This window comes from Psychrobacter sp. JB193 (assembly GCF_002285555.1).
Taxonomy (GTDB): Bacteria; Pseudomonadota; Gammaproteobacteria; order Pseudomonadales; family Moraxellaceae; genus Psychrobacter; species Psychrobacter alimentarius.
In genome coordinates this window covers 1,268,774-1,326,444 of record NZ_NRGY01000001.1, presented here as the reverse complement: position 1 = coordinate 1,326,444, position 57,671 = coordinate 1,268,774, and the positions used below count along the sequence as shown (strand labels likewise).

Annotated in this window: 43 protein-coding genes (2 of these 43 running past the window's edge); 20 read left to right on the top strand and 23 right to left on the bottom strand. The window is 43.0% G+C overall.

Annotated elements, in window-relative coordinates; translation table 11 throughout:
- On the top strand, nucleotides 1-30 hold the end of the coding sequence (locus CIK80_RS05730; RefSeq protein ID WP_095569184.1) for a type IV pilin protein. It extends 477 nt beyond the left edge of the window; only the last 30 of its 507 coding nucleotides appear in the window; its start codon lies beyond the left edge, outside the window; it ends in the stop codon at nucleotides 28-30.
- Between the two features lie 307 nt (nucleotides 31-337).
- Nucleotides 338-778 carry a pilin gene (locus CIK80_RS05725; protein WP_095569183.1) on the top strand — a complete coding sequence of 147 codons (441 nt, stop codon included), beginning with the start codon at nucleotides 338-340 and terminating at the stop codon, nucleotides 776-778.
- Between the two features lie 226 nt (nucleotides 779-1,004).
- Here the strand turns inward: CIK80_RS05725 and fdxA are convergent, their stop codons facing one another.
- Together fdxA and mutS are read right to left on the bottom strand one after the other, a co-directional pair.
- Entirely contained in the window at nucleotides 1,005-1,328 is a 324-nt protein-coding gene (fdxA, locus tag CIK80_RS05720) for a ferredoxin FdxA (RefSeq protein ID WP_011279554.1), read from the bottom strand.
- A 97-nt stretch (nucleotides 1,329-1,425) separates the two neighbouring features.
- Nucleotides 1,426-4,560 carry a DNA mismatch repair protein MutS gene (gene mutS / locus CIK80_RS05715; RefSeq protein WP_095569182.1) on the bottom strand — a complete coding sequence of 1,045 codons (3,135 nt, stop codon included), beginning with the start codon at nucleotides 4,558-4,560 and terminating at the stop codon, nucleotides 1,426-1,428.
- Between the two features lie 568 nt (nucleotides 4,561-5,128).
- Here mutS and secA point away from each other — a divergent pair.
- Complete coding sequence (secA, locus tag CIK80_RS05710; protein ID WP_095569181.1) at nucleotides 5,129-7,909, top strand: preprotein translocase subunit SecA; 2,781 nt, start codon at nucleotides 5,129-5,131, stop codon at nucleotides 7,907-7,909.
- Between the two features lie 273 nt (nucleotides 7,910-8,182).
- Entirely contained in the window at nucleotides 8,183-8,728 is a 546-nt protein-coding gene (locus CIK80_RS05705) for a hypothetical protein (protein ID WP_095569180.1), read from the top strand.
- 85 nt (nucleotides 8,729-8,813) lie between these two features.
- Here the strand turns inward: CIK80_RS05705 and CIK80_RS05700 are convergent, their stop codons facing one another.
- From CIK80_RS05700 to CIK80_RS05680, 5 genes are all read right to left on the bottom strand, one after another.
- A complete protein-coding gene (locus tag CIK80_RS05700; protein WP_095569179.1) occupies nucleotides 8,814-9,422 on the bottom strand; it encodes a YsnF/AvaK domain-containing protein in 609 nt (202 codons plus the stop codon).
- 245 nt (nucleotides 9,423-9,667) lie between these two features.
- Nucleotides 9,668-10,516, bottom strand: coding sequence for a DUF2382 domain-containing protein (locus tag CIK80_RS05695; RefSeq protein WP_095569178.1), 849 nt, complete (start codon nucleotides 10,514-10,516; stop codon nucleotides 9,668-9,670).
- A gap of 438 nt (nucleotides 10,517-10,954) precedes the next feature.
- Nucleotides 10,955-12,136, bottom strand: coding sequence for an acetyl-CoA C-acyltransferase (locus CIK80_RS05690; RefSeq protein WP_095569177.1), 1,182 nt, complete (start codon nucleotides 12,134-12,136; stop codon nucleotides 10,955-10,957).
- Between the two features lie 130 nt (nucleotides 12,137-12,266).
- On the bottom strand, nucleotides 12,267-13,625 hold the full coding sequence (locus CIK80_RS05685; protein WP_095569176.1) for a homoserine dehydrogenase: 1,359 nt from the start codon (nucleotides 13,623-13,625) through the stop codon (nucleotides 12,267-12,269).
- A gap of 274 nt (nucleotides 13,626-13,899) precedes the next feature.
- On the bottom strand, nucleotides 13,900-14,754 hold the full coding sequence (locus CIK80_RS05680) for a DsbC family protein (RefSeq protein WP_095569175.1): 855 nt from the start codon (nucleotides 14,752-14,754) through the stop codon (nucleotides 13,900-13,902).
- Between the two features lie 422 nt (nucleotides 14,755-15,176).
- Here CIK80_RS05680 and CIK80_RS05675 point away from each other — a divergent pair, with 422 nt between their 5' ends.
- Nucleotides 15,177-16,106 (top strand): DUF808 domain-containing protein, encoded by a 930-nt coding sequence (locus tag CIK80_RS05675; protein WP_095569174.1) that lies wholly within the window; start codon nucleotides 15,177-15,179, stop codon nucleotides 16,104-16,106.
- A gap of 84 nt (nucleotides 16,107-16,190) precedes the next feature.
- On the opposite strand, the gene CIK80_RS05670 is transcribed toward CIK80_RS05675, so the two are convergent.
- Complete coding sequence (locus CIK80_RS05670; protein ID WP_095569173.1) at nucleotides 16,191-20,417, bottom strand: Rne/Rng family ribonuclease; 4,227 nt, start codon at nucleotides 20,415-20,417, stop codon at nucleotides 16,191-16,193.
- A 1,248-nt stretch (nucleotides 20,418-21,665) separates the two neighbouring features.
- Between CIK80_RS05670 and CIK80_RS05665 the strand changes: the two genes are divergently transcribed.
- On the top strand, nucleotides 21,666-22,676 hold the full coding sequence (locus tag CIK80_RS05665) for an RluA family pseudouridine synthase (protein ID WP_095569172.1): 1,011 nt from the start codon (nucleotides 21,666-21,668) through the stop codon (nucleotides 22,674-22,676).
- Between the two features lie 148 nt (nucleotides 22,677-22,824).
- Nucleotides 22,825-23,538, top strand: coding sequence for an HAD-IA family hydrolase (locus CIK80_RS05660; RefSeq protein ID WP_095569171.1), 714 nt, complete (start codon nucleotides 22,825-22,827; stop codon nucleotides 23,536-23,538).
- A gap of 103 nt (nucleotides 23,539-23,641) precedes the next feature.
- Here the strand turns inward: CIK80_RS05660 and yihA are convergent, their stop codons facing one another.
- A complete protein-coding gene (gene yihA, locus CIK80_RS05655) occupies nucleotides 23,642-24,397 on the bottom strand; it encodes a ribosome biogenesis GTP-binding protein YihA/YsxC (protein ID WP_084387219.1) in 756 nt (251 codons plus the stop codon).
- Between the two features lie 427 nt (nucleotides 24,398-24,824).
- Here yihA and CIK80_RS05650 point away from each other — a divergent pair, with 427 nt between their 5' ends.
- The 4 genes from CIK80_RS05650 (at nucleotide 24,825) to CIK80_RS05635 (ending at nucleotide 27,887) form a co-directional block, all read left to right on the top strand.
- Nucleotides 24,825-25,160, top strand: a complete 336-nt coding sequence (locus tag CIK80_RS05650) for a c-type cytochrome (RefSeq protein ID WP_095569170.1) — start codon at nucleotides 24,825-24,827, stop codon at nucleotides 25,158-25,160.
- A 316-nt stretch (nucleotides 25,161-25,476) separates the two neighbouring features.
- Nucleotides 25,477-26,145, top strand: coding sequence for a c-type cytochrome (locus CIK80_RS05645; RefSeq protein ID WP_062843730.1), 669 nt, complete (start codon nucleotides 25,477-25,479; stop codon nucleotides 26,143-26,145).
- A gap of 234 nt (nucleotides 26,146-26,379) precedes the next feature.
- Entirely contained in the window at nucleotides 26,380-27,501 is a 1,122-nt protein-coding gene (locus tag CIK80_RS05640) for a hypothetical protein (protein WP_095569169.1), read from the top strand.
- On the top strand, nucleotides 27,489-27,887 hold the full coding sequence (locus CIK80_RS05635; protein ID WP_257011690.1) for an RnfH family protein: 399 nt from the start codon (nucleotides 27,489-27,491) through the stop codon (nucleotides 27,885-27,887). Before CIK80_RS05640 ends, CIK80_RS05635 begins: the two co-directional genes overlap by 13 nt.
- A gap of 33 nt (nucleotides 27,888-27,920) precedes the next feature.
- Here CIK80_RS05635 and bamE read toward each other — a convergent pair whose 3' ends face one another.
- Complete coding sequence (gene bamE, locus CIK80_RS05630) at nucleotides 27,921-28,340, bottom strand: outer membrane protein assembly factor BamE (RefSeq protein WP_062845808.1); 420 nt, start codon at nucleotides 28,338-28,340, stop codon at nucleotides 27,921-27,923.
- 324 nt (nucleotides 28,341-28,664) lie between these two features.
- On the opposite strand from bamE, the gene fur reads away from it, so the two are divergent.
- A complete protein-coding gene (fur, locus tag CIK80_RS05625; protein ID WP_062843732.1) occupies nucleotides 28,665-29,099 on the top strand; it encodes a ferric iron uptake transcriptional regulator in 435 nt (144 codons plus the stop codon).
- Between the two features lie 136 nt (nucleotides 29,100-29,235).
- Here the strand turns inward: fur and CIK80_RS05620 are convergent, their stop codons facing one another.
- Nucleotides 29,236-30,357, bottom strand: a complete 1,122-nt coding sequence (locus CIK80_RS05620) for a PilT/PilU family type 4a pilus ATPase (protein ID WP_095569168.1) — start codon at nucleotides 30,355-30,357, stop codon at nucleotides 29,236-29,238.
- A 147-nt stretch (nucleotides 30,358-30,504) separates the two neighbouring features.
- The gene (locus CIK80_RS05615) at nucleotides 30,505-31,560 is read right to left on the bottom strand and encodes a type IV pilus twitching motility protein PilT (RefSeq protein WP_062843734.1); all 1,056 of its coding nucleotides are present in this window, start codon (nucleotides 31,558-31,560) and stop codon (nucleotides 30,505-30,507) included.
- Nucleotides 31,561-31,835: 275 nt separating this feature from the next.
- Between CIK80_RS05615 and CIK80_RS05610 the strand changes: the two genes are divergently transcribed.
- The gene (locus CIK80_RS05610) at nucleotides 31,836-32,558 is read left to right on the top strand and encodes a YggS family pyridoxal phosphate-dependent enzyme (protein ID WP_095569167.1); all 723 of its coding nucleotides are present in this window, start codon (nucleotides 31,836-31,838) and stop codon (nucleotides 32,556-32,558) included.
- 77 nt (nucleotides 32,559-32,635) lie between these two features.
- Here the strand turns inward: CIK80_RS05610 and CIK80_RS05605 are convergent, their stop codons facing one another.
- The 3 genes from CIK80_RS05605 to CIK80_RS05595 form a co-directional block, all read right to left on the bottom strand.
- Nucleotides 32,636-33,391: a phosphatase PAP2 family protein gene (locus CIK80_RS05605; RefSeq protein ID WP_095569166.1), complete on the bottom strand. Its 756-nt coding sequence runs from the start codon at nucleotides 33,389-33,391 to the stop codon at nucleotides 32,636-32,638.
- 175 nt (nucleotides 33,392-33,566) lie between these two features.
- Nucleotides 33,567-34,841: a hemolysin family protein gene (locus tag CIK80_RS05600; protein WP_095569165.1), complete on the bottom strand. Its 1,275-nt coding sequence runs from the start codon at nucleotides 34,839-34,841 to the stop codon at nucleotides 33,567-33,569.
- 240 nt (nucleotides 34,842-35,081) lie between these two features.
- Nucleotides 35,082-36,764 carry an NAD+ synthase gene (locus CIK80_RS05595; RefSeq protein ID WP_179288328.1) on the bottom strand — a complete coding sequence of 561 codons (1,683 nt, stop codon included), beginning with the start codon at nucleotides 36,762-36,764 and terminating at the stop codon, nucleotides 35,082-35,084.
- A gap of 819 nt (nucleotides 36,765-37,583) precedes the next feature.
- Between CIK80_RS05595 and CIK80_RS05590 the strand changes: the two genes are divergently transcribed.
- The 3 genes from CIK80_RS05590 (at nucleotide 37,584) to epmA (ending at nucleotide 41,065) form a co-directional block, all read left to right on the top strand.
- Nucleotides 37,584-38,711: an AI-2E family transporter gene (locus tag CIK80_RS05590; RefSeq protein ID WP_062843738.1), complete on the top strand. Its 1,128-nt coding sequence runs from the start codon at nucleotides 37,584-37,586 to the stop codon at nucleotides 38,709-38,711.
- 134 nt (nucleotides 38,712-38,845) lie between these two features.
- The gene (locus CIK80_RS05585) at nucleotides 38,846-39,967 is read left to right on the top strand and encodes a 4-phosphoerythronate dehydrogenase (protein ID WP_257011689.1); all 1,122 of its coding nucleotides are present in this window, start codon (nucleotides 38,846-38,848) and stop codon (nucleotides 39,965-39,967) included.
- Between the two features lie 78 nt (nucleotides 39,968-40,045).
- Nucleotides 40,046-41,065 carry an EF-P lysine aminoacylase EpmA gene (epmA, locus tag CIK80_RS05580; protein ID WP_095569163.1) on the top strand — a complete coding sequence of 340 codons (1,020 nt, stop codon included), beginning with the start codon at nucleotides 40,046-40,048 and terminating at the stop codon, nucleotides 41,063-41,065.
- Between the two features lie 128 nt (nucleotides 41,066-41,193).
- On the opposite strand, the gene CIK80_RS05575 is transcribed toward epmA, so the two are convergent.
- From CIK80_RS05575 to CIK80_RS05550, 6 genes are all read right to left on the bottom strand, one after another.
- Nucleotides 41,194-41,829 carry an NAD(P)H-binding protein gene (locus tag CIK80_RS05575; protein ID WP_095569162.1) on the bottom strand — a complete coding sequence of 212 codons (636 nt, stop codon included), beginning with the start codon at nucleotides 41,827-41,829 and terminating at the stop codon, nucleotides 41,194-41,196.
- Between the two features lie 179 nt (nucleotides 41,830-42,008).
- Nucleotides 42,009-42,458 (bottom strand): DUF188 domain-containing protein, encoded by a 450-nt coding sequence (locus tag CIK80_RS05570; RefSeq protein WP_095569161.1) that lies wholly within the window; start codon nucleotides 42,456-42,458, stop codon nucleotides 42,009-42,011.
- Nucleotides 42,458-43,780: a 5-(carboxyamino)imidazole ribonucleotide synthase gene (locus tag CIK80_RS05565; RefSeq protein ID WP_095569160.1), complete on the bottom strand. Its 1,323-nt coding sequence runs from the start codon at nucleotides 43,778-43,780 to the stop codon at nucleotides 42,458-42,460. The genes CIK80_RS05570 and CIK80_RS05565 overlap by 1 nt, the downstream gene beginning before the upstream one ends.
- Nucleotides 43,781-44,011: 231 nt before the next feature.
- A complete protein-coding gene (gene purE, locus CIK80_RS05560; RefSeq protein ID WP_095569159.1) occupies nucleotides 44,012-44,572 on the bottom strand; it encodes a 5-(carboxyamino)imidazole ribonucleotide mutase in 561 nt (186 codons plus the stop codon).
- Nucleotides 44,573-44,670: 98 nt separating this feature from the next.
- A complete protein-coding gene (locus CIK80_RS05555; protein WP_095569158.1) occupies nucleotides 44,671-45,636 on the bottom strand; it encodes a metallophosphoesterase in 966 nt (321 codons plus the stop codon).
- A gap of 160 nt (nucleotides 45,637-45,796) precedes the next feature.
- On the bottom strand, nucleotides 45,797-46,405 hold the full coding sequence (locus tag CIK80_RS05550) for a rhomboid family intramembrane serine protease (RefSeq protein ID WP_095569157.1): 609 nt from the start codon (nucleotides 46,403-46,405) through the stop codon (nucleotides 45,797-45,799).
- A gap of 377 nt (nucleotides 46,406-46,782) precedes the next feature.
- Here CIK80_RS05550 and CIK80_RS05545 point away from each other — a divergent pair, with 377 nt between their 5' ends.
- Nucleotides 46,783-48,414: a hypothetical protein gene (locus CIK80_RS05545; protein ID WP_095569156.1), complete on the top strand. Its 1,632-nt coding sequence runs from the start codon at nucleotides 46,783-46,785 to the stop codon at nucleotides 48,412-48,414.
- A 491-nt stretch (nucleotides 48,415-48,905) separates the two neighbouring features.
- A complete protein-coding gene (locus tag CIK80_RS05540) occupies nucleotides 48,906-50,522 on the top strand; it encodes an OmpA family protein (RefSeq protein ID WP_095569155.1) in 1,617 nt (538 codons plus the stop codon).
- A 154-nt stretch (nucleotides 50,523-50,676) separates the two neighbouring features.
- On the opposite strand, the gene nagZ is transcribed toward CIK80_RS05540, so the two are convergent.
- Nucleotides 50,677-51,765, bottom strand: a complete 1,089-nt coding sequence (nagZ, locus tag CIK80_RS05535; RefSeq protein WP_095569154.1) for a beta-N-acetylhexosaminidase — start codon at nucleotides 51,763-51,765, stop codon at nucleotides 50,677-50,679.
- A 512-nt stretch (nucleotides 51,766-52,277) separates the two neighbouring features.
- Between nagZ and CIK80_RS05530 the strand changes: the two genes are divergently transcribed.
- Nucleotides 52,278-54,488, top strand: coding sequence for a carboxy terminal-processing peptidase (locus tag CIK80_RS05530; RefSeq protein ID WP_062843749.1), 2,211 nt, complete (start codon nucleotides 52,278-52,280; stop codon nucleotides 54,486-54,488).
- 533 nt (nucleotides 54,489-55,021) lie between these two features.
- On the opposite strand, the gene CIK80_RS05520 is transcribed toward CIK80_RS05530, so the two are convergent.
- A complete protein-coding gene (locus tag CIK80_RS05520) occupies nucleotides 55,022-55,507 on the bottom strand; it encodes a peptidylprolyl isomerase (RefSeq protein ID WP_062843751.1) in 486 nt (161 codons plus the stop codon).
- 331 nt (nucleotides 55,508-55,838) lie between these two features.
- Here CIK80_RS05520 and CIK80_RS05515 point away from each other — a divergent pair, with 331 nt between their 5' ends.
- A protein-coding gene (locus tag CIK80_RS05515; RefSeq protein ID WP_095569152.1) for a PDZ domain-containing protein crosses the window boundary here: on the top strand, nucleotides 55,839-57,671 show its 5' portion. The gene runs 132 nt beyond the window's last position; 1,833 of the gene's 1,965 nt are visible here — the first part of the coding sequence; it begins with the start codon at nucleotides 55,839-55,841; the stop codon falls past the right edge of the window.

Sequence of the window (57,671 nt, the reverse complement as noted above, 5' to 3'; positions counted from 1 at the left end):
AATTGCGGTATGGCTGATGAGTGGAAGTAGACTATGTTTAATTGGAGATTAATGATTGACAAAAATTGTCATAATTAATTATCTGATGACGTATAAAAAACCAAACTGACAATTTTTAGTAGGTTAAGTGTAACATTGACTGCTTTCAATAACAAAGAATGGTGCGAATAGATTTTCAATGACAGATTTTAGCATTTATTGAGTGGTTTTTGAGTCAAATGACATTGTTTTTGATGTTGGCATAGTAACTGCAATATTTATGATAAGAGAAACATTATATTTATAGCTGGCAGCTAGACAATGATGCTACTGCCATATTATCCAAAAGGACATGTCTATGAACGCTCAAAAAGGTTTTACCTTAATCGAACTAATGATTGTTGTTGCTATTATCGGTATCCTAGCTGCGATTGCTATTCCTGCTTATCAAGATTATATTGCACGTGCAAAGGTTGCTGAAATTGCTGCTCTTGCTGCAGGAGATAAAACTCGTCTTGTAGAACACTTTAACTTAGAAGGAGCTTGGCCAGCAGCAGCAGCATCGGATCCTGCAACTCCAGAAGGTTTAACAGCCGCTGCTGACAGTGCTTATATAAGCAAGGTTGAGCTAAAGGCGAATGGAGTAATTGAATATACAGTGGCTGGAATTAAAGCCACTGATCCAGATGGTAAACTTGTGACTTATACTCCAACAGATAATGGTGGTAATGTTAGTTGGGCTTGCACTTCAACTGCAGCCGTTAAGTTTTTACCGAAAGGTTGTGTAGCTGCTAGTTAGTTTTGTTACTGATCAACTGATTGTAATCTAACTTTTTTGATTCTATTATTAGAAATAAGTTAGATTATACTTTTAAAAAGCTAAGCATTATGCTTGGCTTTTTTGTGGTTTACCATTTACATTGCTAACCTGCCCCGTCAATACTAAAAACCACCGAACAGCAGTTGCCGCTCGGTGGTTTTTTATTGACGGGGTTTATCCACGCGTCAAAGTGCGATCAGGCTGCCTACTTCTCTAAATACTGAATCTTACCCTCGACGCCGTCCCATTTGGCGGCTTCTGGCATCTGCTCTTTCATCTCTGTGATGTTTGGCCATTTTTGCGCCAACTCTTCATTGAGCTGAGTGAACATCTCTTGTCCTTTTGGTACTTCATCTTCTGAGAAGATGGCATTGGCCGGACATTCAGGCTCGCATAACGCGCAGTCGATGCACTCATCAGGATCGATGACGAGGAAGTTTGGACCTTCATAAAAGCAGTCCACAGGACAGACTTCTACACAGTCGGTGTATTTGCAAAGAATGCAGTTATCTGTAACGACAAAGGTCATAGTGATGTCTACCTGTTATTGATTTGGCTTTTGGCTAAATAGAATAGTCGAAAATAAGGCGTATTTTAGCGCCTTTACCACTATTTGACAATTCCCTTTAATGACTAATGATTTTTTTAAGATGATAGAGAAAATCATGCGCTTGTTTGGGCGTTAAACTATCAGGATCAATAGCACTAAGCTCATCTTGTAAGCTAAATAACTGATTTTGTTGTAGAATATCAATCATCGCCTGATTTTGCTCAATAGACTTTAGATTTAATTTATCTGCTTCATCATGATGTGCCTGTCCGCTTTTATCCGTTACTGACTTAACTAAGTCATTTTCGTCATCAAGCGGTTTTGTGCTATCTGCTTTTGATGCATGATGATGCACGTGATCGATACTTAAATTGTCGGCCAAATAGCGTTTGGCATCCTCTAATACCCGAGCTGGAATACCCGCCATTTTGGCGACGTGCAATCCAAAGCTAGAGCTGGCAGCGCCCTCTTTGATTTGATGAAGCAGTAGCAACTGACCATCAATCTCACTGGCAGCGACATGCACATTGCGAATATTGGCATGTTTATTTTCAGTGGTATTTACCAATTGTGTCAGCTCAAAATAATGGGTGGCAAATAATGTCAGGCAACCAATCTCTACCAATCGATTGACACATGCATGAGCGATAGCCAGACCGTCAGTGGTGGCAGTACCGCGTCCGACTTCATCCATTAATACCAGTGATTTACTCGTTGCTTGATTGAGGATATTGGCAGTCTCTATCATCTCAACCATAAAGGTAGATTTACCACCAGCCAGATCATCTGCTGAGCCAATACGCGTAAAGATACGATCAATATCACCGATATGAGCTTGAGCAGCTGGGACAAAGCTACCGCAATGCGCAAGTAGGACAATCAATGCCGTTTGGCGCATATAAGTAGATTTACCGCCCATATTGGGGCCTGTAATCATCAGCAGTCGTTCAGGATGTCTGTCATCAGCATTGGTGCCACCCAGCACACAGTCATTGGCAACGAACTGACTGGTAGATTGAGCAGGAGCATGCTTATTATTTGCATTTGCAGGATTTAAGGCAGCTTCGACGACGACATGACGACCTTGGCGGATATCGATATGGGTTTGATTTTTGTTTATAGATTTGCTTTGGTTTCCTGAATCTCCTCCCATGATTGGACGCTGCCAACGATAAGTTGTCGCAAGCTGCGCCCAATTGCTTAGCACATCGATTTGGGCAATAGCAGCACTCAGTTGTTGTAGCTCAGCCAAGTTCTCGTTTAGTTGGTTGAGCAGCGCTTGGTACAGCGCTTTCTCACGAGCCAATGCCAGAGACTGGGCGCTTAAATACTCCGTCTCGACTTCTTTTAATTCATCAGTAATAAAACGCTCACTACTCTTGAGTGTTTGCCGACGAATAAAATGAGCAGGTGCGTTCTTCGCTTGCATTTTTGGCAATTCGAAATAAAAGCCACTGACTTTATTAAAGCCGACTTTTAGACTAGGGAGTTGGTTGTCCTGACGGGCTCGCTCTACCATTTCGTCCAATGTTACTTGAATATTGTCATGGAGATGGGTAAGACGATCAAACTCTGCATCATAACCCGCTGCCAACATACCACCATCGCGAATATGTGCAGGTGGTTCAATGACAATAGCGCGCTCGATTAACTCGGCGGCAGACTGTACCGCTGGCAGCTTGGCAGGCAGTTGCTGCATGAGCATCGGCAATAGACCAGCGTCTTCATGGTCGATACCTGAGGCTGTCAGCAGCGTGGTAAGCTGGGCGCTACTAGCGATACCATCGGCAAGCTTGCGTAAATCACGAGGTTTGGCACTCATCAGCCCGATGCGACTGCTGATTCGCTCAATATCGCCAATGGTATTTAGTGTTTCGCGTAAACTGGTCACCAATGAACTATTTTCTGAATCTTGATTTGAATTACCATCCGCATTTAATAGAGACGCTATCGCATCTAGACGCATATTGATGCGCGAATGCTGACGCAGTGGACGTTTCATTTGCTGTACGAGTAGACGTCGTCCCATTGGGGTTTGACAATGATTGAGTACAGATATCAATGAGGTGCCATTACTACTGACAGGGGTAAATAGCTCAAGGTTTTGTTGGCTATTGGCATCGATAATCAAGTAATCATCGCTGTGCTCGACTATCAGCTGATTGACTTGTGGTACATGACGCTGCTGAGTTTGCCGTGCATAATGAATAAGCGCCGCGCAGCTAGATTGAGCAAGTGGGTTATCCGCAATACCTAGACCATCGAGACGTTGCACCTCAAACTGCTGGCACAGGGTGTCGCTTGCATGCTCATGATGAAAGTCATTGGCGGCCACTTCTATAATAGGGCAATCAAGATTTTGACGTAACCACAGCATCCAGTGGTCACCGATAGTCTCATTGAGGCTTTCACTGATGATACATTCACTGGGCGCAAAGCGTGCCAACACCGTCAGCATCTGGGTTTGCAGACCGTCAATGTCGTCAATAGCAGCATGCAGTGTCTGCGTGGTCAGCGTGCCAGCCGCCAAATCCATCTGACTGATGGCCGCTTGCAACGGCTGTTTGCTATTGGCTCTTGCAGGTGGGATGAGGATATCAATGGCGATCACAGTTGGGGTATGATTGGGTGCAATCAACGCATCATCAGTAATCGTCCCTGCGGTTAGCGTTTTGACCACCTCACGGCGCATGATACTGCCTGCTGTCGATTTGCTTTTGTCTTTTTTCTGCTTATTGCCTATATTAGGAAGGGAAGAATCAGTATCATCGGCGCTATTACTCGCCGATTCATCGATTTGCTCACAAACCACAACGGTCTGCCCAGCGGCAATCAAGCGTGCCATATAACTGTCAGCCGCATGAAAAGGTACACCTGCCATCGCAATGGTATCGCCAGCTTTATCCGTACCACGGCGGGTCAAAGTAATGTCTAGTATCTGGGCAGCACGTTTGGCATCATCAAAAAACAACTCATAAAAATCACCCATCCGGTACAGCAGTAGCGCTTGGGGATAATTGGCTTTCATGGTCAAGTATTGCACCATCATGGGTGTGTGATCGGCTAAATTATAAGTAGCATCACCGATGACCAATCGCTCAGAAAGTGATGGGTCAACAATAGGTTGCTTAGATAACGCATATTCGGATGGTGCAGGTTTTGAGACTTTTTTTGAGGAAGCAGGGTTTTGAGTCAATGGCTTAACGGTCATGCAAAATCTCTTTTAGTATTAAATGGTTTTTAAATGAATTTTTATAAATACAGTCATTGTGTTCTACTGAAATACATTTTTCTCACTGGCGGTTCGCGTGCCTGACAAATATTTCACAAAGTTTATATCAGTAGAATTGTACTTTTTTAAAGCAGATCGACTATATAGTTGAGGTGTTTTAAGTTGAATAGATAATGGTCAATCTAACCAGGTAATAAAAATAAATCGCAATAATGCGGGGTTATCAATCATCAATCGATAGAGCTTCACTAACATACTATGAAAAATCTCTATTGAGGATGAAACATTACATAGGCTTCCTACGATAGAAAAAGTGAGTGAATTTAATAAGGTAAGGGCTATTTTAACACGTCCCGCTGCATTTTTACGTCGCCAAATATCTGATTGCTGCCCTTGTATCCATCAGCGTCATAACCATATATAATGACGTCACACTTAATTGGGCGATACTTAATTAGGTAGTACTTAGTCAGATGATGACAAGGCGGCAAGCCGAGCGTTGGCTAATGCGCACTAATTATCGAATATTTCCATAGGTCAAAAAATTATGTTATCAAAGATTATAGGCGGTGTCGTTGGCACCAAAAACGAGCGTGAATTAAAGCGCATGCGTAAAGTGGTCAGCAAGATCAACACCCAAGAGGCTACAATACAAGCCTTGTCTGATGAGCAATTACAGCAAAAAACCGAAGAGTTTAAGGCGCGTCATCAAAATGGCGAAAGCTTAGATGCGTTATTGCCAGAGGCGTTTGCGGTTTGCCGTGAAGCCTCTTTACGTATCAATGGTATGCGCCATTATGATGTGCAGCTAATTGGTGGTATCACCTTGCACGAAGGCAAAATCGCTGAGATGAAAACCGGTGAAGGTAAAACCCTAATGGGCACCTTGGCCATGTACCTCAATGCCATCAGCGGTAAAGGCGTGCATCTGGTCACCGTCAATGATTATTTGGCCGCGCGTGATGCTGAGTTAAACCGTCCATTGTTCAGCTTTTTGGGCATGACCGTTGGCGTGATTTATTCGCAGCAGCCACCACAAGAAAAAATCAATGCTTATCAAGCTGATATTACGTATGGTACCAACAACGAATACGGTTTTGACTACCTACGCGATAACATGGTTTTTAGTTTGGCTGAGAAAAAGCAGCGTCCGCTAAATTTTTGTATCATCGACGAAATTGACTCCATCTTAATTGATGAAGCACGTACGCCACTGATTATTTCGGGTCAAGCCGAAGACTCTTCACGTATGTATGCGCTGATTAATACGATTATTCCGTTATTAATCCGCTCAAAAGACGAAGAAGCCAACAAGAATAATGAAGAAGAAGATTTCTGGATCGATGAAAAAAATCGCCAGATTGAAATCAGTGAAAAAGGCTACGAAAAAATCGAGCGCTTCTTAATCGAAGTGGGTGAGCTTGGCGAAAACGAAAGTTTATACAGCCCAAGCCGTTTGCCATTATTGGCACACGTACAAGCCGCCATTCGTGCTCACCATGTATTTGTCAAAAATGTCCATTACATCGTTGATGAAGGCGAAGTGATTATCGTTGATGAAAACACAGGTCGTACCATGCCAGGTCGTCGCTGGTCAGAAGGGTTACACCAAGCGGTCGAAGCCAAAGAAAACGTTGAGATTCAAGCGGAAAACCAAACGCTTGCAACCACGACATTCCAGAACTACTTCCGTCTGTATGACAAATTATCTGGTATGACAGGTACCGCTGATACCGAAGCGGCTGAATTCAAATCGACTTATGACTTAGATGTCATTGTGATTCCAACACATGAGCCGATTGCTCGTATTGATATGGATGACCAAATTTTCTTAACAAAGTTAGGCAAATATAAAGGTATCATTCGCGAGATCAAAGACATTCAGGCCAAAGGTGCGCCAGTCTTGGTTGGTACAGCGACCATTGAAGCCAGTGAAGAGTTGTCTTATTTGCTCGATCAAGAAGGCGTCAAGCACAACGTCCTAAACGCCAAACAGCATGAGCGTGAAGCAGAAATCATCGCTCAAGCAGGTAGCCCAAAATCAGTCACGATTGCCACCAACATGGCGGGTCGTGGTACGGATATTATCTTGGGTGGTAACTGGCAATCCTTTATCGAAGATATTGATGCCGTCAGTAAAGAAGAGATGCAACGCCTAAAAGCACAGTGGCAAGTGAAACATGACCAAGTGGTCGCGGCGGGTGGTTTGCATATCATTGGTTCAGAGCGTCATGAATCACGCCGTATTGATAACCAGCTCCGTGGTCGTGCTGGTCGTCAAGGTGACCCTGGTATGTCGCGCTTTTTCTTATCGCTTGAAGACGACTTGATGCGTATCTTCGCAGGTGATCGCGTGGTCAACATGATGCGTGCGATGGGCCTAAAAGAAGACGAAGCCATTGAGCACAAAATGGTTTCCAAATCAATTGAAAACGCACAAGGTAAAGTTGAGAGCCGCGATTTTGATGCTCGTAAAAACTTGCTCAAATATGATGATGTGGCCAATGAGCAGCGTAAAGTCATCTATGGTCAGCGCGATGACTTGTTGGCAGAAATGGACTTACTCGAAGCCATTAACGTGATGCACCGTGACGTCTATAATGCCATGATCAGTCAGTTCATTCCGCCAGGGTCTGTCGATGACCAATGGAACGTGGACGGTCTAGAAGATGAGCTAGAAGACGAGTTCAAGATAACCATGCCGATTAATGATTGGTTGGATGAAGATCGCCGCTTGGATGAAGAAGGTTTGCGCGAAAAAATTATTCAAACCGCATTAGATCGTTATCATGGTCGCCGTGAGCAAATGGGTGAAAAAGATGCCGCGCAGCTTGAGCGTCACTTTATGCTACAAAGCCTAGATAAGCACTGGAAAGAGCATTTAACTCAGATGGATCAGTTGCGTAAAGGGATTCATTTGCGCGGTTATGCGCAAAAAAACCCAGAGCAAGAATACAAGCGTGAATCGTTTGAATTATTCCAAATGATGCTTGGTGCTATTAAATCTGAGACCGTACAAGATTTATCACGTGTGCACATTCCGACTAAAGAAGAGCTAGAAGCGTTAGAAGTGCAGCAGCGCGAAAATGCGGCTCATATGCAAATGCAGTTTGAGCATGATGAAGTTGATAACTTAGATAGTGGCGCTAATAACCCTGCACCGCAGCCACAAAACCGTAGCATGGGCAGCGGTATAGCTGCCGCTGGTGCTATGGCAGGCAATGGTGCGAATGAGGCAAATCCATATGCTGGTATGAATATCAGTCGTAACGCACCGTGCCCTTGTGGTTCAGGACTTAAGTATAAGCAGTGCCATGGCAAAATTTAATAGCAATCGCTACTTGAGTTTTTGAGATCAGTTAAGTTTTCAAAACCAGTATAAACATTGCTAAGCAAAAATGGTTACGCTATGATGAAAAGCCCTTATCAATAAGAGATAGGGGCTTTTTTGTGACTTACTGAAATCAGCGAGCAGTTGATAATAGATAAGAAAGCACGGCTTTAAAATCATGGATGGTTTTTAGCGATTGCTTACAAATTCAACATAGGCGTGTATTTAGGGACGCGCTATAGTGTTTAACATATTATTCGGGAGAGTGTTATGAACGCAAAATTATTAAAACAGTGGCGTACTTCTGTTGCACTAACAGGTTTATTGGCTGGCGCATTGACCATCAGTGCTTGTCAAAAGGAACAAGAAACAGAGCCAAGTTTGGAAGACAGTATCAGTGCTGAGCAATCAGTACCTATGTCTGCAGAGCCTGCCGAACCCAATGATGTAGTGGTTGATACTCAAGATCCCTCTCTTAATGAAGTAGCAGACGATACCGCTGCTTCTGTTAATACTGGTGTGAGCCAGATTAATTATTCATGTTCCCCTGAGTTACAGGTTGAAGCGACTTATAAAGACACGGATAATCAAGTGGTCATTGCTACCGCAAATGGCACCACAACCTTGACTAAAACCAACGACGCCACCAATCCTGAAGTATTTGGGGTTGAAAATGCCATCGACGGTGGGGAAGGTTTTGTACAATGGCGTGTTGCTCATCAAGATCGTGAAACAGGTGTGATGCGGACAGCTGGTGCGAACGCTGAAAATGTCAGTACTTATGAGTGTAAGAGAACAGATGAAGGCGCAGTATAAATAAAACGTAGACCACAATGTAATACTCATAAAAAAAGCAACGTTCACGTTGCTTTTTTTATGGAATATTTAAAATACCAAAAGATTATTTGTTGTAAGTAGAATCATTTTCATGATCTAAAAACCCTTCTTCTTTAACATCAAGCTCTTCGTGTTTTAATGTGACTTGAATGGTGTCAGTATGCGTATGAACCGTTTTACTAATATCAATTTCTTGTACGGCATAAGTCTCTTTAGTGACGGTGGCTACTTGGCGTGATAGCACAATCTCGATAGGGGCGTCTCCAATCTCAACCTGCTTGTCATTGATAGTAATAACGGCCTTACTATCCAGTGACGGTTCGACATGACGCAACACATCCTTTTCATCGTAATTTCCAGAAAGTAAGTCTTGGCTTTCAGCATCCTGAAACTCAGTACGAACAGTGATATATTCTTCAACCAGCTCAATCGGCACTTCTATCGTTTTGGTACGCGTGTGTTTAGTGACGGTCACTTTACCGACATCTAAGCGTTCTTTGTTGACAACAGGGCGCTCTTCTAATAGTTCAAGATAACCAACTTGTCCACTTTTATTCGAGACGTTTTCTTGGTTAGATAATACTTGATCTTCTCTCAAGATATCTTGAGCCGTTAATGATTCATTTTGCGGTGGGGTATTTAAGTTAGGATTAGTAAAATTATCAGTAGTCATCGTGATTTCCTTATTATTATTTGTTCAATGAGAGATTTGCCAAAACGAATATATTTGCTGTAAAGATACAGATACCAGCAGTTATAATGCAAAACATAAAAAAGACCAGAGACAAGCTCTGGTCTTAATCACTGAGTCAACAACTCAGCTGCTTATTGAAGTCCCCATGTCTTATATACTTTATTTACTTATATACTTTATTTACTTATATATTTTATCTATAAGACAAACGACTCATTAGCCAATTACATACCACGAGCGCGGCGTACGTCTTCAGCAGTAATGCCATCACGGTCTACGATATTGCCATCACGGTCAACCACGTTACCATCACGGTCAATATCTAGCTCTTCACGCTGAATCGTCTCTACGATTGTTTCAGTATGACGCTCAGAGGTTTTTCCAACGCTAACTTCTTCAGCGACATAAGTATCTTTACCAACACGAGCGCGTTCAGCTTCTAGCTCTACTTCAACGGTGTCATTGATATCCATATCACCAATGCGACGATCAGTTGGACGATCTACATTTGTACGTTGGATATTAGCATGCTCTTCTTCTAGTTCGACATCAACATTACGTTCTTCTGTGACCACATGCTTACCAACTTTTACTAAGCCTGCAACGATACGATCTTTATTAACTGTCAGACGCTCTTCTAGCAGCTCCAGTGTGTTTGGCGCTTCGTAGTTATGATCTGCAATTTCCATACGGTCAGCTTCTGGCAAGGTATCAGCAGTAAATGCTTGACGATCTCTTTCGTATTGCTCTTTATAGCTATACTGGTAATCATGATCGTATACTTCCATGGCCTCAACTTGTGACTTGGTTAGGCTATCAAAGAAAACATCATCTCCTACAATACGAGCCAAACCTGCTGGTACTAGTACTTCTTTAGAGCTGAACCAGCCGCCTGCATCAACGATTAAATAACGAATACGACCAGTAGTGTCTTCTACCAATGCACCTTCAATTTTACCGATTTTTTCTTCATTAACACCATAAGCAGTTTTGCTTGTTGGATCATAATAATCATCACCGATAAGGTCGCGATGAGTGGCTTGAATATCTTTTAAACGAATTAGTTGGCTCATTATTGTCTTCCTTTTTTATGAATTATAAATAATAGTTATTGTATAAATATTAAAATTTTAGTGATTTCTTAATCAAACAGTTTTTTATAAAAATAAAATCCTATCTAAATCAATGTCTGTAAACGTAGCGTTACTAAGTAGTCGCTACCTCAACTTGTAATTATCGTAACACTGAGATTTTGGATGAGATATATGAGCAAGGTAGCAAAGTGTGGGCTTGCCGTAATTGCGTGTAATAGGCTGTAAGTGCTATAACATAGCGAGGGGTATAAGTTAACGCGATTTTACACAGTGAAATGTTTGGCGGTAAAAAAGAAATAGCAGACACAAAAAAACCGCAGTGTAATTTTACACTGCGGTTTTTTAAAATCACGATTGAAAGATAAGGACCGAAATAGTATGTGTTTTTATACTGCAACGGTGTGAAGTTGTTTGTGCTTATGGCAATTCGATAGCTACCGCAACTGCTTCACCGCCACCAATACATAAAGTCGCCACGCCTTTTTTGCCGCCAGTACGCTTCAAAGAGTTAATCAGCGTGACTAAGATACGCGCGCCTGAACAACCCACTGGATGACCTAGTGCACAAGCGCCGCCTTCGACGTTTACTTTAGCGTGTTCAATGTTAAGCTCGTCCATCGCTGCCATCGTGACCATAGCAAAGGCTTCATTAATCTCCCACAGATCAACATCAGCCACTGACCAACCTGCACCCGCTAAAACTTTTTCAATAGCGCCAATAGGGGCGATGGTAAATTCGCCTGGGTGACGCGAATTTGAGGCAGTAGCAATGATGCGCGCTTGATAATCAAGGCCTTCTGATTTTGCTTGAGATTCTTTCATTAGTACGACCGCTGCGCCACCATCGGAGATAGAGCTTGCGTTTGCGGCAGTGATGGTGCCATCTTTGGCAAAAGCTGGACGCAAAGTAGGAATACGCTCAGCGTTGGCAAGGGCAGGCTGCTCGTCGGTATCAACCGTTTGCTCACCTTTACGAGTGCTAAAGGTGACTGGCTCAATCTCGTCTTTGAAGTGATTGTCTTTGATAGCTGTTAATGCACGATTGAGTGATTCGATGGCAAACGCATCCATCTGCTCACGGGTATAGCCTTTCTCATCGGCCATTTCTTGAGCAAACTTACCCATCAACTTGCCCGTTTCGGCATCTTCTAAACCGTCTAAGAACATATGGTCTTTGACTTCTTGATGGCCCATACGATAGCCACCGCGCGCGCCTGGCATCAGATATGGCGCATTGGTCATCGACTCCATACCACCAGCAACTGCTACATTGAAGCTACCTGCTTTGATACCATCGTGTGCTTGCATAACAGCTTTTAGACCAGAACCACAAAGCTTATTAATGGTCACAGCACCAGTGGCATCAGGCAGACCCGCTTTACGCATTGCCTGACGTGCAGGGCCTTGACCCAAACCTGCGGTCAAGATACAGCCCATGATGACTTCATCGATAGTATCAACACTAACGCCTGAACGCTCGACAGCCGCTTTGATAGCAGCAGCACCAAGATCGGTGGCGCTCATATCCTTCAATGAGCCTTGGAAGCCGCCCATTGGCGTACGTGCGCCGTTTACAATTACAATTGCATCATTTGACATCGTTATTCCTTTTTACGTATTTAAATGAAAGTATTTTACTTATAGTAAAGGCAAGTGCTGATAAATCAACGTCTGGTTACTAGAAAGCGTTTGCCTAGCTTACTAACAAACAGGGTGCTAAAAGTCTGGCTTAAGCCAGCTCATCTAAGCGAATACGTACCACTTTATCAGTAATCGTATCCAATTTTTCGATTTTTTCGATGGCCAGATTCATCTGGCTCTCTACCACAGGTAAGGTCAAAATAATCACAGGTACTTGACCGACTTTGTGCGCAGGCTTTTGTAGAATCGCATCGATATTAATACCAGCATCGCTTAGGATGCGAGTGATATCAGCCAGTACGCCAGGGCTGTCATAAGCATGTACACGCAAATAATACCCCGTGATCATTTGTTCTGAACGCAGTATTGGTGTGTCTGACAGCTGCTCAGGTATAAATGCCAAATGCGGCACATGATGACCATGGTTTTTTTGATCACTGTTGCTTTGGTTGTTATTGTCTTTGCTGCCTAAAACGCGAACCAAATCCATTACGTCAGCCATCACCGCAGAAGCGGTTGCACCTGCGCCCGCGCCATCACCACAATACAATGTCTGACCTAGCGGGTGTGAGTTGACCAAAACCGCATTTTTTACACCATTAACATTGGCAAGCAACGCATCTTGCGGGATCAGCGTTGGATGAACTCGTAACTCGATACCAGCAGCCTCTGAATCGCCATTGCCATCACGGCGCACAGCAAAACCTAAGTGCTTGATACGGTAACCCAGCTCTTCAGCATAACTGACATCTTGTAAAGTGATGCCTGTAATTCCTTCACAGTAAACACTATCAAATTGTAGTGGGACACCAAAGGCTATAGAGGCAAGAAGTGCCAATTTATGCGCAGCATCAATACCTTCAACATCAAACGTTGGATCTGCCTCAGCATAACCCAGTTCTTGTGCTTCGACCAATACGTCTGCAAATGGGCGACCTTTGTCACGCATTTCAGTCATGATAAAGTTGCCAGTACCATTGATAATGCCAGCCAGCCAATCGATTTTATTGGCAGCCAATGCTTCACGCATCACTTTAATGATAGGAATGCCACCTGCGACCGCTGCTTCATAAGCGACGTGGACATTGTTTGCCTCAGCGAAGGCAAAAATCTCATTGCCGTGTTCTGCCAATAGCGCCTTGTTTGCCGTAACCACATGCTTGCCATGTTGGATGGCTTGCATAATGACGTCTTTTGCTAAAGTAGTCCCGCCAATCACTTCAATAACGATGTCAACGTTATCGCTTGCTGCAATTGCCATCAAGTCGCTGTTTTGCATAATATTGGCATCGATATCATCACGCTGGCGACGGGTACCTACTTCGGTAATAATAATATCGCGGCCACAACGGCGCTTTAGCTCGTCTAAGTTGTCATTAATGAGATGGATTACGCCTGTTCCGACGGTGCCCAGACCAAGTATCGCTAGTTTGATGGAGTTACTCACAGTATCCTCAGAAGGTTAGATATAATGGTGCACTTCTAAAACTGTGACAGCGTCAAACCCACTTTGGGTATATACGATTTGCACGTGTGTTGACGGTCACAGTGTTTACCTATGCTCCATTATCGTTGAATAGAAAATCGTTGAATAAAAGATATTCAAACAAAAGCGTGCTGATTTTACATCGTACTTCATCGTATCATACCGACAAGCAGGAGTGACGTCTACACAATGTCGCTTAGTGAATGGATAACAAAAAGTATCCAATCATTATCCATTAATTAGCACCTACTGCTTCTGCCAGTTGGGCCGCAGGTAGATAGCCGCCCACTTGCTCTCCAGTTTCTGTAAAGACAGCTGGCGTACCGCGCACACCCAATCTTGCGCCCAATGCCATATGCTCTTGAACTGGATTGGCACAGCTAGGTGCTTGTACATCGGCACCCATTTTTGCTTGGTTCATGGCTGCATTACGATCTTGACTGCACCAAATCGCTTCCATTTTTGGCACCGACTCTTGGCTACGTGGCCATGCCAAATAACGCACTTCAATACCGCGTGCATTGATATCATCCATCTCTTCATGCAGCTTACGGCAATAACCACAGTCAGCATCAGTAAAGGCATAAATAACAGATTTGGTTTCGCCTTTTGCCGGATAAATAATCATCTCTTTTTTATCAACCGCTTTTAGCGCTTCCTGTGCAGTCTTAGCAGTCAAGGCTGCACTGATATCTACTGGCTGAGCTTCGCCAACAGCAATGATTTGACCTTGAATAATGTGCTTGCCAGACTTATCGGTAAAGAAAGACGGTAGACCTTCCGCCGTTACCCAATAAATCCCATCCATATCGGTCGGTACAGCGGACACAATACGCTCTTCGATACCAGATGCCGTCAAATTTGTTTGTAAGGCTTCTACCACGGCTGGATCATTATCCGCGGCTACTTTAGCAGAACTGACTTTGGTTGCTGCTGCATTGACCACACTGCTATTGCTGGTCGCGTCTGCCGCATTGTTTGAGCAGCCAGCGGCAACAATGACTAACAAAGCACTCATCATAAAACGAGATAGAGTGGTTCGAGAAAAACGATCAGCGGCAACGAGATTTTTGCTAAGAGGAGAGGGCATATGGGTTTCCTATAGACACTATGTTTAAGTATGTCTAATCATAAGTGCGCTCTAAAAAGAGCGATAAATTGTAAATAGTCATGCGTATCAATGAGGGATTAAAAACCAACTATAAAGATGTTTTTATAACTTATTGATAATAAAAGGTAGGTGACAATATCATCTATATTACCATATTTATGATAAATAATAGCCAACAGCGATTAGGACGCTTGAGTAAATAAAGAGGAGATTGCTGAGGGTGGCGACGAACGAAAATTGCAAAATAAGATACATTTATACTATGTCATATTGTTACTCGTCTATGTAGGCTACTGCTAATAAGACATGTTTGCAAATTTGTATAAATACCCTTTTATTTTTGATATTTGCAAACTGTCTGTTTATTTTATTCTAAAAATTGCGCTAAGGAGCACATACATATGGCAGGTGCCAGTCTACTAACCTTACTTGATGATATCAGTGTGATATTGGATGACGTTTCTGTCATGACAAAAGTCGCTGCCAAAAAAACCGCTGGTGTACTGGGTGACGATTTGGCACTGAATGCTGAGCAAGTCTCTGGTGTCAAAGCCAATCGTGAGTTACCAGTGATTTGGGCAGTAGCCAAAGGCTCACTGGTTAATAAACTGATTTTAGTACCCGCAGCGCTATTGATCAGTGCTGTCTATCCCCCTTTAATTACCTTTTTACTGATGTGTGGTGGCTTATTTTTGGTATATGAAGGTGCAGAAAAAATCATACATCGATTTTGGCCACATGCGTTACCGCATGATGAAGAGCAAAACGCACGCCGAAAAGCCAATGCGGATGAAACTGTAGATTTGGTCGCTTTTGAAAAAGAAAAAATCAAAGGCGCGATACGGACAGATTTTATTTTATCCGCTGAGATTATCGTCATTGCACTAGGCTCAATGGTGAGCGCCACTTTGCTAGAGAGAAGCTTAGCCTTGTCTATTTTAGCGATAGGTATCACTATTGGTATCTATGGTCTAGTGGCTGGTATTGTCAAAATAGATGATGCAGGTTTGCATCTGATGGAGCAAGAAAGTAGCTTTAAGCAAAAATTGGGTAAGCTGATGTTTGCCGCTGCGCCCAAATTGATGAAGTTTTTGTCCATCGCTGGTACTTTAGCGATGTTCCTAGTGGGAGGAGGCATCTTAGTACACGGTATTAGCTTCTTGCATCATGGAGTAGAAGACATCGCTCATCTTACGGGTATTTTTGAAAGCTTGACCGCCGCCATTTTAAATGGGGTTATTGGTTTTATCATTGGTGCAGTGGTTGTCGCTATTTTGACGGTCATTGGTAAGATGCGTGGTAAAGATGATCATGCCTCATCGGCCCATTAATCATAATCACACGACCTTATAATAAAAAGCCCCAAAGTTGTTATCAACTTTGGGGCTTTCTTGTTTTACCTTATACAGCTAGGGTTAGCTTTCATTGTTTGTATCGTCAGCTTCTAGCTTTTCAGCTTGCGTTGGCTTTTTATGGTCAACTTTTGGCTTACGACTGCGTGCTTTTGGCACTTTTGGCGTGGTTAGATTAAACATGCCTGTCTGTGGTAATAGTTGCTCTGCCACATTCTCAATCATGTTTTTATAACTGGCAATCGTGGTTTTTGATTTGGCCGCCTGACTGTCTTCTTTGATCGGTTGTTCAACCTCAGAGGCAGTTGCTTGATCAGTGCTCGCAACGCTAGCAGTTTCCACATTATCAGTGTCGATACCTGTGTGTTCTGTTTCTACGCTTTGAGTACCCACATTTTCATTATCAGCTTGCTTGTCATCCGCCTTTGATAGCGTTTGATCGGCTTCCAATAACTGCTCACTATCCATACTGACATCATCTGTCTGCGCTTGAGTGGTCAGAGCCGTTGCTTCGACATTGTGAGCCTCAACATCACTCACATCTTGTTCAGAAGCTGCTTGTTGAGACTCAACGACTGATTCGTCATCGGTCTTTGCTTCTGGCTCAGCACCTTTTTCAGACGCAGTACTTTGGTTCGCTGATTCGTGATAATCAGGATGCTGACCGCGTGGATCATTGCTTGCACGCTTACCAACAGTACGTGGTTCAACGTCTGTCTTACCTTGCGCGGCGGCAAACTGACTGACGGCTTGCGTCATTGCTTCAAAGCGCGTTAGATAATCCACGGTCAAGGGCTGATAGCCGTAGTTGCTAAAGTCAAAGCTTTTACCAGCAAGATCAGTAGAGTGCTGATTATCGCTTGTAGCGCTTGCAACATCGGCGCCGCCATTATCAGCATTTTGCGCTTGCTTAGCAAACAAGGCAATGGTTTCGATAAAGCAATGAATCACGCCTTCTTCTGCTAAGCGAGTTTGCGCTTCTGGTAGCGTGGCACGGATGAACTCACCAACCGTACCGCGAATTGTAGGCGCACTTATCGCGGCTTGTGGCTTTTGATCCACTGGTGCTTGCATCTGTTGGCTGCGTACCACACGTGGATCGTTACTGGCCTGACCAAACTTCTCAGCCGTTACGTAGCGTGTGGCAAATAGAGCATCATGAGTCAGCTGAAGGGCAGAGTTACTGGTCGCATGAGCATCATCAGAGCTGTTGCTTTCTTGAACCTTAGGCGCTGTTTTTGCACTGGTGTCTACCTTCGCATCAATAGCAACATCTGCTTTTTGATGGGTTTTTTGATGCTTCGATGAGGTTTGATCCTCATCAATTTTGGCATCAGCTGACGTCAGGTTTTCAGTTTGATGCTCCGCAACCTGCTTTGATGTTGGCTGCTTCTCTGTAGCAGAGGCTTTTTCATCATCATGGTCAGCTTTAGATGCACTTGTTTGTGCTTTCTCTTCAGTCACTTTTACCTTAGCGTCGTCAGATTTAGGCTCATCAGTTTTTGCAGTCCCTTTATCTGTCACTGTTGGCTCAGCAATTTTTTCAACAGAATGTTGTGCATCACTATTCTGTTGATTAGTACGTGCGTTTGTTGCCTCGTCTTTCGACACATCATTGGCTTCGCTCTGTTTTTTCACAGGGGGCTGCCTTGTCTGAGTAGACTTGCTGTCATCTAGAGAAAGATGCACGACCTCTGGTGTCTTAAGCGCAACTGGTGCTTCATTGACCTGTAGTACTACTTCATTAGGGTCTTGATTGCGGCGCCCGTTCGCCGAATTCTTACTGCCGTTAGACTCTTTACTCGTCTGCTGGCTTTGTTGCTGAACATTATCAGCCGTTAGCGTTTCACCGCGTTCTAGCTTGCCACGTGAGCCGCGTTGACTGTGCGACTTACGCTTAGTACGAGTTTGTTCAGCGGCTGCATTATCGCTTTTATCTTCAGAGTCATTACGCTCATCTGCATTGCGTTTGTTGTTCTGCTGATTGTTGCCTTGGCGATTACTGTCTTGACGATTATTGCGATTACGGTCATTAGGACGTCTGTTGTCCTGCTGACGCTTATCTTGATTATCAGAGGGTTTGTCATCGCTATTGTTTGAAGTTTGGCTATCAGTATTGTCATTTACTTCAGTATTGGCGTCATCTGTCTGCTCTTTTCTTTGACGAGGCTTAGATGATCTGGACTTACGTGACTTACGTCTTCTTCTGTCTTCGTTATTACTGTCGTCTGTATCACTGTCCGAAGTACGACGAGCCTGCTGACGATTGGCATTGCTCTCTGATGATTCGTCATCTTTCTTTTGCGAGTCATTTTGCTGAGTGACAGGCGTACTATTGGAGGCAGTGTTTAACGCATTGCTATCTACTTGTCCAAACGAACCCAAGCTTTGTGCACCAGTATTAACCAATGCTTCAATCGCTTCTGCGGCATCTCGGCTACTAACACTAGGTGTTGTGGTGGCTTGCGGAGCTTGGGCAAACAGGTTGGATAACCAAGCAACGGCTTGCGGCTGGGCATTTGCAGCGGTGCTAGCTGGCTGCGGCGCTACTGGCGTGGCGGCAACATTTTGACTGGGTTGCGGTGCACGCGTAGTAGGAGCGTTATTAGTATTTTTTTGGTTACGATGATCGTTGCTATAATTGGTACTATGCTCAACGGTATCACTTTGCTTACTAGCAGCTTTATTTTCTGCCGCCTGACGTGGCTGACGCGTTGGCTGCTGTTCTGGACGCTCTTTTTCAGCCGTTTGCCAATCGACATTGTAGCCAAGATCACTGTGTTCTTGTTGTTGAGTATCCGTGATACGCTCATAGCTCGATGGTGCAAAACCATCACGATTGAAGTGCAGCTTAAAGTTAGGAGACTCTAGATGTGCGTGTGGCAAAATTGTGATACGAGTGCCGCTATCTTGTTCAAGATAAACCAAACTGTCGCGCTTTTCATTCAATAAGAAGGCAGCGATGTCAGTGGGTACTTCTGCTTGCACTTCACCTTGACGCTCTTTTAATGCAATTTGCTCAATCTGGCGCATGATCGATAGCGACAATGAACGCAAATCACGAATCATACCGTTGCCATGGCAGCGTGGGCAGATATAACCCGTTGACTCTTCTAATGACGGACGCAAGCGCTGACGGCTCATCTCCATCAGACCAAATTTAGAGATATCACCAAACTGTACGCGCGCGCGATCATATTTGGTGGCATCGACCAATCGCTTTTCGACTTCTTTTTGATGCTTATTGTCATTCATGTCAATGAAGTCAATAACAATCAAACCACCCATGTCACGCAGACGTAGCTGGCGGGCAATTTCGTCGGCGGCTTCTAGGTTAGTGTGGTAAGCGGTTTCGGCAACGTCTGAGCCTTTGGTCGATTTGGCTGAGTTGATATCGATAGATACCAAAGCTTCCGTTTGGTCGATAACAATTGAGCCGCCTGATGGCAGACGAACTTCACGCTGATAAGCGGTTTCGATTTGTTTTTCGATGTTGAAGCGCGAAAACATTGGCTCATAATCGGTATATTTGCGTAATTTTTCTGCTTGTTTTGGCATGACTGCATCAATGAAACCTGCCGCTTCGATATAAGCGTTTTCATTATCGATCCAAATCTCAGCAATATCATCACGCAGATAATCACGGACAGCACGTGTGACCACGCCCGCTTCTTGATGAACCAAGCGCGGTGATGGATATTTTTGGTTTTGCTCTTGAATGGCTTGCCAGATATTGAGTAGATGGTTCAAATCATGTTGCAAGTCTTCTTGGGTTTTACCAATACCGGCGGTACGAATAATGACGCTCATACCTTTTGGTAGATCAAGATTGCTCAGCATACGCTTCATGTCTTCACGCAGTTTACCTGAGATTTGACGCGAGATACCACCACCACGAGGGTTGTTTGGCATCAATACCAGATAGCGTCCTGCCAACGATACGTAAGTCGATAAAGCAGCGCCTTTGTTGCCGCGCTCTTCTTTTTCCACTTGGACGATTAGCTCGTCGCCTTCTTTGATGAGCTTTTTGATGTTTTCATCACGTGGATTGCCGCTTAAATACTCAGCAGAAATTTCACGAATCGGCAAAAAGCCTTGGCGCTGTGAACCATATTCGACAAACACCGCTTCAAGCGATGGCTCGACACGAGTCACATGGCCTTTATAGATGTTGGATTTTTTTTGTTCACGAGTACGGTTTTCTAAGTCGAAATCGTACAGATGATTGCCTTTGCATAAGGCAACACGAATTTCTTCGTTTTGAGTAGCGTTGATCAAGATGCGTTTCATATTGGTATCCTATGAGTACGCACAACAACGATTCGACGGGCTTTTTAGCGGGTGACAAGTATGGCCAATGGTTACATTAGCGTTGACGGATTTTCATTAACAGTAGAACGTAAATGGTGGGTTTCATAAAACACATTGGTTTTTGAATGGCTTGTTTTTACCTAAAATTATTAGCATTGCTAATATTGTCAATGTGAATATAAATGCAATAGGGTGTAAGGCTATACATTCATACTCTATTATTGGTAGGCTTGGTCCAAATTTTAGTGCGTAAGCATACTTAAACTATCAGTGAGCTAAATCATCAGTAAGTTCTTATGGTCGCTAAGCGTGCACACTTTGTAAGAATGAGCGGCTCAATTACTGACTTAAAAATACTGATACTGAAGCAGTATCGTGCTGTTGCAATTCATCCATCAAAGTCTAGCAATAATATCGTTGTGAGCAGAGCTGCTGTTAGAAGATCAATTGTATAAAACAGTCGTATCAGCAGTTATTCATTTAGGTAAAGCAATTGGTTACACTTTATTTATCGTTCTGTCATACATCACGTCAATAATATCTGGGGCGTTTTAACATTAAGTATCGCAGCTTCAGTGATCAGCGGGGCGTACTTGGCAAACAGAATACACAACCAAACTATCGGCATGGTGCTGTATTTACATCTTATTCATCGTTATCTGTTTGACCACCAATACTTAGGCAGCTATCGATATACTTCTCGATCCTAACGTTAAACCATCCATACTTGCTCAGCTTTGCTCGCGTAAGAGACCATCAGATAAGTAATTATTAAATAATAAATAGTTATCGAATAAAGTCGTTGTCATGCGGGTTGTGAGTCAATGTCGTGTCATTATCAGTCGGTCAATAAACAGGCATTTTGCCAAATTCAATCACCCTGATTTTATGAACACAAAGGTATGTAGTGTCACTATTTATTTTATAGCACTGACGATCTCGTGTAATTGATTACAATCAGTGCGGTTTCCTCAATTTATGGGGGCTTATCTATGAATATCTATCATTGATATCTGCAAATAAACAATGCGCCCTAAAATCAGATGAAACGTCCAATCTCTACAGGGTATATAGCGTATACCACTCTACTAACAAGTAGTAAAAATAGTCATAAACTATCTGAAACAACAATGATTATTGCTACAGCTTCTGCTTAATTGTCGCTCAACATGCTAAACTATAACAAATCTTTGTGTAAATACCTAACTAAAAATGACGAACTCAAAAATGACTGATGAAGCCCCTGCTCACGAAGCCCCTGCTATTTTTAACAGCAAAACACGCCCGCAAAGCGCTGACGATGAGATCAGCAACTTTGGCAAGGTGAACTACCTTGAAGTCACACGCCATCAGCACGACCAGCGTTTGGATAACTTTTTGCTCAATCGCTTAAAAGGCTTGCCAAAATCACATATCTATAAAATGATTCGCTCTGATGAAGTGCGTGTTAATAATAAGCGTTGTAAAGCGCATGATCGAGTACAGCGTGAAGACGTGGTTCGTATTGCCCCTGTGGAGCTGGCAACGCGTGACAAGCCAATCATCAGCACCGAGTTTGCCAACAGCTTGCTGGCGCGTGTGGTTTATGAAGATGAAGGCATGATGGTTCTCAACAAACCTTCTGGCATTGCAGTGCATGGTGGTAGCGGTCTGGACTTTGGTGTTATCGAAGCCATGCGCGAAGTGACAGGTAAAAAATACCTAGAGCTGGTACATCGTATCGATAAAGATACCTCAGGGCTGCTCATGATTTCCAAAAAACGCTCAGCACTCAAAACGTTGCAGCAGCATTTGGTGGACAAAACCATTCAAAAGCATTATTTATGTCTGGCAAAAGGTCAGCCTGTGCTTAATGAACAACGTATTGATGCACCATTGCTACGCTATACCCTTGCTAGTGGTGAGCGCCGTGTCAAAATTGACGCTCAAGATCCACAAGCCAAAGAAAGCCAGACGGATATCATCGTCCACAACCGCTTTATGCTGGCAGATCAACCTGTGAGCTTAATCGAAGCCAAGCCACTGACAGGTCGTACCCATCAAATCCGTGTGCATTTGGCCCATATTGGTCATGCAATCTTGGGAGATGATAAGTACAACGTACATGACAAATCAGGTGTCCATCGTCTGTGCCTACACGCGTGGCGCTTAGATATTCCAGGCTACGAAACCATTACAGCACCATTGCCAGATGACATGGCAGACTGGTTGCCAGAGCAAACCAAATTGCCTGAGTAAAACTGAAGCGTAGAAGTGATTATCCACAAGCTGCTTCTATTGAAACCTATCTTTTTAAACGTCACGATACCTTATTATTAATGCTTAATAATTTGCCGTGACGTTTTTGTATCTCCTATTTATCACTGCTATTCGCTAAGGTCAATTCATGAGTAAATCATCCATCGCACCCAATCGAGTACCGACTGAGGAAGGCCTGTTATCAGACCCTCATCTTTTGGCAGATAAAACGCTGATTATTTTTGATTGGGATGGCACGTTGATGGATTCTATTGGCTTGATTGTTGAGTCTATGCATGTGGCTGGAGACGCTCATGGGTTTCAGACAACGGATAAAGAAGTACAAGACATCATTGGACTGAGCTTAATGAAGGGTATTGAGATTCTATATCCTCAAGCAAATGACGCGCAAAAGCTCGCCATTCAACAAAGTTATGCGGAGTATTATATTCCCAATAGTCATCGCACTCCGTTCTTTACACCAATAGAAGATATGCTTCAGAGCTTACGACATCAGGGAAAAAGCCTTGCGGTCGCCACTGGCAAAAAAAGAAAAGGGCTGGATCGAGTATTGGATGCCTCTAACAGCCATCATTATTTTGTCATGACACGCTGTGCTGATGAAGCAGGATCAAAACCTGACCCGCAAATGCTAACTGACATTTTGAATGACACACAGCAGCCAATCGCCAATGCCGTTTTTATTGGCGATAGCATTTATGATATTCAAATGGCCACGCAGTTAGGAATGACCAGTATCGCAGTGAATTATGGTACAGCATCAAGTGCAGAGCTTGCCGCTCAGCAGCCGACTTATCAAGTGGATACGCCGCAGGCCTTAGTAGATCTATTATGTGGATAGTGCAAAAAGCTATAACTGTTCAATAAATACACCAATCAAAAAGGGTTTATCGCAAATAACGATAAACCCTTTTTATGACAGACGGTGCTTAGTTAGCGCTTTTTTACTTATCGGTATCTTGTGCAACATTTAATAATTCATTGTCGCCATTTTCAGTCTCGTTTGGCTCACTAAGATCGGTCTCAATGAGTTTGTCATCATTAAGCTGATAGTCATACCAGTTACCCATCACGCCTGCCAGCTCATCCAAACCTTCTTTTCGTAAAGCAGAAAAGAGTTGAATGGTGCACTTTAATCCCAGTTTTTTGAGACGTTTACGGGTATTCAAAAGCGCATTTTTAGATGCACCATATTTTAGCTTATCTGCTTTAGTGAGCAAGATATGTACAGGCAGCTCGCCATCTTTTGCCCAGTGCAGCATTTGCTCGTCAAAGAACTTGAGGGGATGACGAATATCAGTCATCAATACCAAACCTGCAAGACTTGAGCGGGATACCAAATATTCTTCTAGCTCCACCTGCCACTCTTTTTTCATCTCAAGTGGCACCGCAGCATATCCATAACCGGGTAAATCAACCAATCTTCTATCCGTACTGCCAATACTAAAGAAGTTAATCATCTGCGTACGCCCAGGTGTTTTGGAAGAGCGTGCCAGCTGGCGCTGATTGGTCAAGGCATTAATAGCCGAAGATTTGCCTGCGTTTGAGCGTCCTGCAAAAGCAACCTCTAATCCTATATCAGGGGGACAGAGGCGAAAGGTAGGCGCTGAGGTCATAAATTCTGTTTGCTGAATTTTTTGACGAGATTTGGTGTTGAACAACGCATGTTCTGCGGCAACATCGGTAAACGGGGTACTCATAAATGGCTCATTAATCTTTAAAAAAATGGATACAGTCGTGAAATTTAGTCCGCTGGCTATTTTGATGGAACATGAGGCAGAAGAACTATATACAGTGATGAGAAATTATCTGAAAAATCTATGGTCTTATAAGCAATCAAACAGTCATCTCATATTATCGACTATTCTATACTATTACAGGTCTTACTGATTGAAATAACGATGATTAACATCATATAAATGTCATCGTAACAATAAGTCTCACCAGTCATTTTTAGAATTTATCGCTCGCTAAAACACGTTACCAAAGCCAAACTATATTTATCTGGGTTTATATGACATACATTGTTACAATGTTTATTAAGATATGTTTAGTTAACTATATTGAATGAATGCCGTTTAATAAAATGATTGATTAAACGAATGACGCACTAAATGGAGGTGTCCTATGTTCTCAATCACCACGCTTCTCAACCAAACTCATCGTCTTTTAATTGGTAGCGGCGCTGCCTTACTATTAGGGAGTGCGATGATGACCAGTGCTAGTGCGGCCGACATCGCTACTACCTATGATAACTCATGTGCCGCCTGTCATGATAGTGGGGCGCTAAATGCTATCAAAAAAGGTGATAGTGCCAAGTGGCAACAACTTATGAAACAAAAAAGTATGCCAGCCCTGATTAATTCAGTGAAAAATGGGATGACTCAAATGCCAGCTGGTGGTCTCTGTAACAATTGTAGCGATGATGATTATCGCAAGCTGATTGAATATATGAGCAAGTAATAGACTTACTGGCACCACCAAACCCTACAAAATAGGGAGGTAAGAACTTAGGCAGTGAATGCACTTTATATTTGGCGCTTGCTTTGATACGTCGTTGAAAAACTGATGAATGTAACGATTAAGTAGGCAAATACTACAAAGTCTTGCTATAATAATTAAAAATAAACCCTGATGTTAGTAAGTACTTTCAGACTGCTTGTGTCCAAGACCTTAAAATACATGTCTGCCTATTAAGAAAGGGGTAGCTTATACTAGGTATCTTATCAGTACAATCACTCTAAATAATGCTTACGCCGAGCTAGTAGGATTTGTATCAATGAAAAAGTTAATCGCTGCTGCCAGCTTATGCGTTGCAAGTTTCAGCGTACAAGCTGCTATTATTGTTCCTGAATACGATGTCAATGCTGGTAAGCAAGTTGCAGAAGCTGTTTGCGCGGCTTGTCATGGTGTCGACGGTGTCAGTGTGGTTCCTGCGCAGCCTAATTTAGGTGGTCAAAACGTAAAGTATCTTTATAAACAGTTGGTCAACTTTAAAGCAGGTTACCGTAAAAATGGTATCATGCAATCGCAAGTAGCAAACCTGTCTCAACAAGACTTAGCCAATGTCGCTGGTTACTATGCCAGTCAAGCGCCTTGGGGTGTGGGTTTTGGTAATCCTGCAACCAATCAAGAAGCAACCAAGCTTTTCTTGGGTGGTGACAAGTCGCGCGGTGTGATTGGTTGTGCAGGCTGTCATGGTCCAGATGCCGCTGGTAATGTGTGGGCTGCGTTTCCAAAACTCGGTGGTCAGCATGCTCAATATATCGCCACTCAGCTAAAACTATTCCGTGCCGCAGGTCGTGTGGATGATATTGATAGTGATGAGCAAAAACGTGTCAACGATGCTGCAAAAGAAGGCGAGATGGGTATGATGCAGACAGTGGCATCAAAACTGTCGGATCGTGACATTCGTGTCTTGTCAGACTACATCAGCGCTATTCACTAATTCATTGGTATCACTTACAGTACGTGGTGCTGAATTTTGATTTAAGTTGCGCGCCACTTGAGCACACATTGGTTATTATTTAGTTACTAAACCCCGATTTCGGGGTTTTTTTATAACTGTCCGTCCCCTATATTATAGAGACAATATCAAAGTAAAATCATATACAGGCGTTTGCCATTGCTCTGTGTGATTATACATTGTCGTTATTCCCTTTAGATCGTTTGGATTTATATTATGATGATCCGTTATGCTTCTTACTTTATTGCCGCATTGCTACCGTTACTACTATTCCGTTGGTTTGTGCCAGCATCAGTTGGCGAAATCGATTTTTGGCTGCTCTGGCTATTAGCCATGATAGTGGTATCACTGCCTGTCGTTTATGCCGAAATAGCATTGGCGTATCGAAGTGTTGATGCACCATTAGCAGGTATGCAAAAGCTTACTCGCGAAGCGGATGCCAGTCCAGTGTGGCGCAGTTTTGGTTGGTTGGCAGCGCTCGTGTCTATTGTTATTGCCGCCTTAGTAATATCTGGTGCTAGCACGGGTATATTGGCAGCCCTGACGGAACTTAATAGCGTGCCTGATGTGCCAAGCTTTGCGTTAGCAGCAGGTTTAATTGTCATCACTGTGTTGCTGAGTTTGCTAGGCGTTGCACCTTTACCTATTGGACTCGGGTTAATGGTGGTAGGACTGCTAATGGGTCTGGCAAACGGCTTACCCACGACTCACTTTGCTATGACTGGCATTAATTTAAGCGAATGGGCACGTGCTGTCGCATTAGCATTGGTCAGTGTAGGCGCAGGTACCGGTTTATATTGGTTCGGTCAAAATCTGGTCGCCAAACAAGTAATCACAGCAAACACCCATAATGTGCAAAAGCGTGCGACCAGCGAGTATCGTGCTACCAAGTCGGTATTACCGATTTGGATATTGCAATTGTTGGTTGGGGTAGTGGTGCTACTACTTAGTGGCATGGCAGTGCCGCCGATTGGGCAGCTTTTATATTGGGGCGGCGTATTGTTTGTGGCCAGTTACTTGCTGCACTATAGTACTCAGCAGTTAGCGCATAAGTTTGGCCTAATGATCAGTTTGATTGCTACTTTTGTATTGGCATTGGTATTAGTAGTGGCTGTTCCGACTACGTGGCTAGTCGGTATTTTGGTTATTGTGAGTACGGTAGCCGTCTTATTGCTGTCAATCTTCGCAGGCTGGCAAATGAAAATCAGTCATTTACGTAAGTCATTGAACTTTGGTAATGAAGCATTTTATAACTTATGGCGGGTGGCGATACGTTTGGTCGTGCCATTAGCACTTTTATTAGCGCTAATAGGTTGGGTAATGCAGTGGTTGAGCTAACGGTGGACAGTCACGATAAAGACAGTCATGAGGCGGCAATAGGGTCTGAGCAACCCATGCTAATGACCGTATATTTGGCATATGCCGAGGATGCAAAGCGTCAGCATTATCTGGCTTTACAAGTGAGTCAAGGCAGCAGTTTGTATGACGCGCTTGAGCAGGCAGATTGGCTAGCAAAGTTTCCAGAGCTTGCAAGCTGGTGTCAAGAGGTTATGGACAATGCCACACCAACCGCAAAACAATGGCATGTTGGCGTCTATGCAAAAAAACAGCCGCTTAGTTATATATTGCAGCCGCTTGATCGTATTGAGGTATATCGTAGCTTAAGCGCTGATCCAATGTCTCAGCGCAAAAGCAAATCTCGTGGTTTACAGAACAGTCTTTAGAGTCAGTTTCTACTATTAAGAAATTGATAGCAATTAAGAAGCTGGCAGACTGTCAATACCTTCGATACGATTAACCAAACCGTTGTCATCGAAGTAAATAACCAAATGCTGGCTGGCATCTTTGACATCAGCGATACCTTTGCGGCGTCCTTCTGTACCAGCTTGATAGTCGTAAATATAGTCCCAACGCTTGGGTTCAAGTGTGTCCCTGATGGCTGGACTACCAAGAATATAGAGCACTTGGTTTTGGTTCATACCCACTTGTATTTTTTGTGCTTGGGTTTGAGTAATCGCCGTGCCTTGTGGCAAATCAATCTTATAAACACTCAATAATGAGCAGCCAGACATCGCAACAGCAGCGCTAAGCATACTGGTAATAGCAATCTTGCGTAATGCGCTGGTACGGCTTAATGGACGAAAATTTAATGTCTTTATCATGGTAAGATGACTCATAAGCAATGAATTAGGCGCGGCCAAAGTTGATTGAAGCTGATCTGACCGATAATCTTGGACAAATGATACGTCATTTACTTGCAATTTCCTACCACTTACGACATTATTTACCAAACACTACCTGAGTAGGTTTATTATTTATATTTTAAATTCATGGACTTGCATTCATATTCCAAAAAATAAGAGCGTGGCCATTTATTTACAAAAACTCAGTGAGTCCTTATTAAAAAATTTTATATTGAATAGAAAATAATCACTAACGATTGTTTATTTTATATTTTTGGATTTTTATTTGCTAAGACTGTCACAGTCAGAAGGAATATTATGGCTTCTTTTACCAATCAAGATTTACGTAAAGCCGGCTTAAAGGTTACGTTACCTCGTATCAAGATTTTAGAGTTGCTTGAAAGTGCTGAGTTGCATCACATGAGTGCAGAAGAAATTTATAAGGCGCTGATTGATCAAGGCGAGGATGTGGGCCTAGCGACTGTTTACAGAGTATTAACGCAGTTTGAGCAAGCAGGAATCGTCGAACGCCACAATTTTGAAAACAATTTATCTGTGTTTGAGATCACTCAAGAAGGTCACCACGATCATCTGGTTTGTGATGTTTGTGGCAAGATTATAGAATTTCATAACGAAGTAATCGAAGAAGAACAACTCAAAGTAGCAGAAAAACATGGTTTTAAACTGTCAGGGCATTCATTGGTATTATATGGCATTTGTAATAACCAAGAATGTCGAGATAGTGCCAAATAATCAGGCCTAGCTTGATTTTCTCAAGCCAAACGTGAGCATTGCCCTCAAACTAAAAAAAGCCTTTATTATCACTAATAAAGGCTTTTTTTGTGATGGAAGGTTTTGCTCTGTTGTAAGGAGGACAGGTTAAAAATATCTAAGTGATGTCTAATGATAAGCTATCAGCGCCTTCGTCCAGATTCGCCATACCATTTTTACTACTCAGTTTGATTTTTAAGCGTAAGTCATTGGGAGAGTCCGCATGAAGAATCGCTTCTTTGTATGTGATTTCTCCTTGCTCATATAAGTCAAACAAAGCTTGATCAAAGGTTTGCATGCCACTCTCACGCGAACGCGTCATGACATCTTTGATTTCATGAACCTCACCTTTACGAATATAGTCACTAATCAGCTGGGAGTTTAATAAAATCTCAATAGCAGCGCGTCGCCCTTTACCATCTGGAGTTGGAATGAGTTGCTGAGCAATAATGGCTTGTAGGTTTAGGGACAAATCCATAAATAGTTGATTGTGACGACTGGTTTCAAAAAAGTGAATAATACGGTCAATGGCTTGGTTGGCATTGTTTGCGTGTAATGTTGCAAATACCAGATGCCCTGTTTCGGCATATTGAATGGCATAGCTCATGACCTCTCGGTTGCGAATCTCACCAATTAAAATAACATCAGGCGCTTGGCGCAAAGTATTTTTTAGACCCGCTTCAAACGAGTGGGTATCGAGACCAACTTCACGTTGGGTAATGATGCAACCACGATGTTTATGGACAAATTCAATCGGATCTTCAATGGTGATGATATGACCGTGAGAATTTTGATTGCGATGTCCGATCATAGCAGCAAGCGTAGTAGATTTGCCTGTACCAGTAGCACCAACCAACAAAATAATGCCTCTTTTTTTCATTGCCAGCTCTTTTAGAGCAGGTGGTAGGCGTAGCTCTTCGACGGTTGGGATTTTATTTTCAATTTTTCGTAAAATCATTCCTGCCATGTCACGCTGTATAAAAGCACTAACCCGAAAACGGGCTTGTTGAGCCTCATCAGAGATAGCAAACTGGCATTCATTGGTCTCTTCAAATTCTTTTTGCTGAGAAGGCGTCATAACTCCTTTGACCAGTCTCATGGTTTGATCAGCACTCAACGGTGTTTTACCTACTGGCAGGATTTTTCCATTTATTTTCATGGAAGGTGCCACATCAGCGGTAATAAAAAGATCAGAGCCATTTTTATTGATCATTAGCTGCAATAGTTTGTCAATATCCATATCGTACCTGCACTCGATGTAAATCGATTAAAGAGAAGTCTAAAATTATGTGTTCAAAATCGCTAATAATGATCAGTGAAAATAAATATCCTATATTGCCAATGCTTCTATCAATAACGAAGGGCTGGCAATATAGGATCGATGATACTACAAAAATGCCTCAGGCTGTTTGGCATAAGGGCGAGCCACATCTTTACTGATGGTGCCTTTTCCTACTAAGTTCTTCAAGGTTTGATCAAGGGTAATCATGCCGTCACCTGCCCCCGTCTGAATCGCTGAATACATCTGAGCGATTTTGTTTTCACGTATCAAGTTACGAATAGCAGGTGTGCCCAGCATGATTTCGTGTGCAGCAACACGCCCGCCTGTTTGACGACGTAGCAGCGTTTGTGAAATCACCGCTTGTAATGATTCAGATAACATGGCACGAATCATATCTTTTTCTGCTGCGGGAAATACATCGATAACTCGGTCAATCGTTTTGGCGGCTGAGCTTGTGTGTAATGTGCCAAATACTAAGTGACCAGTTTCTGCGGCTGTCAATGCCAAACGAATGGTTTCAAGATCACGTAGCTCACCGACCAAAATAACATCTGGATCCTCACGTAGGGCAGAGCGGAGTGCTGGCTCGAAGCCTAATGTATCGCGGTGAACCTCACGTTGGTTGATAAGACTTTTTTTGGATTCATGAACAAATTCAATGGGATCTTCAATGGTTAAAATATGCTCTTTACGAGTTTCATTGATATAGTCAATCATGGCTGCCAATGTGGTTGATTTTCCTGAACCTGTAGGGCCTGTCACCAATACGACACCACGCTTAAAGTCTGAGACACGTTTAAATACATCGCCCATCCCCAAATCTTCCATGGTAAGAACTTTAGAGGGAATGGTCCGAAAAACAGCGCCCGCACCACGATTTTGATTAAAGGCGTTCACCCGAAAACGGGCCAAATTGGGAATCTCAAAAGAAAAATCTGTTTCAAAAAACTCTTCAAAATCGGCACGCTGCTTATCATTCATGATGTCATAAATAAGCTGATGCACCACTTGATGCGTCATTGAAGGCATATTGATTCTAGTCATCTCACCATCGGCGCGAATCATAGCCGGCATACCAGCTGAAATATGTAAATCTGATGCTTTATGCTTGACGGTGAAGCGAAGCAAATCTTCAATACTTAAGGGGTTTTTTTCAGCCATGATCAGATATTCCTATCAATGAAAGTGGGACAAAAAAGCATAGAATATACGGTTGCCAATCGTTAGATGCGCTTTTAGAGCAAGGACTTCGATGAAGAGTAAGCGAGGAAATGAACGCTAGTAATTGGTTGTATTTGTTAATCCATGTAACAATATAATAACAAGACTATTGGCATTTAACCATCTACTACATCAACAAAATGCAAAATTAGTTATGCTTATAATTAAAGCGCTTTTTATTTAATATTTGATCAAATTATCCTTGCGAGCTTTATATGAAAAACGATGAAAATAATATAGATAGTCAAAGCCTCATTAATAATTGGCAGCAAGTCAGTGAACAGATGAGTCAAGCTTGTGATAAAGTCGAGAGACAAACCAAAGATGTTGTTCTATTGGCTGTCTCTAAAACCAAACCTGCTGAGATGATTGCGACGTTGGCGCAGCAAGGACAAGCACATTTTGGCGAAAACTACTTACAAGAAGCGGTAGAAAAAATTACTAGCCTAAAAGCACAGCATGACTGTACCACTATTATTTGGCATTATATTGGCAGTATCCAGCGTAATAAAACTCGTGATATCGCTGAGCATTTCGATTGGGTACAAACGGTCGAACGTGACATTATTGCCAAGCGCTTAAATGATCAGCGCCCAGCTGATATGTCGCCATTGAATGTATTGATTCAGCTAAATATTGACAATGAAACAAGTAAGTCAGGGTGTTTGCCAGAGCAGTTACCTGATTTAATCAAGGCGATTAAAGACTATGAGCGATTACAGTTGCGCGGCTTGATGATCATTCCTGCTAAGGCCGACACTGATGCATTTGCTCGAACCAAGCAGTTGTTTAATGAGATTAAACAGCGTCACCCAGAGCTGAGTGGCTGGGATACTTTGAGTATGGGAATGAGTGGGGACATGACAGAGGCAATCGCCAACGGTTCTACAATGGTACGCGTTGGAACTGCCATCTTCGGCGCAAGAAATCAGCTGTAAACCAAGATAGTCCATATGATCTATAAATATCAGGCGTTTGCTTTTCCTTGCAAGCGCCTTTTTGCATCTATGATTTATTAAGGCTTATGTATTGCTTTATTGTCTTGGTGCCTGAACAGTCCATAACTGAAGAAAAAAATGCTTTGTAGGGCATGACCAAGATGTACTTGGCTTGAGCGTTGCCATCGTATCCATTCAAGCACCAATATACAAAGTGTCAACCAGATGGTGCCTGCGATATAACCGGCAATAATATCACTGGGAAAGTGGGCGCCCAAGTAAATTCGGCTCGTACCGATAAGTAAAATGAGTAAAGCCAATGCCATAGAGAAGCCTATTTTTATCACTTTGTTCTGCTGGCTTCTTACTATCAAATAAATGAGGAATCCATAAAAAACCAGCGAGCCCATCGAGTGACCACTCGGAAAACTAAAACCAATCGCGTCGATTGCTTCGTTAATAGAAGGTCGCCCTCGCTCGTAGATTTGCTTTAACAACCAAGTCAGCGCTCCAGTACCGCCGACGGCTATGATAAAAAAAAGCGTTGCCCATTTATCTTTGGCTTTGAACCAAAGTGATAAAATCACAACGACAGATAAGCTGGTTACAAACCAGACAGAGCCCATATGAGTGACCGAGGTATAAATAACATCAAGTGTTGAGGTTTGCAGTGTTTCAAAAAATCCAATGGCACTACTGTCAAACCTTTCGAGCCTATCTTCCAACACGTTCTCCGCCAGTTGAGAGAACAGCCAAATAAGTAACAGCGCTATTCTCAAGCCTATGATCAAAACAATAGACAAAAAGCCTGCTTTTTTAATATCTGCTTCCATAATATACGCGCCTTTTGATCCATCTATTTTTATGACAATAGACACAAAAAGCGCTTACCTTAACATTTTTAGAGAGTGTTTCGCGTTATTCAATGATTATCAAATGTTGAAAAGATTGTATGTAGTGGCGAATACTCGATGTAGGGACAAATTCCACGTAACGAGAGTAGCTACTTTATTCGGGGTCTTCAAACTTGGTTACCAACATCTGAGTGATTTTGAGGTTATCAGTGGCGATGATTTCAAACCGATAATTGGCATACTCAATCGTGTCCGTTTTCTTTGGAATTTTACGTAGCATGTACATCATAAACCCGCTAATAGTTTCATAGTTTTGACTACGCGGTAAGCTGACAATATCCAAAGCACGAACCACATCTTCAATCGGGGTCATACCGTCGATCAACCAAGAGTTATCTGTACGCTGGACAATTGGCTGCTCCTCGGTAGTCACAAGCTCTCCCATAACGATGCTCATTACATCTTTGAGGGTAATGACGCCCACCACCAATCCATATTCATTGACGATAACCGCAAAGTCCGCCCCAGTAGATTTAAACATCTCTAGAACTTCGAACAAAGATAAGGTATCAGGAACAAACAGCGCGGGCTTGAGGAGCGCTTTATCGGTCAAGCTGACCTGTTGTTGGTTTAAAACTAACGCCAAAAAACTGCGTGACTCTACATAACCCAAGATTTGTTCTAAGTCATCTTCATAGCACACCAAAAATTTATTGTGTGGCTGCTCAATCATCACTTCAACAACGTCTTCGGTAGTGGTCTTGGTATCGAAATACACGATGTTTTCGCGCGGATTCATGACGGAGGTGACGGTACGCTCTTGCATATCAAAGATGTTTTCGATGAGATGATGTTCCTGCTTCTTGATGACGCCTGCTTCTGCGCCTGCATCCATTACGGCATAAATATCTTCTGGTGTCATATCATCTTGACGTATGGTTGAGATACCCATTAGCTTAAAAACAATATTTGCCGCACCATCAAATACCCAAATGACAGGCTTAAAGAAAAATATCAGTAGCATCATGGGCCGTACAAGACGTACCGCGATGATTTCACCATTGGACATCGCAAAACGTCTGGGCATCAAGTCAGCAAGTAGAGAGAATAAGCTGGTAATCACAATAAACGAGATGACAGACGCTACGGCTTCATTATCCAATAATTGCTGTAGATAAGGGCTGATAGCAGACTCTCCGACTGCCCCTGCTGAAATCGCGACAGCGTTTAGCACCACTTGGACGACAGTAATAAAACTGCCAGAATGTTCTTGCATTTTAAGCACATCGAAGGCACGAACATCGCCTTCTTTTGCCATGATTTGTAGTTTAATCTTACGAGCCGCCGCAATGGCAATCTCAGCAGCAGAAACAAAAGCACTTAAGGCTAGCAGTAAAATAAGAAAAATACTGGCAGTTAGCAGACTCATGACATACTCGGTAAAAAATGTGGGGGTTAAAAATAATAGTGAGAGAATTCATTAGAAGGAGACGTAAAGCATGGTTTATAACAAATTTGAAAGTATAAAAACGGAAAAGATAAGTGTATAGAAACCAAAAAAGCTGGGAGATCTCCCAGCCAATGGTAAAAAATCCAATTCTCTATAAAATGGTTAGGCCATCAGCACAGCGCAACTTTTAAGAGGCAAAAGTTGCGTGAGCAGAAGCGGTTAGCCTTTTATGGACCATTTATTGACCAGAGGATAACGACGCTCACGGCCAAAGGCTTTGTGGCTAATCTTGGTGCCAATAGGTGATTGCAAACGTTTGTATTCGTTATGATCGACCATCTTAATGACTTTTGCGACCAATTCTGCATCAAAACCTTTATCGACGATGTCTTGATAACCCATGTCCTCGTCGATATAAGACATCAAAATACCATCCAATACATCATAGTCAGGCAAGCTGTCTTGATCTTTTTGATCTGGGCGTAGTTCGGCTGATGGTGGGCGTGTGATGACACGCTCAGGGATGACAGGCGTGTCTTCTAAACGGTTGCGATAGCTGGCTAACTTATAGACTTGGGTTTTGTACACGTCTTTTAAGACATCGAAACCGCCTGCCATATCACCATATAGCGTCGAATAACCAACCGCCAATTCGGACTTGTTACCAGTCGTGATAACCAGATGACCGAACTTATTGGACAGTGCCATCAACACAACACCGCGTGCACGGGCTTGGATGTTTTCTTCAGTGGTATCGGCAGGCGACTTATTAAATAGTGGCGCTAGGGTATGACGAATGCCTTCAACCGCATCAAAGATAGGACAAACCGTATAAGAAACATTTAAACGGCGGGCTTGCGCCTGCGCATCTTCTAAGCTGATTTGAGAGGTATACTCGTACGGCATCATAACCGCATATACTTTGTCAGCGCCTAAGGCGTCAACGGCGATACATAGCGTCAAGGCCGAATCAATACCGCCTGATAACCCAACGATAATGCCAGAGAATCCTGAGTGATTGACATAGTCGCGTAGACCAACTACCAATGCCTGATACATCTCTGACTCACGACTCAAAGTCAAAGGGGCTTTGGGTTGATTATTGAACTTGGCTGTTTTGACATCCAAAGTCGCCAATAATAGCTGATTCATAAAGCGCGGCGCTTCATGAGCAACGCTACCATCAGCTTGTACGGCCATAGAGCCACCATCGAACACTAAGTCATCTTGGCCACCAACGGCGTTGACATACAAAATAGGTAAGTTGTTTTCGCGGCTACGTTTGGCTAGCATGGTTTTGCGGTTTTCTTGTTTTTCAATCTCAAAAGGGGAAGCGTTTAAGCTGACAATCAGATCAGCGCCTTGTTTTTTCAGATCAGAGATTGGGCCTTTTTCCCACAAGTCTTCACAAATAAGAAGACCAATGGTGATGCCCTTATAGTCGAATAAAACTTGATTGCGACCTTTATCAAAGTAGCGACGCTCATCAAATACGCCGTAATTTGGCAAAACTTGCTTGTGATAAAAACCCTTTTGATGACCATTATGTAAGATGGCGGCAGAGTTAAAAGTGCCATGATGGTCCACATGTGGATAACCAACAATCATGACGATATCGTCGATATCACTTAAGTTTGATAAGGCGTTTTTGACACGGCCCGACAAGCTTGGGCGTAACAATAAATCTTGAGGAGGGTAGCCCAATAGCGCAAGCTCTGGGAAAACGATAACGTCTGCGCCTTGTTCGCGTGCTTGCAACGCAAGGGTACGCATTTTTTCGGTATTGGTCGCGATATCACCGACTAAGAAGTGCGATTGCGCCAAGGCAAAGGTAACAGTCTCTTGTGGCCTGCTGGTCTCGTTTGAAGTAGTGGTATTGGGATTATCAGTGTCTTTTGACATCGTTATTTTTCCTATCGATATAGTATTTAAAAACAGTATTTAAAATTTGGTCGGTCAGTGTTGATCTACAATAAAATCAAAGTCGCCCCGAAACTCACTCAAAATAACACTCTTTCATATTTAGTTCTAATATAGAACCCGTATGATGAGTCTCAATCTTACTTAACCCGCTATACGATACCGATGCATAATATCTAAAATTATGGCATGACTCTAAAAGTCAGATACGACAGTCTAGAGAAAGGTATTGAATAGGTTTTTGGTTTGAAAAATGCTATGTCTTTATAACCATCAAAATAAATGCGCTCAAATGAACGTAACTATGTTGAAAAGCTCAAGATAATACTCTTAGTATAACATCAATTGTCCTGACAAATAGAACGCGCCAGTGAATTACCTTTCAAGATATATGTTTCATGCATAAAGATAAAAGCGGTTTGGTATGCTTTATTTTTATAGACTAAAAGTATGTATGATGTTTTGAATACTGTTGTCATGGTCTAGTAAGTTAAGATAGAGAAAGTTGTAAGTAAAAATTACAACATAGCGTTATAAAATGGTCTTTTTTTGCTGCATAATAAATTAGCTTAATAGCAATATTTTGACTTTATTTTAATAGCATTTGTAGACAGTGATAGCGTAGGGTATGCTGTTATTGAATGCCGATCAAACAGCGGTTTGCCGCTATATTACAACCCGTAACCCTCGTTAATGGACACAGTTTATAGATAAGCTCTGTAAATTGGCGTTCATCATATATTTATAAACCTGCCAGCAAGGCGATGATACGCTTTGCTACCTGCTCTTGGCTTATACGCTATGATTGAAAATTGGACAAAAGAGTTTATTATTCAGCGCTTGCTGGCTATTACTTTATTGGTTGTATTATTCGTATTGTGTTTTCAGGTCATACAATTTTTTATTGTACCGGCACTTTGGGCAGCCATTCTGGCATACGTGACTTTTCCGGTTTATAACTTTTTTTATGAAAAAGTGAAGCTCAGCCCCAATTTTAGTGCTGCTATTATGACGGTGAGTATATCTTTAATAATAGGTGTACCACTTGTGATTGGGGTGTTTATTCTTCAGCAAGAAGCCCTGAGCTTGATTAGTAATCTCGTGTATCGTGTCAAAGTCGGCTATTTGGATGTACCAAATTCTATTAAAGATTTGCCAGTTATCGGTCAGCAAGTCAAAGATGTGCTGTGGCGAATCAACAAAAACCCTGAAGGAACCCTTGAAGCTTTTCGGATGTGGGTGCAGTCGCATTTGTATTATGGCAAAGTCGCTTTAGATGTGGCGTTCAGTAGTCTTGCAAAGCTTGGTATGGCATTGATGACCCTGTTCTTTTTCTACCGCGATGGTACCAGTTTGATCCGTCAAATTCGTCAAGCGTTACGCAATATCATTGGCAATCGCATCGATGGTTATATTGATTCGGTGGGTACGACCACACGCGCTGTGGTATATGGTATCGGTTTGACTGCTTTAGCACAGGCACTATTGGCGGGTGTTGGTTATTACTTCGCTGGTGCGCCAAGTCCTATTCTATTGACCATTGTTACATTTATTATTGCCTTGATTCCTTTTGGCACACCATTTGTGTGGGGCGGGGTGTCTATTTGGCTGCTGAGTAAAGGTTACACCGTAGAAGGCATTGGTTTGGCGCTGTGGGGCACTTTGGTGATTAGCTGGGTTGATAATTTGATCCGTCCTATTGTGATCAGTGGCGCGACCAAAATTCCTTTCATCATTATTTTCATTGGTGTATTGGGTGGTCTAACGGCCTTTGGCTTCGTTGGTTTGTTTATCGGCCCTGTGGTCTTAGCCATTGGACTTGCGGTATGGCGTGAGTGGATCTCGAACCACAAGAATGAGCTATTTGCGGCGCAAGAAAAGGTTTTAATTGATAGCCAGACTTTGCCTCCAGAAGAGAAAATAGAATGAGTATCACAGTCGTCAATAATTGACTGCAAAAAAGTAACTTAGCAATTCTGAGGTTATTTCTGGCAGCGTGATTTTAGATAAAAACTGTAAATCAAAATAGCCACAATAATGCTGCAACTATTATGAAGGGTAATATGGATACGACCACACCTATTACAATCATTGCCGATAGCAATATCGCAAGCTTAGATGAGTTTTTTAATGCTTCAACGCTTGGACAAGCAACGGGCCAAACTGTCAATATCATCACAGTGGCTGGACGGGATATCAATGCAGACCTTCTAGCAGAGTTGCAGCCTAAGATCTTATTGATACGCTCGGTGACACCAGTAGGTGAGGCATTATTGGCTGCTAATAAAAGTGTGCGATTTGTGGGTTCTGCCACCATCGGTACCGATCATGTCGATCAAGAGTATTTGATGACGCGCCAGATAACGTTTGCCAATGCGGCTGGCTGTAGCAAGCATTCTGTTGCGCAATATGTGTTGACGGCTATCTTGACTTTACGACCGCAGTATTGGCAACAGGCAATGACGCTTGGCATTATTGGGCTGGGTAATATTGGCAGTACCTTGGCTGATTATGCCAGCGACTTAGGCTGGCAGGTATTGGGTTATGATCCACTGCTACCACCTTCCGATATAAACAATGCCAGCCTAGAGCAAGTTCTGAGCCAGAGTGATGTCGTCAGTCTGCATGTGCCATTGACCAGTCACAAAAATACAGATACTCAGCATACTAGTAACGGCAGTGACTATCCAACGCACCATCTAATCAATGCAGAGACATTAGCGATGATGCCTGCCCATACCATGTTAATTAATAGCGCACGTGGTCCTGTCATTCATGCAAATGACCTTGAAGCAGATATCGAACGTACTAACAGACAAGTGGTGTTAGATGTGTTTGAGCATGAGCCACAAATTTCAGAGCGATTACTCTCTAAGCTTGCCATTGCTACGCCGCATATTGCTGGTTATACCGTAGAAGGTAAGCTGCGTGGAACACAAATTATTTATGATGCGCTATGTGAGAAATTGTCGGTCACACCGACTCAATCTATGCAGGCATTATTGCCGTTGAATATGTTCTTGTGGTCGCAGCTAAAGGCACATCCAGATAGATTGAGTAAGTTTTATGATATCAAGCAAGATGATTCGGCTCTAAGAGAAAAGGTAGTCGATGGTCAAGTAAACGGTGCTGACTTTGATCAGCTGAGACGTGATTATCATCTGCGCCGTGAGTGGCAGTCTTAAACATTCAATCACAATGTATGCGCTCAGTCTAAAAACTATCAACCAAAAATAATTATTCGTCAGTTGTAGTAGATAATAATGAATCAAGCCAGCCATTCTTCGCACAGATCCAGCTACGCACCTACGATGTCACTTGCGATGGCACAGCAGCGCGCGCAGTTTATGAATAGCATTCGTCAGTTTTTTCTAAAGCAGCAAGTGCTAGAAGTACAGACGCCGCTGCTTTCTCAAGCAGGTAATACAGATACGTTTTTACAATCAGTGGCGGCGCAAGTGACGTATCAAGACAAGCCCAGCACGTACTATCTGCACACGTCACCTGAATTTGCCATGAAACGTTTGCTGGCGAGTTGGCAAGTACCCATCTATCAGATTTGTCCTGTATTTCGAGACAATGAAATTGGCACAAGGCACAATATAGAATTCACCATGCTCGAATGGTATCAACCAAACTATAGCTTGGCAGACATGGCGACTGAGGTTGGCGAATTGTTAGAAGTGCTATACGGCCATCCCGTTGTGATGAATCATTATCGTTATGTTGATGCGTTTATGGATTTTGTTGGCATACATCCATTAACGGCAAGTCTGGCTGCGTTGCAAGCAGTCGCTGAAGACAAAGGACTAATGGGGTTTGATTTCAATAGTGAGCACAGTAGTGACAGTGAGGCAGATCGTCGTCAAAGCTGGCTGGATTTGTTGTTTAGCCATGCGGTCGAACCACATTTGGGCCATGACTTACCCACGTTGATTGTAGAGTATCCACCTGCGACAGCGGCATTGGCCAAGACAGCACTGGATAAAGAGGGCAATGAGGTTGCCAAGCGTTTTGAGTTATACATCAATGGTATTGAAATTGCCAACGCGTATGACGAGCTGGCAGATGGTCAAGCACTAAGAGCGCGTTTCGAAAAAGACAATCAACTGCGCGCGCGCCACAATTTGCCCGTCATGCCAATCGATGAATATCTGATTGCAGCCTCTAACGAGCTTATGCCCTGTAGCGGTATTGCGGTTGGGCTAGATAGATTACTGATGGTGATTACAGGTGCTAGCAATTTAGAAGAAGTGATTCCTTTTCCGAGTAGATTGGCCTAATCTTGTATAAAACTTCGCACAAAAAAATGGTCGCTTGCCATTCAGTATAGCTATTGCTGAATGATAAACGACCATTTTTATAAGTCATTTGCGCTCATCTGCTTCCAAGCACTCTGTTCTTATCAGATTTATACCGTCGCGATGGCTTCGCTGATATCAATATCACCATTATGCATGTTAAATGCTTGCTTGATGGTATTATCTGCGGTTAATACAGCAGCCAACGTTGTGGCGACATCTTCAATCGAGTTTTCACCAGCGCTTTCATCAATGGCAATTTTACCTGTGCCTGCGCGTTCTTTTAGCGCTCCTGGCTGCACAATGGTGTAGTCAAGCGTGCTATTATTTACCAACCACTGATCTGCATAATGTTTGCAGATATAGTATTCTTTTAGGTTTGCAATACCGGGGCTATCCCATTTGCTGGTATCTAAAGAAAACGCTGCGCTAAGCATAATGTAACGTTTGATACCTTTATCTTGTGTTGCCTGAATAGTTTTGACAGCGCCATGCAAGTCGACTTCTAACACGTCCTTACCACCAGAACCAGCCACAAAATACACTGCATCAATGTCTTGATCCATTTGGTCTTGAATGGCATCTTTTTCAGCCGTGATATCCAAATCAAGCTGACTATAATTGGCATCATCAAATAAAACTTCTTTTTGACGCGTAGTACCAACCACTTGATGATCATCTGCTAATAGTTGTTTTACCAGCTCAGTACCTACACGACCACTTGCACCAATCACTAAAATTTTCATAATCATTCCTATTCTTATATATGCGTTGTTTAAAAACTAAAACCAGCATAGCAAAAAAATTGGCACGCTTCGTTATGATGCGTGCCAATTGGATTGCGTTTGGTTAGTGAATGTATACGGTTTGCAAGAAAAGAAAATATTGATAAGAGTAGAACAAAAATGAATGAGAAGAAAAAATATCAGCGAACCAAGCGATTTAAGCCATCTGCAAAGGCTTTTTTGTCACGATCACCATAAGGTTTTTGTCCGCTCATCTCTTGTAGCTCTAAGACACCAGTACCGCGCATGGTATCCATAAAATCGCGCATATTAAGCTTTTGCTTGATATTATTTTTGTCGTAGACCATACCACGCGTCGTCAACACCAAACCGCCTTTGTCTAAAATATCATTAGCCAAAGGAATATCGCTGGTAATCGCAAGATCGCCTGGTTGAATTTGTTCGACGATATAGTCGTCTGCTTTATCAAATCCTGATGGCACCACGGTCATGATAAGTAGCGGTGACTTACGTAGCTTGATTGGTTGATTGGCGACAAATATCGCTGTGGTCTTGGTACGCTCAGCGGTCTTGATGATCAAGTCTTTGGCAATCAAAGGGACAGAATCTGCATCTACCCAAATCTGCATTATTTTTGCACCTCATCTAATTGAGAGTCTTCGCTCTGGGTGTTTATTTTGTCTAAAGTGTCATCACTTTCAGCAACAGTCAGATCTTCTGCCATCTTTGTTTGATCGTCAACAGCAACGATTTTTTTATCCAGCCCCACTTTATTGGGCAAGATGGCGACAAGTTGGGCTAAAGCGGGTTCTAAGTTTGCGACATCGTTGGGCATCAAGGTGATATGCGCAATTTTTCGATCGTCACGCTCTGCCTTATGATAACTGTGATAGTGAGCGCCATCAATCTTAAGAACTGCGCTGATATCAGGGTACTGTCCCAATACATTGAGCATGATTGCTGGGTGCACATTGTCTGTATCGCCCAGCGGTAGGTTAACCACTGCGCGAATGTGATTTTCAAATTGACTGGTGATAGCGCCTTCGATACTCCAATGTCCAGAATTGTGCACACGCGGAGCAATCTCGTTGGCGAGGACAGTATCATTGCCGCGCGCATCTTTGACAACGAATAGCTCGAGTGCCATCACGCCAACATAATCCAAATGATTCATAACGGTTGTGATCGCATCAGTGGCCTGCTTGAGCAAATGACTGGTGCCCACGGCAGGCGCCTGAGTCTTGGCTAAAATCCCTTGATGATGATGGTTTTCGACCAAATCATAACCACGTACCTGACCGTTTTGTCCTCGTGCCGCAATGATAGAAACCTCACGGCTAAAGTTAATAAAACCTTCCGCTATTAATGGTGCAGGTGTTGGCGTTAAAGCACCTTTGCCGCTGACGGCATCTTTAAGGTCTTGCCAAGCAGCTTTGATGTCGCTGTCTTCTTTGATGACAAACTGACCTTTACCGTCATAACCACCACGGCTCGTTTTGAGCACAATTGGCAATCCTAACGTTTGACAAGCTTGTTGTAGCTCAGCTTCAGAGTTGACGGCCATAAACGGGACGGTCGCGATATCGAGCTTCTGAAACATCTGCTTTTCTTTTAAGCGATCTTGGGCGATATCAAGCGCAATCAATGGGGGAAACATGCCCTGCTTGCTACCAGCCGTTGATAAGTTGGTCAGATGCTCAACAGTAGAGGTGGGGGTGTTTTCAAACTCTAGTGTGAAGACGTCTGCCGCTTCAATAAATGCGTCTAATTGTTCGCTGTGAAAAACGCGTCCATATAAACTGGCAGGGCAGTCGGCATTGTCTTCTAAAAACACGCACTGATACCCTAATGGAATGGCGGCTTCGGCAAGCATCATACCAAGCTGACCACCGCCTAAAATACCGATGGTACGAATGGTTTGGGTAGTAGGGTAAGCGTTCGCTGTAGTCATGGCAGGCTCTTTAAATTAAAAATGAAAGATATTTTTGGTGTGGCACAATTTAGAAATCAATCTAGTAAAATAGGAAAAGGTGCATACGATGCACCTTATATTCAGTAACGCTCAATTCAGACTTATCTAACCATACGTATACTATCAATATTATTTACTATCAAAATTATTCAAGGTGATGGGACATGTATCAATAAGGTCTGACAACCATCAAGCATTTTATAGCGATGATCAATGATTGATGATCCCTGGTGTTGGGCTAGCAAGAATGGTATCGGTTTGCGTCGTACGCAACGTATCAAGCTTAGTCGCTAGCGATTCATCATGCAAGGCGAGCACTTGAATCGCAAGCAAGGCGGCATTGTAAGCACCAGCTGTGCCAATAGCTAACGTCCCAACAGCAACGCCTTTAGGCATCTGTACGATAGACAGCAAGCTGTCCCAACCGCTGAGCATAGAGGATTTTACCGGCACGCCAAATACAGGCAGTGGCGTTTGGCTGGCACACATACCCGGCAAATGAGCGGCGCCACCTGCACCAGCGATGATCACTTGTAAACCATGAGATTTCGCGTTTTTGGCATAGTCAAATAATCGATCAGGCGTACGGTGTGCTGACACCACTTCACACTCAAAAGCAATATCAAAGTCTGCTAGCAACTGTGCTGCAGCGCTCATCGTAGCCCAATCAGATTGTGATCCCATAATAATGCCAACTTTTGGCTGACCAGTAGGAGAGGTAATAGGCCCGTTTGTCTCAGCAGCATTGGTGGTAGCCGATGTTGTGCTCATGCGTTAATATCCTCAAAAAGACCATCATACAAAAATTTTGCCGCTCTCGTAAAGCCAAGTTTCAAGTTTAATCAAAAAGCAAAAAGAATCGTGCAGATCTATGGGTTTTCATCAGTGGGCTTATCATGACGATGCTGTAAAAAATTACTGGGTTTTAAGGGCAGCGGCTGTTCAGTATCGAACTGATAACACGTCAGATAACCACTATCTATGGCTGCTGAATAATCGGTGCAGACCACTTGATGGCTGAGTGGTTCAGGCGTACCAGTCAGCCAATAGTGACCCACGAACACAGGTTTATGAGTTTTGATGGCAAAGTCGATGTTTTCGGCCAATGCATCGCTTGGAATTTGTGCCAAAGCAGAGGTAGGCGCGCGAGCAACTTCATAAAGCGTGCGTGTGTTCAGCTCATCAAGCCACCAACGCACTCGCACTCGCGTGCGCCTAGTACCTTCTTTATCTACCATTGCCATACCTTCGGGCAATGGCGTTTCCACCCCTTTTAGCACACGCTCAAGGGCATCGAACGGCACACTAGGCTCGCTTGCAGTGGCTATCAGGCCTTGCGGTGTCAGACAATTATTTTCTGTCAAAAAAGGCTGTAATATGGCCATACTATCGACATCCCAGCAAGCATGTACAAAGCAAGCGTCATCGCTCTCAAGCCATAATGGAATCTCATAAAAACGCTGTAACCAATACTGATGTTTGTCTGAACCAAATGGTACTTCAGCTAAAAACGCTTCATGCTGGCGTTTATGCACGTCGCTATGTGAGCGTAAATATTGAGTAGAATTATTAGGGTCAAGCGTGGCAAAAGCCAAAGCATTGTATTCATGATTACCCATGACCGCATCAGCCACATCGGCATCCAGCATGGCAAAAACAATCTCTAAAGTGGCCACCTGCTGTGGACCGCGATCGATCAAATCGCCAATAAATAGGGCCCGATGACCGATTGGAGGGACAAAATATTGCCCATTATGGCGATAGCCCAACTGTGTTAGTAAGCCCACTAACTTATCTGCATAACCGTGAACGTCACCAATAATGTCTATAATCATAATAAATCAGCAAATCTCAATGTAATATATTAAAGGTCAAAAAATCTTCATATGGCAATTTGGAACGGTTTGCCAGTCAAAAAAATGCTAACAAGGTATCATCATTGATGTCCTGTCTAACATCGTTTTTACGGTTATCAAGACATTTATAAAAATTACCTTAAAAACCAGGTGACAACAGCGCGCTCAAAAAGTGAGGCAACACTCTTGGCTCTAAAATAATCGTCGCGATGATACCGAACGCACCGCCCCACATATGTGCCATGTGGTTGATGTTTGAACCACCACGTTTATCAGCGTAAATACTATAAGCGACGTAAGCTACCGCAAACAATATCGCAGGGATAGGAATAACCGCAAATAGATAGATTTTTTCCCAAGGTGCCAACAAAATAAAAGCAAACAAGACTGCTGATACACCACCTGATGCGCCAAGGCTTAAGTAACTGGCATTGTTTTTATTTTTGATATAGCTTGGAATCATCGCAATAACAATCGCCAAGACATAAAATACCACAAAACCATAGCCAAACAAAAAGGGCTGATATAAGCCTTCAATAGCACGACCAAAAAAGTATAAAGTAAACATATTGAACAGCAAATGCATACTGTCAGCATGAATAAAACCATGCGTCACAAAACGATCCCATTGACCATTATTCACCGCTGGTGGATAAAAAATAAGTCGATTGAATAGCGTCTTGTTTTGCCATGCCAGTAAGCTAACAATAACGGTAATAATAATGATAAGGGTCGTATGGTTAAACAAAGGATAATCCTTAGGCCTCGCCTGATGGGTGACAATGTTATATAAAGGTTATAAATGACAATGTTCAACGCCTAAGCGTTACGGCTGAGTGAAAAATAAACATAACCAATGACAAATTATTAAACGTTAAGTCTTAATAGTACGTTCATACTAACAGTAGTTAGAATCTCGAAAAAATATATTGTGTGACAAAACGATGCATTTTTATGCTTTTATAGTGAATAATAGAGCAAGATGTTAAGTAACGTGAAAAATACCTCGTATCTTAGGGATAGTGGTGCATGAATAATATAAGGGTCCCAAAGTATGGCAGTAATAAATAAAATAAATAGTTAATTTTTTATAAAGTCAAAAAAGGCCGACAGAGGCAATTGTTTATGAGTATTATCAATCAATTAGAAAAAACCGTTACACCTGCTATATTAGGTAACAGTGACGATAAAAATACGGTGGCTTATGTCGGTTTGCTTGAGCAGTTTTATGCTCTTTTGGCGGCGCGTTTGGCATTACCACAGGTTTACTCGCACATTATGCGTGCCGATGAGGGAGTAACGTCTGATATTTCGGTAGAAAGCCCACTGTTTGAACAGCTGTGGCAAGATCAAGCAGTACAGCGACTGATCATTCAAGAGTTGGCTGACACGCATCATATTGACTTACTGACGACCTCGCAGCTACTGATTAACGCAGCTCCCTTGGCTTATCGCGAGCTAAAAATATTGGCTGATGGACAGTTCTTGCCAGCTTTTTTACAGACAGAACAGACAGCGTTGCGTCAGTACTTACCAATATGGTCGGCATCCGTGATTGCAGCACCTCAAATCTCTAATAGCGACTCATACCCAAATCTAAAACTGGGCGCAGACGCTGCTACTGTACCAGTGAGTGAGGCTTCTTTGGCTACGATAAAGACGTCCAATATAGACCAAGAAGCAGTCGCCACTTCCACAGCATCTTATGTAGAAAGCGCAAGCTACTTAGAAGATGCGGATAAAGAACGTACCACCGACAACTTGGTAGCCAATATGGATGGCATTCATGTCAATCCATCAGCGCATCATTGGGGCGACAACAGCAGCATGAAGCGAGAAAAAGTACGCACTCGCAATCAACGCAATGACTTACTGGTACGGGTGTTTTTATTAATCATAGCCATTGCTGGTATCGGACTTGCCGCATGGGCATTACTGATTAAACCCAATAATACGCCACCTGTAGAACCAGTCGCCGCAGAGCCAGTGGTCGCCCCACCTGTAGAAGTGCCAGCCCAAGTAATGACACCCGTTGATTTGATCGTTGGCGTAGACAACAGTGGGAGTTTATATACTTGTAGCGCAACGGTTGGCAACGAAGCATTGCAAGCGACATTGCAGCAGGCTCTGAATACAAGCTTTGGTGAGCAAGCGAGTACTTGTGAGTTGACCATCAAAGCAGGGGTAGCAACTGACATTGCCACTATTCCGCCACAAGTATTGCCGAATATCTTTACGACACTCAGGTCAACGCCATTTGCCCGTCTACAGCTGCAAAATGATCGCCTTATATTAGAGGCCCCAGACAGTATGCTACTGCAAAAAATGGTCGCAGATATACAGGCTTTAGCGCCAACGATGCTGATTGATAGCACAGCTCCTCTACCTCTACCAAATAACAGCAGTGACGGTGCCGCTATCAATAATATGGCAGGTATGAATGGGGCCAATATGCAATTTGAAAACGGCGATATAGCGCCCAATAGTCAATTCAATAATAACTACAATGGCAGTGGGTCTGGAGAGTATCAAGCATCAGATGATAATACGGGTGATAAGGTGACGCCTGTGCTTCCCGCACCAAATAATGGAGGTTTTAATAGTAATAACAATGTGCCTGCTGATATTCCTAGTAATATTCCTCGCAACACACCGACCAATACGATACCAAATAGATCGTCAGGCTCTATCTCCCCAGAGGAAGCAGATGACATGGCAAATAGTGTTATTGTAGTAGAGCCAGCGCAGGTGAGGTGACCACAGTTTAAATAAAAAGCATCATCTCTAATGAATATCAGTAAGCCAAAGCGCTTATCAAATTAAGCGGGCGGTGTGAGCGTTCTCTCATACCGTTCGTTTTTCTTTCCTGCCCTCTGTCGTTCTATCTATGCTAGCGATATTAGACTGAGATCACCATAATCAGAAAATAAGCCTTCGTTGTATTGAGTGACAATAAGATAATGACTTGTACTTGGTACTTCTTTTGGTTACGAGTCATAACTGAAACATTACTTAACGTATCATTTGTACAACAACGTGTTGATTGTGAATGTATGCTTAAAATTTTTATAATAACACTGGTTAAATGCAGTCATTAACGGTATGACCTGTTATGACTCGTCATTTTGTATCAGAATTTTTTATGAGCCGTTTATGGTTTGAATTATTTTTTACTACCGATTTTTTTGATATTAAAAGCTTCTAACTAACACTCAAATTATATTAATAATTAATGGAGAAAACACATTATGGATATTATCAGTCATTTGACAAGAACGGTAAGCCCAGCCGTATTAGGAGACGATCATAGTCCCGCTAAGCAAAATCTGCTTGAACAATTTTATGCGATTTTTGCAGCCCGTCTTGCTGACGCAAACACGTATAATCGCTTTGCTAATGAAAACATCGGGCGTGATGACCAACAATTTTACGATCGCGTTTGGACAGAGGATGCTCACCGTGACCAGATTGCTCGCGAATTAGCGACCAAACACGATGTCGATCAGACGGCCGCTCGTGGTTTAGTGGCAATGGCAGCACCACTTGCTTTTCATGAAATCAAAAGCTTAGCAGGCAATACGCCAGTACCGCAATTTTTAAATGACAATCTTGACAGTTATCAGCATCATATACCGGCTTGGGCCAGTACGGTTCTGCCAGCGGGCCTTCTGGCTGCCACCCCAGCAGTTGCTGGCGAGCATATCTCTGACACGGTTAGCACAGCGCCTTTGCAGCGCGAAGAAGAGCAAAAGGGCAGCTTTTTAAAAGCTTTATTGCCAATTATTGGTTTGATTATTTTAGGGGCGTTAGCGTGGGCACTGCTTCGTGGGTGTCAAGAGAACCCTGAGCCTGTGGCAACGCCTGCTGTGACCGAGCAGCAAGCAGCTGACGGTGATGAGCAAGTAGCGGTGGCAGCAGCTATTGAACCTGCTTCATTAAGTATCGCTACAGGGGAAAACAATGAGTTGTACGCTTGCCGCATGAATGTGGGCAATGAGACATTGCAGACCAACGTTATGAATGCGTTGACCAGTGCATTTGGTGATGAAGCCAATAAATGCCGCGCTGATGTAGACGATAACTTTGCAGCGGATATGCCAGCAGCAGCACAGCTTGCTACCATTCTGCCCATCGTCAAAAACGTACCAAACGCTAGCATGATTATCAAAGGCGATAACATCACCGTCAATGCGCCAGATGCTGCCGCTCTAGAAAAACTAGTATCTGATCTACAAGCGGCCGCGCCAGCGATGACCGTACAAGCTGAAGGTCCGTTAGATTTGCAGGGTGAAATTGATGATAGCTTGGCTGCGGCTGATGCAGCGATGATGAATTTGGGCGAAAATCCAGATCCTCGTGATGTGGCTCGTGCATTGAGCATACAGGTCATTAATTTTGAAGTAGATGAAGCCATTATCCCTGATGTAAATAAAGCGTTCCTTGACCGTGCTGCCAAAATCATGGCAGAAGTGCCAGATATGAACTTGGTGATTATTGGTCATACAGACAGTCAAGCGTCAGATGCTTATAACATGGAATTATCACGTGAGCGTGCTGATTCAGTCAAAGCATACTTGGTCTCTCAAGGCATTGATGAAAGTAAATTGTCTACGAAAGGTATGGGTGAGACCGATCCTATCGCTGACAACTCGACTGAACAAGGGCGTTTCCGCAATCGCCGTATTGAGTTTATGGTAAATGATCAAGATGTGAATGCCAATGAAGCCATGGCTACTGGCAACGCTGCGCTGGGTACAAATAATTCAATGGACCCTGACATGAACCCGCTTGATAACAATAATGATGATCTGCTACCAGATGGTGATGACGCCACCCAAGGTACAGCGTTAGATCCAACCAACTAAGCCTGCATTATTTAAGCTCTTGTATAAAACCTTTATCAATCACTAAAAAACCGCTCCTTATTCAGGAGCGGTTTTTATTTTGGCAAAAAATAAGTAATGAACAGAACATGCTTGATAGACAAAACGATTATTTTTAATAAAATTTATTGAAGCGCTACTTATAATTGGTAGGGTCTATCGATTCAGCCGTGTTATCAGTTGCTGCCTCTGTCGAAGATTGTGCATCAAAGAAGGTTTGCGTGACATTCTGTTTTGCTTGTTCCCAATAATCGAACTGCTGGCAAGTCGAGACAAGATCGCCTTGCCACATGGGTATCTTGCCACACATGGTTTTGATACGATTTTGATGAGGGTAAGACAGTTCTTGAGCGGCGGCTGCCGCTTCATGGGCTGCGACGCGATCATTACAAACCAGTGCAATGTCACACCCTGCCTCAATAGCTGCTTTGACACGAGCGCTGATATCACCGACTGCTTTTGCGCCAGCCATAGATAAGTCATCCGAAAAAATGACCCCTTCAAACTTAAGCTGATCGCGAAGAATGTCTTTTAGCCAAATTTTTGAGAATCCAGCAGGCTTATTATCGACTTGCGAGAAAATCACATGTGCGGGCATAACAGCATCCAACCAAGGCAGTGTTTGCGCAAATGGCTGCATATCACTATCGATAATATCCGCTAAGCTACGCGTATCAATTGCTTCTGACACATGTGAATCAGGCGCAATAGCACCATGACCGGGGAAATGTTTGCCCGTGGTTGCCATGCCAGCAGCTTTCATACCTCGCATAAACTGAGCTGCTAGTGCGGCGATAGCGGACGTCCCATGATGAAAGCTGCGATCTCCAATGACTTGGCTAATACCACCTCTGTCAAGTACTGGCGCAAAACTTAGGTCAATTCCCACCGCCATGACTTCGGTTGCCATGAGATAGCCACAGTCATAAGCACAGTTAAGGGCACGGTTTGGGTCTTGGTCAAATAAGTCTCCAAGTCTACCCATCGCTGGTAGTGGGGTAAAGCCTTCACGTAATCGTGCGACGCGGCCGCCTTCTTGATCAACCCCGATTAATATATCAGGATTGTGATAGCGGATGTCATCGCACAATGCGCGCACCTGTGCCGCATCAGCAACATTGCGGGCAAACAATATTACGCCCCCAACTTGTGCTTGTTTAATCAAGCTTACGTCCTCAGCAGTCAAGGCGGTACTATCGATATCAATCATTAAAACGCCATACATAGCCTAATCCTTATTGTGTTATATCGTGTCGTATTATATGTTTAATGGACAAAAGCGAATGCTAATCAAAGGCTGTCGCCATGTCACGATGACATTATTATGACAGTTATTGTGACCGTCGTATAATCCGATAACATCATCTACTAAAAGCGTGATATTAAGTCGAGGTAATTTTACGCAAAAATTATGAGAAAAATCGCTAGAATAAATATGATAGAAAGTTTGGTATGCGTAGACGTAGGGTGTAAGATTGCTTATACAGTTTGAGACAATTCGCTCCCTAGGCTCATGATAAGATTGAGTGATTTGTAGCGTCACATGGTAAGCTGCTAATGATAGCGATGAAGTGTTTCTACAGTATAGAAACTATAATGAGATAAAAAACCGATAGTTAATGGCAAACAAGCAATGGCGTGCAATGTAAAAAATAGGGTTGATAGGCAGAGATTGACCCAATAATTTTTGTTCCTGATACAACAGACAATATTAACTTAAAATAACTAGGTACATATATGAAAAAACAACCAGCGCAGTGGTTACTCAGTGCAGCGTCAGTGGGTGTGGCCGGTATTATACTTGCTCAAAGCTATGGCACCGCAGTAGCAGAAACCAATACTGAGGGTTTTGTACAGACACCAGAACAGAAAATCACCACTCGTCAGGTTGCAGCTTTGCTGGATCGAAGTCATTATCTCAATCAGCCATTAGATAGTAAGACTGGTAGCGAGATTTTGTCTATGTATATTGATAGCCTCGATACCAACCACACGTTATTTTTACAATCTGATGTGGATGAGTTTAAGAAAAAATACGGTGATGATTTTGGCGATCGTCTTAAGCGCGGTGATTTGTCTGCAGGGGTAGACGTTTTTGAGCGTTATCGCAAACGTTCAAACGAATATTTTACCATGGCAAGTAAAATGCTAAAGACGGATATCGATTTGACTGGTAATGAAACCATCGTGCTCGATCGTGAAAAACTGAATCATTTTAAAACCAAAAAAGAGCAGCGCGACTATTGGACGCGTCAGTTGAAATTTCAGTTGATGAGTATCACATTGGGCCAAGAAGATGAAAAGGCCAAAGAAAAAGTATTTTTGAGTAATCCAGATATCACGCGCGGACAGGATCTAGTACGTAACGATCAGCGTACGCCTAGTGAGATTTTGCAAAATCGTTTATCACGTCAGCAAGAGCAGTTCAAACGTCTCACCAATGATGAGATTATGGAAACCATCTTGAATACGGCAATGCTGACCTATGACCCGCACAGCAACTATTACGCGCCAGTACAAGCAAATGAATTGCAGATTCAGTCTAGCTTACAATTAGAAGGCATTGGTGTCTCCATTCGCCCTGACCGTAAAAACCCAGATTATACCCGTATTGTCACGTTAGTCGACGGCGGTCCAGCAGCCAAATCAGGTCAGATTAAGCCCAATGATTTGATCATTGGTATCGCCAAAGATGGCGAAAACATGACTGATGTGGTCGGCTGGTCAACACGTGAGATTGTCGGTTTGATTCGCGGCAAACGCGGTACATCAGTGACGATCAAGGTGCGTCAGCCTAATGCACCTGACGCTAGTGCTCGTAACGTGACCGTGGTTCGTGACATTATTCAACAAGAAGAATCTGGTGTCACTCATCGCGTGGTAGAAGTGCAGCGCCCCAATATTGATAAAACGCCAAAACGTATAGGCGTTCTTGAGATACCAAGTTTCTATTTAAATTATCGTGCTCGTCGCAATGGAGAAGATTATCGCAGCGTGAGTATCGATACCGAAAAAGCATTAAAGGCATTGAACGAAGAAAATATCGATGGTTTGGTTGTCGATTTGCGCAATAACCCAGGTGGTTCCTTGGATGAAGTTGCCAAGATGCTGGGCTTCTTTATTAAGAGTGGGCCAATGGTGCAAATCCGCGACAATCGCGGCAATGTGCAAGTCTATCGTGATGATGATGGTGGCGAGCAACTCTATGACGGTAAGATGACCGTGATTACCAATTTGGCTTCTGCCTCTGCCAGTGAGATATTTGCTGCTGCTATTCAAGACTATGGCCGTGGATTGGTTGTCGGTAGCACGACCACTGGTAAAGGCTCAGCTCAGATTCAGCTCGACAATCTAGCGCTGGGTTCAGCGACATTGACTCAGCGTAAATTCTACCGTGTCACTGGTGGTAGTACGCAAAATAAAGGGGTTGTGCCTGATGTTGAATTGGTCAATATCTACGATGATGCAACCTTTGGTGAGCGTGCGCAAAAAAATGCCCTACCTTGGGATACTATTAAGACGGCGCCCTACAAACCTGAAGGTAAGTTTACCGATACGACGCTTGCGACACTCAATCAGCAGTCTAAAATTCGTCAAGAGCAAAACCCACAGTTTGTGTATCTGTCCTCATTGAACGATATTCGCGATATGGAAGATGAGAAAAAACCCATTCTCCTTGATATTAATAGTCGCCGCGCTAAGATGAAATTGATTGAAAAGCGTTCGTTAGAAGCTGAAAACAAACGCCTTATCGCAACTGGCGAACGTCCATATACCAATTGGAATACCTATCAAGCGGCAATGGATGCAAAATTCGAAGAGCGTAGCCGAATGAAAGCTATTGAGCGTCCAGAATTGCCTGAAGATGAAGCCTTTATTAATGAAGCGGCTTATCTTATGTTGAGCGCCGACCCTGAAGCAACAGTGAGTCCCAAAGAGAAGCTATAGATAGCATTATTCAAATTCATGTAAGCATATGCTTACATGAATTGACGCTTCAACCTCTTACTAACCATGAGCCAATCTGCGATTATAAACGTACGGCATGATTGAACGGAACGGTTCATTGGTACTAGGGATTGGTATCTTAAAGGTCGCATCAGGGATAGATGGTTTAGTAATTAAGGATGATAAGGCTGGATGCCTGTTAGTTATAAGATATCTCGGGATTAGGTATTGTATAACGTTAACATGGATGGTTGATGATAAAAGCCGCATGATGCTCGTCATTATGCGGCTTTGTTATTTCTGAAAAAGCATAATTTGTATCAAGCTGACATTATGTTAATGGCATGGGTTTAATAATGTTTTGCTTATTTTTAGTCCATAAAAAAGGCCAGTAGACTTAGCTACCGACCTTTTTAGATTAAATAACCTGCTCAATAAGAAAAAGTCATTTAATACCTCTACACGATATTCTAAGAGAACGAATCATTCCAAAAGAAAAAGTGCTCTAAAAAACATCAATACTCTAAACGAGATTAATGCTCAACGCCACCTGCACCATGTACATGGCCATGGTTTAGTTCGTCTTCAGTTGCTGCACGTACTTCTTGAATTTCAACATCAAAAGTCAAACGCTTACCAGCCAATGGATGGTTAGCATCAACCGTTACTTCTTGATCGTTTACATCAGTAACTGTCACTAGCATGACTTGACCACCAGCTTCTGACTGGAATTGCATACCAGGCTGGATATCATCAACGCCTTGGAAGTTGTCACGTGGTACATGTTGTACCGCTTGTTCTTGATACTCGCCGTAACCGTCAGCAGGCTCAACAACGGCGTTTACTTTTTCGCCAGCAGATTTGCCTTCTAGTTGTTGCTCAAGACCTGGAATGATGTTGCTATGGCCATGTAAGTAAGCAAGTGGCTGACCTTCTGGTGATTGGTCAAGGATGTTGCCTTCGTCGTCTTTTAGAGTGTAATTGAATGTGACGGCGGTGTCTTTTGCGATAGTAGTCATAAATTATCCTAAATATATCTATGTAAAAAATTAAATACGGTTGCAATAAACCTAAAAAATCCAATCAGCAAGCCCAATAGGCACGTCATTAGTCAATTATCATCAGTTTATTTAAGTAACTTTAGCAGTTAGCATCTTTAATTGCGATGGGTCCCATAACTTTCAAGGCAAAAACAAGAAAAAATGCTATTTAATCTAAATAAATGGTTTATTTTTTTAAAATAGAGACGGTTTTTTCTTATTTGACTGTTTGAAATCGCTGTTCACGGTTTGTCAGTTGCGTTTTTTGGTCAGTGCTTCTACCATGAAGATAAAAATAAGGACAAAAAATATGACTTCATTTAATTCTAAGGCTAAGCATCTATCAGTGGACACGGCTACTGATGTGACTAGCGCAAAGAACAATACAAAAGCTGATATTCGTTATCAATTTAACTTTGAGCGCTTTTTAGAGCATTTGGTTGATGTATCGCTTAGCTTTACCGCACTGACAGCGTCTCCTAAGCTTTGGCTACCAGCATGGATACCGGGCAGTTATTTGATGCGCGAGTTCGCTCGAAATATCACCGCAGTTCAGTATCGTATTCTTGAGGGAGACAACACCTCTGACGCTTACCGCGCGCAAAAAACAGATAAAAACACATGGCAGCTACCACAAGTCAAAGTAGGGCAGACGGTAGTCGTGGACTATGAAGTCTACTGCTACGATTTATCAGTGCGAACCGCTTACGTCGATCAACAACGTCTCTACGGTAACTTCACCTCGTTGGCACTCGCAGTCGAGGGGCAGGAGCTATCGCCAATAAAGGCAAGCTTACTTGTGCCTGCCACATTTTTGGTGGACAAAGAAACCAGTCGTGTACGCTTAGCATGCGGTTTAACCTCGACCCATTTGACTCTTGAGGAATCACAACATGACGGTCAACACAGCTATGGGTTACAAGTAGATAATTATCATGAGTTTATTGATTATCCGTTTGAGATTGCAGAGCAAGATACGTTTGACTTCATTGTTCATGATGATACCCATCAGACGCTACCACATCGATTTTTTCTCTCAGGTAAGCACCATGCCAATATGGGCAGGTTGCAGCAAGATGTGACTCAGATTTGTCAGACGTATCTAAACTGGCTCGGCGACGCGCCCTTTGACAATTATACTTTTATGACGTTTGCCAGCGGTCAGGATTATGGCGGCCTAGAGCATATTAATTCTACTAGCCTGATTACACCGCGCCGTGACTTACCAAGTATCGATGAACCAGCGATACCCAGTAGTGACTATCAACGGTTTTTAGGACTATGCAGCCATGAGTATTTTCATGCATGGTGGGTCAAGACCGTACGCCCCGATGTCATGCTAGAGGTGGATTTGCGCCGTGAAGCTTTTACGCCACTACTATGGGTCTTTGAAGGGTTCACGTCTTATATCGATGACTTTATGTTGCAAGCATCAGGGGTGGTCGATAAAGCAAGTTATCTTAAGCTGCTGGCTGAGCAAATCAACCGCTATTATCAAACTCCAGGTCGCGCTTATCAAAGCGTTGCAGAGTCGAGTTTTGATGCGTGGATTAAGCTGTACCGTAGCGATGAGAACACAGGCAATGCAGGTATCAGTTATTATAATAAAGGGGCGCTGGTTGCGTTGTGTTTGGATTTGATGCTGCTACAAAAGAGCGCTGGTCGCTACCGTTTATTTGACGTGGTCAAAGCTTTCTATAATCAAGCTAAGCAAAATGACAATAAACGCATCGGTATCAGTAGTGCTGATATGGGCGTGGTGATTGGTCAATTTATACCACTTGCAGATTGGGAAGATTTTGAGCGGCGCTATGTCAATGGCGTTGAAGAGCTACCCATTGAAGCCATGCTGAGAGAAAGTGGGGTCAAACTTCGTACCAATACCAAAGAGACCTCTGATAAACACGTGCCTTGGGGCATACGATGTACTGAAACACCAGCAGGTCTTAAGATCAATCGCGTACAGCGTGATAGTGCGGCTGCCAAAGCTGGCCTTTCAGCACATGACGTTATCGTTGCCATTGATGGCATCAAAGCCACCAGTAAGCAATTGGGATCACTCAATCAGGCAGATCGCGATGTCGAATGTCATCTGTTTCGTCGCGATGAGCTGATAGCGGTTAATGTACGACCTAAATCGGTG

Coding starts and splice junctions, on each gene's coding strand:
- CIK80_RS05600 (WP_095569165.1), bottom strand. CDS start 34,841: ATGAGTCTGCTAACTGCCAGTATTTTTCTTATTTTACTGCTAGCCTTA.
- CIK80_RS05640 (WP_095569169.1), top strand. CDS start 26,380: ATGATGATCCGTTATGCTTCTTACTTTATTGCCGCATTGCTACCGTTA.
- CIK80_RS05665 (WP_095569172.1), top strand. CDS start 21,666: ATGACTGATGAAGCCCCTGCTCACGAAGCCCCTGCTATTTTTAACAGC.
- CIK80_RS05690 (WP_095569177.1), bottom strand. CDS start 12,136: ATGTCAAATGATGCAATTGTAATTGTAAACGGCGCACGTACGCCAATG.
- CIK80_RS05590 (WP_062843738.1), top strand. CDS start 37,584: ATGATTGAAAATTGGACAAAAGAGTTTATTATTCAGCGCTTGCTGGCT.
- yihA (WP_084387219.1), bottom strand. CDS start 24,397: ATGAGTACCCCGTTTACCGATGTTGCCGCAGAACATGCGTTGTTCAAC.
- CIK80_RS05605 (WP_095569166.1), bottom strand. CDS start 33,391: ATGGAAGCAGATATTAAAAAAGCAGGCTTTTTGTCTATTGTTTTGATC.
- CIK80_RS05680 (WP_095569175.1), bottom strand. CDS start 14,754: ATGCCCTCTCCTCTTAGCAAAAATCTCGTTGCCGCTGATCGTTTTTCT.
- nagZ (WP_095569154.1), bottom strand. CDS start 51,765: ATGTATGGCGTTTTAATGATTGATATCGATAGTACCGCCTTGACTGCT.
- secA (WP_095569181.1), top strand. CDS start 5,129: ATGTTATCAAAGATTATAGGCGGTGTCGTTGGCACCAAAAACGAGCGT.
- CIK80_RS05660 (WP_095569171.1), top strand. CDS start 22,825: ATGAGTAAATCATCCATCGCACCCAATCGAGTACCGACTGAGGAAGGC.
- CIK80_RS05540 (WP_095569155.1), top strand. CDS start 48,906: ATGGATATTATCAGTCATTTGACAAGAACGGTAAGCCCAGCCGTATTA.
- fur (WP_062843732.1), top strand. CDS start 28,665: ATGGCTTCTTTTACCAATCAAGATTTACGTAAAGCCGGCTTAAAGGTT.
- CIK80_RS05595 (WP_179288328.1), bottom strand. CDS start 36,764: ATGTCAAAAGACACTGATAATCCCAATACCACTACTTCAAACGAGACC.
- CIK80_RS05530 (WP_062843749.1), top strand. CDS start 52,278: ATGAAAAAACAACCAGCGCAGTGGTTACTCAGTGCAGCGTCAGTGGGT.
- CIK80_RS05670 (WP_095569173.1), bottom strand. CDS start 20,417: ATGAAACGCATCTTGATCAACGCTACTCAAAACGAAGAAATTCGTGTT.
- CIK80_RS05565 (WP_095569160.1), bottom strand. CDS start 43,780: ATGACTACAGCGAACGCTTACCCTACTACCCAAACCATTCGTACCATC.
- purE (WP_095569159.1), bottom strand. CDS start 44,572: ATGAGCACAACATCGGCTACCACCAATGCTGCTGAGACAAACGGGCCT.
- CIK80_RS05610 (WP_095569167.1), top strand. CDS start 31,836: ATGAAAAACGATGAAAATAATATAGATAGTCAAAGCCTCATTAATAAT.
- CIK80_RS05695 (WP_095569178.1), bottom strand. CDS start 10,516: ATGAGCCAACTAATTCGTTTAAAAGATATTCAAGCCACTCATCGCGAC.
- epmA (WP_095569163.1), top strand. CDS start 40,046: ATGAATCAAGCCAGCCATTCTTCGCACAGATCCAGCTACGCACCTACG.
- mutS (WP_095569182.1), bottom strand. CDS start 4,560: ATGACCGTTAAGCCATTGACTCAAAACCCTGCTTCCTCAAAAAAAGTC.
- CIK80_RS05675 (WP_095569174.1), top strand. CDS start 15,177: ATGGCAGGTGCCAGTCTACTAACCTTACTTGATGATATCAGTGTGATA.
- bamE (WP_062845808.1), bottom strand. CDS start 28,340: ATGAGTCATCTTACCATGATAAAGACATTAAATTTTCGTCCATTAAGC.
- fdxA (WP_011279554.1), bottom strand. CDS start 1,328: ATGACCTTTGTCGTTACAGATAACTGCATTCTTTGCAAATACACCGAC.
- CIK80_RS05650 (WP_095569170.1), top strand. CDS start 24,825: ATGTTCTCAATCACCACGCTTCTCAACCAAACTCATCGTCTTTTAATT.
- CIK80_RS05705 (WP_095569180.1), top strand. CDS start 8,183: ATGAACGCAAAATTATTAAAACAGTGGCGTACTTCTGTTGCACTAACA.
- CIK80_RS05520 (WP_062843751.1), bottom strand. CDS start 55,507: ATGACTACTATCGCAAAAGACACCGCCGTCACATTCAATTACACTCTA.
- CIK80_RS05620 (WP_095569168.1), bottom strand. CDS start 30,357: ATGGATATTGACAAACTATTGCAGCTAATGATCAATAAAAATGGCTCT.
- CIK80_RS05555 (WP_095569158.1), bottom strand. CDS start 45,636: ATGATTATAGACATTATTGGTGACGTTCACGGTTATGCAGATAAGTTA.
- CIK80_RS05615 (WP_062843734.1), bottom strand. CDS start 31,560: ATGGCTGAAAAAAACCCCTTAAGTATTGAAGATTTGCTTCGCTTCACC.
- CIK80_RS05725 (WP_095569183.1), top strand. CDS start 338: ATGAACGCTCAAAAAGGTTTTACCTTAATCGAACTAATGATTGTTGTT.
- CIK80_RS05575 (WP_095569162.1), bottom strand. CDS start 41,829: ATGAAAATTTTAGTGATTGGTGCAAGTGGTCGTGTAGGTACTGAGCTG.
- CIK80_RS05545 (WP_095569156.1), top strand. CDS start 46,783: ATGAGTATTATCAATCAATTAGAAAAAACCGTTACACCTGCTATATTA.
- CIK80_RS05700 (WP_095569179.1), bottom strand. CDS start 9,422: ATGACTACTGATAATTTTACTAATCCTAACTTAAATACCCCACCGCAA.
- CIK80_RS05570 (WP_095569161.1), bottom strand. CDS start 42,458: ATGCAGATTTGGGTAGATGCAGATTCTGTCCCTTTGATTGCCAAAGAC.
- CIK80_RS05645 (WP_062843730.1), top strand. CDS start 25,477: ATGAAAAAGTTAATCGCTGCTGCCAGCTTATGCGTTGCAAGTTTCAGC.
- CIK80_RS05585 (WP_257011689.1), top strand. CDS start 38,846: ATGGATACGACCACACCTATTACAATCATTGCCGATAGCAATATCGCA.